The 56630-nt window shown below is 70.8% G+C and carries 51 protein-coding genes and 1 pseudogene (2 of these 52 running past the window's edge); 29 read left to right on the forward strand and 23 right to left on the reverse strand.

Features of this window, described 5'->3' with window-relative positions; all coding sequences use genetic code 11:
- Both ACZ3I4_RS19770 and ACZ3I4_RS19775 read right to left on the reverse strand, forming a co-directional pair.
- On the reverse strand, positions 1-507 hold the 5' portion of the coding sequence (locus ACZ3I4_RS19770; RefSeq protein WP_465383397.1) for a sugar isomerase domain-containing protein. 240 nt of this gene lie to the left of the window's left edge; the window shows 507 of its 747 coding nt (coding positions 1-507); the start codon lies at positions 505-507; its stop codon lies beyond the left edge, outside the window.
- Positions 504-1430 carry a MurR/RpiR family transcriptional regulator gene (locus ACZ3I4_RS19775; protein WP_465383398.1) on the reverse strand — a complete coding sequence of 309 codons (927 nt, stop codon included), beginning with the start codon at positions 1428-1430 and terminating at the stop codon, positions 504-506. Before ACZ3I4_RS19775 ends, ACZ3I4_RS19770 begins: the two co-directional genes overlap by 4 nt.
- Positions 1431-1516: 86 nt before the next feature.
- On the opposite strand from ACZ3I4_RS19775, the gene ACZ3I4_RS19780 reads away from it, so the two are divergent.
- From ACZ3I4_RS19780 to ACZ3I4_RS19815, 8 genes are all read left to right on the forward strand, one after another.
- Complete coding sequence (locus ACZ3I4_RS19780) at positions 1517-2431, forward strand: N-acetylglucosamine kinase (protein WP_465383399.1); 915 nt, start codon at positions 1517-1519, stop codon at positions 2429-2431.
- A gap of 97 nt (positions 2432-2528) precedes the next feature.
- On the forward strand, positions 2529-3449 hold the full coding sequence (locus ACZ3I4_RS19785) for a GNAT family N-acetyltransferase (protein WP_465383400.1): 921 nt from the start codon (positions 2529-2531) through the stop codon (positions 3447-3449).
- 387 nt (positions 3450-3836) lie between these two features.
- Entirely contained in the window at positions 3837-5111 is a 1275-nt protein-coding gene (locus tag ACZ3I4_RS19790) for a glycosyltransferase (RefSeq protein ID WP_465383401.1), read from the forward strand.
- Positions 5108-6637, forward strand: a complete 1530-nt coding sequence (locus ACZ3I4_RS19795; protein WP_465383402.1) for an ArnT family glycosyltransferase — start codon at positions 5108-5110, stop codon at positions 6635-6637. Before ACZ3I4_RS19790 ends, ACZ3I4_RS19795 begins: the two co-directional genes overlap by 4 nt.
- Positions 6634-7791 carry a glycosyltransferase gene (locus tag ACZ3I4_RS19800; protein ID WP_465383403.1) on the forward strand — a complete coding sequence of 386 codons (1158 nt, stop codon included), beginning with the start codon at positions 6634-6636 and terminating at the stop codon, positions 7789-7791. The genes ACZ3I4_RS19795 and ACZ3I4_RS19800 overlap by 4 nt, the downstream gene beginning before the upstream one ends.
- Positions 7788-9872: a galactose oxidase-like domain-containing protein gene (locus ACZ3I4_RS19805; RefSeq protein WP_465383404.1), complete on the forward strand. Its 2085-nt coding sequence runs from the start codon at positions 7788-7790 to the stop codon at positions 9870-9872. The genes ACZ3I4_RS19800 and ACZ3I4_RS19805 overlap by 4 nt, the downstream gene beginning before the upstream one ends.
- Positions 9869-10378 (forward strand): hypothetical protein, encoded by a 510-nt coding sequence (locus tag ACZ3I4_RS19810; protein WP_465383405.1) that lies wholly within the window; start codon positions 9869-9871, stop codon positions 10376-10378. The genes ACZ3I4_RS19805 and ACZ3I4_RS19810 overlap by 4 nt, the downstream gene beginning before the upstream one ends.
- Before the next feature lie 54 nt (positions 10379-10432).
- On the forward strand, positions 10433-10960 hold the full coding sequence (locus ACZ3I4_RS19815) for a GNAT family N-acetyltransferase (protein ID WP_465383406.1): 528 nt from the start codon (positions 10433-10435) through the stop codon (positions 10958-10960).
- Here the strand turns inward: ACZ3I4_RS19815 and ACZ3I4_RS19820 are convergent.
- Positions 10955-11467, reverse strand: coding sequence for a carboxymuconolactone decarboxylase family protein (locus ACZ3I4_RS19820; protein WP_465383407.1), 513 nt, complete (start codon positions 11465-11467; stop codon positions 10955-10957). The two genes, ACZ3I4_RS19815 and ACZ3I4_RS19820, sit on opposite strands and share 6 nt — an antisense overlap.
- A 271-nt stretch (positions 11468-11738) precedes the next feature.
- Between ACZ3I4_RS19820 and ACZ3I4_RS19825 the strand changes: the two genes are divergently transcribed.
- From ACZ3I4_RS19825 to ACZ3I4_RS19835, 3 genes are all read left to right on the forward strand, one after another.
- The gene (locus ACZ3I4_RS19825) at positions 11739-13520 is read left to right on the forward strand and encodes a carbohydrate-binding module family 20 domain-containing protein (RefSeq protein ID WP_465383408.1); all 1782 of its coding nucleotides are present in this window, start codon (positions 11739-11741) and stop codon (positions 13518-13520) included.
- 117 nt (positions 13521-13637) lie between these two features.
- Positions 13638-14534 carry an IPT/TIG domain-containing protein gene (locus tag ACZ3I4_RS19830; protein WP_465383409.1) on the forward strand — a complete coding sequence of 299 codons (897 nt, stop codon included), beginning with the start codon at positions 13638-13640 and terminating at the stop codon, positions 14532-14534.
- Between the two features lie 23 nt (positions 14535-14557).
- Entirely contained in the window at positions 14558-15388 is an 831-nt protein-coding gene (locus ACZ3I4_RS19835) for a hypothetical protein (protein WP_465383410.1), read from the forward strand.
- Here the strand turns inward: ACZ3I4_RS19835 and ACZ3I4_RS19840 are convergent.
- Positions 15385-16344 (reverse strand): AraC-like ligand-binding domain-containing protein, encoded by a 960-nt coding sequence (locus ACZ3I4_RS19840; RefSeq protein ID WP_465383411.1) that lies wholly within the window; start codon positions 16342-16344, stop codon positions 15385-15387. The genes ACZ3I4_RS19835 and ACZ3I4_RS19840 overlap by 4 nt on opposite strands.
- A 154-nt stretch (positions 16345-16498) precedes the next feature.
- Positions 16499-18055: a dolichyl-phosphate-mannose--protein mannosyltransferase gene (locus tag ACZ3I4_RS19845; RefSeq protein WP_465383412.1), complete on the reverse strand. Its 1557-nt coding sequence runs from the start codon at positions 18053-18055 to the stop codon at positions 16499-16501.
- Between the two features lie 277 nt (positions 18056-18332).
- On the opposite strand from ACZ3I4_RS19845, the gene ACZ3I4_RS19850 reads away from it, so the two are divergent.
- Entirely contained in the window at positions 18333-19295 is a 963-nt protein-coding gene (locus ACZ3I4_RS19850) for an AraC family transcriptional regulator (RefSeq protein ID WP_465383413.1), read from the forward strand.
- Between the two features lie 4 nt (positions 19296-19299).
- Here ACZ3I4_RS19850 and ACZ3I4_RS19855 read toward each other — a convergent pair whose 3' ends face one another.
- Positions 19300-20799: a diguanylate cyclase domain-containing protein gene (locus ACZ3I4_RS19855; protein WP_465383414.1), complete on the reverse strand. Its 1500-nt coding sequence runs from the start codon at positions 20797-20799 to the stop codon at positions 19300-19302.
- A gap of 294 nt (positions 20800-21093) precedes the next feature.
- On the opposite strand from ACZ3I4_RS19855, the gene ACZ3I4_RS19860 reads away from it, so the two are divergent.
- Together ACZ3I4_RS19860 and ACZ3I4_RS19865 are read left to right on the forward strand one after the other, a co-directional pair.
- On the forward strand, positions 21094-22689 hold the full coding sequence (locus tag ACZ3I4_RS19860; protein ID WP_465383415.1) for a methyl-accepting chemotaxis protein: 1596 nt from the start codon (positions 21094-21096) through the stop codon (positions 22687-22689).
- Positions 22690-22795: 106 nt separating this feature from the next.
- Complete coding sequence (locus tag ACZ3I4_RS19865) at positions 22796-24013, forward strand: hypothetical protein (RefSeq protein WP_465383416.1); 1218 nt, start codon at positions 22796-22798, stop codon at positions 24011-24013.
- A 48-nt stretch (positions 24014-24061) separates the two neighbouring features.
- On the opposite strand, the gene ACZ3I4_RS19870 is transcribed toward ACZ3I4_RS19865, so the two are convergent.
- Positions 24062-24505 carry an RDD family protein gene (locus ACZ3I4_RS19870; protein WP_465383417.1) on the reverse strand — a complete coding sequence of 148 codons (444 nt, stop codon included), beginning with the start codon at positions 24503-24505 and terminating at the stop codon, positions 24062-24064.
- 87 nt (positions 24506-24592) lie between these two features.
- Here ACZ3I4_RS19870 and ACZ3I4_RS19875 point away from each other — a divergent pair.
- A pseudogene (locus ACZ3I4_RS19875) lies at positions 24593-24805 on the forward strand (sigma factor); the annotation flags it as partial.
- Between the two features lie 184 nt (positions 24806-24989).
- Positions 24990-25274, forward strand: coding sequence for a hypothetical protein (locus ACZ3I4_RS19880; RefSeq protein ID WP_465383466.1), 285 nt, complete (start codon positions 24990-24992; stop codon positions 25272-25274).
- Between the two features lie 9 nt (positions 25275-25283).
- On the opposite strand, the gene ACZ3I4_RS19885 is transcribed toward ACZ3I4_RS19880, so the two are convergent.
- Entirely contained in the window at positions 25284-26381 is a 1098-nt protein-coding gene (locus ACZ3I4_RS19885) for a diguanylate cyclase domain-containing protein (RefSeq protein ID WP_465383418.1), read from the reverse strand.
- Between the two features lie 178 nt (positions 26382-26559).
- On the opposite strand from ACZ3I4_RS19885, the gene ACZ3I4_RS19890 reads away from it, so the two are divergent.
- The gene (locus tag ACZ3I4_RS19890; protein WP_465383419.1) at positions 26560-28452 is read left to right on the forward strand and encodes a Na+/H+ antiporter NhaA; all 1893 of its coding nucleotides are present in this window, start codon (positions 26560-26562) and stop codon (positions 28450-28452) included.
- Positions 28453-28485: 33 nt separating this feature from the next.
- Here the strand turns inward: ACZ3I4_RS19890 and ACZ3I4_RS19895 are convergent, their stop codons facing one another.
- Both ACZ3I4_RS19895 and ACZ3I4_RS19900 read right to left on the reverse strand, forming a co-directional pair.
- Positions 28486-28836, reverse strand: coding sequence for a hypothetical protein (locus ACZ3I4_RS19895; RefSeq protein ID WP_465383420.1), 351 nt, complete (start codon positions 28834-28836; stop codon positions 28486-28488).
- A 175-nt stretch (positions 28837-29011) separates the two neighbouring features.
- Entirely contained in the window at positions 29012-30409 is a 1398-nt protein-coding gene (locus ACZ3I4_RS19900; RefSeq protein ID WP_465383421.1) for an Nramp family divalent metal transporter, read from the reverse strand.
- Positions 30410-30588: 179 nt separating this feature from the next.
- On the opposite strand from ACZ3I4_RS19900, the gene ACZ3I4_RS19905 reads away from it, so the two are divergent.
- Positions 30589-33540 (forward strand): 3-keto-alpha-glucoside-1,2-lyase-like domain-containing protein, encoded by a 2952-nt coding sequence (locus ACZ3I4_RS19905; protein WP_465383422.1) that lies wholly within the window; start codon positions 30589-30591, stop codon positions 33538-33540.
- Here ACZ3I4_RS19905 and ACZ3I4_RS19910 read toward each other — a convergent pair.
- A complete protein-coding gene (locus tag ACZ3I4_RS19910) occupies positions 33537-35792 on the reverse strand; it encodes a putative bifunctional diguanylate cyclase/phosphodiesterase (RefSeq protein ID WP_465383423.1) in 2256 nt (751 codons plus the stop codon). The genes ACZ3I4_RS19905 and ACZ3I4_RS19910 overlap by 4 nt on opposite strands.
- A gap of 186 nt (positions 35793-35978) precedes the next feature.
- On the opposite strand from ACZ3I4_RS19910, the gene ACZ3I4_RS19915 reads away from it, so the two are divergent.
- On the forward strand, positions 35979-36470 hold the full coding sequence (locus ACZ3I4_RS19915) for an anthrone oxygenase family protein (protein ID WP_465383424.1): 492 nt from the start codon (positions 35979-35981) through the stop codon (positions 36468-36470).
- A gap of 32 nt (positions 36471-36502) precedes the next feature.
- Entirely contained in the window at positions 36503-37258 is a 756-nt protein-coding gene (locus ACZ3I4_RS19920; RefSeq protein WP_465383425.1) for an SDR family NAD(P)-dependent oxidoreductase, read from the forward strand.
- A 10-nt stretch (positions 37259-37268) separates the two neighbouring features.
- On the opposite strand, the gene ACZ3I4_RS19925 is transcribed toward ACZ3I4_RS19920, so the two are convergent.
- Genes ACZ3I4_RS19925 through ACZ3I4_RS19935 form a run of 3 tightly spaced genes read right to left on the reverse strand, consistent with a single transcriptional unit; the run spans position 37269 to position 38723 of the window.
- Complete coding sequence (locus tag ACZ3I4_RS19925) at positions 37269-37661, reverse strand: alpha/beta fold hydrolase (protein WP_465383426.1); 393 nt, start codon at positions 37659-37661, stop codon at positions 37269-37271.
- A 12-nt stretch (positions 37662-37673) separates the two neighbouring features.
- The gene (locus ACZ3I4_RS19930; RefSeq protein WP_465383427.1) at positions 37674-38060 is read right to left on the reverse strand and encodes an alpha/beta fold hydrolase; all 387 of its coding nucleotides are present in this window, start codon (positions 38058-38060) and stop codon (positions 37674-37676) included.
- A gap of 27 nt (positions 38061-38087) precedes the next feature.
- The gene (locus tag ACZ3I4_RS19935; RefSeq protein WP_465383428.1) at positions 38088-38723 is read right to left on the reverse strand and encodes a DUF2278 family protein; all 636 of its coding nucleotides are present in this window, start codon (positions 38721-38723) and stop codon (positions 38088-38090) included.
- Between the two features lie 146 nt (positions 38724-38869).
- Between ACZ3I4_RS19935 and ACZ3I4_RS19940 the strand changes: the two genes are divergently transcribed.
- The 7 genes from ACZ3I4_RS19940 (at position 38870) to ACZ3I4_RS19970 (ending at position 45646) form a co-directional block, all read left to right on the forward strand.
- Entirely contained in the window at positions 38870-40960 is a 2091-nt protein-coding gene (locus ACZ3I4_RS19940) for a sensor histidine kinase (RefSeq protein WP_465383429.1), read from the forward strand.
- Positions 40957-41382 (forward strand): roadblock/LC7 domain-containing protein, encoded by a 426-nt coding sequence (locus ACZ3I4_RS19945; protein ID WP_465383430.1) that lies wholly within the window; start codon positions 40957-40959, stop codon positions 41380-41382. Before ACZ3I4_RS19940 ends, ACZ3I4_RS19945 begins: the two co-directional genes overlap by 4 nt.
- Positions 41379-41780 carry a DUF742 domain-containing protein gene (locus tag ACZ3I4_RS19950; protein WP_465383431.1) on the forward strand — a complete coding sequence of 134 codons (402 nt, stop codon included), beginning with the start codon at positions 41379-41381 and terminating at the stop codon, positions 41778-41780. Before ACZ3I4_RS19945 ends, ACZ3I4_RS19950 begins: the two co-directional genes overlap by 4 nt.
- Positions 41764-42360, forward strand: coding sequence for a GTP-binding protein (locus tag ACZ3I4_RS19955; RefSeq protein WP_465383432.1), 597 nt, complete (start codon positions 41764-41766; stop codon positions 42358-42360). The genes ACZ3I4_RS19950 and ACZ3I4_RS19955 overlap by 17 nt, the downstream gene beginning before the upstream one ends.
- Positions 42354-43304: an ABC transporter substrate-binding protein gene (locus ACZ3I4_RS19960; RefSeq protein WP_465383433.1), complete on the forward strand. Its 951-nt coding sequence runs from the start codon at positions 42354-42356 to the stop codon at positions 43302-43304. Before ACZ3I4_RS19955 ends, ACZ3I4_RS19960 begins: the two co-directional genes overlap by 7 nt.
- Positions 43305-43313: 9 nt before the next feature.
- Positions 43314-44705 carry a pyridoxal phosphate-dependent decarboxylase family protein gene (locus tag ACZ3I4_RS19965; protein ID WP_465383434.1) on the forward strand — a complete coding sequence of 464 codons (1392 nt, stop codon included), beginning with the start codon at positions 43314-43316 and terminating at the stop codon, positions 44703-44705.
- Between the two features lie 728 nt (positions 44706-45433).
- Positions 45434-45646, forward strand: coding sequence for a hypothetical protein (locus tag ACZ3I4_RS19970; protein WP_465383435.1), 213 nt, complete (start codon positions 45434-45436; stop codon positions 45644-45646).
- A 347-nt stretch (positions 45647-45993) separates the two neighbouring features.
- Here the strand turns inward: ACZ3I4_RS19970 and ACZ3I4_RS19975 are convergent, their stop codons facing one another.
- The 9 genes from ACZ3I4_RS19975 to ACZ3I4_RS20015 all read right to left on the reverse strand — a co-directional run bounded on the left by ACZ3I4_RS19975 (position 45994) and on the right by ACZ3I4_RS20015 (position 55745).
- On the reverse strand, positions 45994-47322 hold the full coding sequence (locus ACZ3I4_RS19975) for a nitrate/nitrite transporter (protein ID WP_465383436.1): 1329 nt from the start codon (positions 47320-47322) through the stop codon (positions 45994-45996).
- Entirely contained in the window at positions 47319-47621 is a 303-nt protein-coding gene (locus ACZ3I4_RS19980) for a Rieske (2Fe-2S) protein (RefSeq protein WP_465383437.1), read from the reverse strand. The genes ACZ3I4_RS19975 and ACZ3I4_RS19980 overlap by 4 nt, the downstream gene beginning before the upstream one ends.
- Entirely contained in the window at positions 47618-50074 is a 2457-nt protein-coding gene (gene nirB, locus ACZ3I4_RS19985) for a nitrite reductase large subunit NirB (protein WP_465383438.1), read from the reverse strand. Before nirB ends, ACZ3I4_RS19980 begins: the two co-directional genes overlap by 4 nt.
- Before the next feature lies 1 nt (position 50075).
- On the reverse strand, positions 50076-50423 hold the full coding sequence (locus ACZ3I4_RS19990; protein WP_465383439.1) for a molybdopterin oxidoreductase: 348 nt from the start codon (positions 50421-50423) through the stop codon (positions 50076-50078).
- Positions 50424-50425: 2 nt separating this feature from the next.
- The gene (locus ACZ3I4_RS19995) at positions 50426-52495 is read right to left on the reverse strand and encodes a molybdopterin oxidoreductase family protein (protein WP_465383440.1); all 2070 of its coding nucleotides are present in this window, start codon (positions 52493-52495) and stop codon (positions 50426-50428) included.
- A gap of 68 nt (positions 52496-52563) precedes the next feature.
- The gene (locus tag ACZ3I4_RS20000) at positions 52564-53841 is read right to left on the reverse strand and encodes a CbiX/SirB N-terminal domain-containing protein (RefSeq protein WP_465383441.1); all 1278 of its coding nucleotides are present in this window, start codon (positions 53839-53841) and stop codon (positions 52564-52566) included.
- 247 nt (positions 53842-54088) lie between these two features.
- Entirely contained in the window at positions 54089-55195 is a 1107-nt protein-coding gene (locus tag ACZ3I4_RS20005) for a uroporphyrinogen-III synthase (protein WP_465383465.1), read from the reverse strand.
- A 128-nt stretch (positions 55196-55323) separates the two neighbouring features.
- Positions 55324-55509 carry a hypothetical protein gene (locus ACZ3I4_RS20010; protein ID WP_465383442.1) on the reverse strand — a complete coding sequence of 62 codons (186 nt, stop codon included), beginning with the start codon at positions 55507-55509 and terminating at the stop codon, positions 55324-55326.
- Positions 55510-55511: 2 nt separating this feature from the next.
- Positions 55512-55745: a hypothetical protein gene (locus ACZ3I4_RS20015; RefSeq protein ID WP_465383443.1), complete on the reverse strand. Its 234-nt coding sequence runs from the start codon at positions 55743-55745 to the stop codon at positions 55512-55514.
- A 164-nt stretch (positions 55746-55909) separates the two neighbouring features.
- Between ACZ3I4_RS20015 and ACZ3I4_RS20020 the strand changes: the two genes are divergently transcribed.
- On the forward strand, positions 55910-56413 hold the full coding sequence (locus ACZ3I4_RS20020) for a GyrI-like domain-containing protein (RefSeq protein ID WP_465383444.1): 504 nt from the start codon (positions 55910-55912) through the stop codon (positions 56411-56413).
- A 77-nt stretch (positions 56414-56490) separates the two neighbouring features.
- On the forward strand, positions 56491-56630 hold the 5' end (the start) of the coding sequence (locus tag ACZ3I4_RS20025) for an alpha/beta hydrolase-fold protein (protein WP_465383445.1). Its footprint extends 1018 nt past the window's final position; only the first 140 of its 1158 coding nucleotides appear in the window; it begins with the start codon at positions 56491-56493; its stop codon lies beyond the right edge, outside the window.

Here is a 56630-nt window from a genome sequence, read left to right on the forward strand (position 1 = left end):
GAGCACCACGTCGGCGATCTCGCCGAGCTTGCGCCCGCTCGCGTGCCGCGACGGCACGCCGGCCGAGTGCTCGGCCGAGGTGATCGCGACGAGCTTGTGGCCCCGCTCCTTGACCAGCAGCGCCATCTCGACGACGGCGCCGTTGACGCCGGAGTTGGAGGCGATGACGAACACGTCGTCGGGCTTGATCGGGGCCAGATCGTAGAGCCGGCGCGCGATCTCGGGCCGGCGTTCGACGCCGGGGTCGGCCAGGACCGAGAGCGGCTCCCCGCCGTACAGGACGATGTCGCGCAGGGCGATCCGGTTGGTCGGCACCAGTCCCCCCGCGCGACCGGCGATCTCCATGGCCAGGGCCTCGGAGTGCCCGCAGCCGAAGGCCTGGATCACTCCCCCGTTCCGCACGGCCTCGGCCAGGAGGTCGGCCGCGGCCTGTTTGGCCTCGTGCTGGCCGCCGCCGACGCGGTCGACGACCTCTTTCACGACCGCCAGATAGTCAAAACTGGTCACGACTGTCCTTTCGAACGCCCGCGCTTGCGGGTAGGGATCTTTTCGGGCAGTCGGTGGGCGTCGACCGCGCGCACGGTCAGCTCCAGCGCTTCGGCGGTCCGCTCGAAGGTGCGCTGCGCGACCGCGACGTAGATCAGGTCGAGGATCAGCAGCTGCGAGTGCAGGGCGGACAGCGCGGCCAGCCGGAACGTCGTCTCCTGCACGGCGGTGGTGAACACGACGTCGGCCACCTCGGCCAGCGGCGAGCGGCTGAAGCTCGTCACGGCCACGGTGAGCGCGCCGTGGTCGGCCGCCTCGGCCATCGTTTCGATCACTTCCCGCGTACGCCCGGAGTGGCTGAGCCCGATGGCCACGTCACCCGGCAGCGTGAGGGCGGCGTTGGTGAGCGCGGTGTGCGAATCGGTGCGGAACCAGACCGGGACCCGGATGCGCTCGAGCCGGAACGCCATCTCGCGGGCGGCCGTGCCGCTGGAGCCGAGCCCGAAGATCTCGACCCGCTTGGCGCCGGCGATCGCCTCGGCCACCCGTTCCACCGCGGCCACGTCGAGCCCGGCCGCGGTGCCCTGGATGGCCCGGGTGTCGGCCGCGGTCACCACCCCGAGCACGTCGGTGAGCGGATCGCCGGGCGCGATGTCGCCGCTGATGTCGGTCTCCCAGCGGGCCTGTTCGGCCCGGCCGGTCTCGGTGGCGATCGCGACCCGCAGGTTGGCGTAGCCCTTGAAGCCCAGGGTGCGGCTGAACCGGGTGACCGTCGCGGTCGAGGTGCCGGAGCGTTCGGCCAGGTCGACGATGCTGGCGTGGGCCGCCGTCTCGGGATCGGCCAGAATGGTCTCGGCGATGCGCGCCAGGGCCTCCGGCATCTGCGGGCCCTCCATGCGCAGGCGGCCGAGCAGGCCTCCGCTCTCACCGGTCACGTCGGTCATCCTTTTCATCGATTGCTGTTGCCGATGAAAATTACGACCGTCGCTGCCTCTAGTCAATAACTGTTGCCTATGTTTCGATTTCCACCATGGACCTCGTCGTGGGCTTGGACGCGGGCGGCACGGCCTCGAAGGCCATCGTGGCCACACTGGACGGGCGGATCGTCGGGCGGGGAACGGCGGGGGCGGGCAATCCCTTGACGACCGGCGCCGTGGCGGCGGCCGCGGCGATGGGCGGCGCGGTGCGGACGGCCCTCGCCGGCACGCCGCCGGGACGGGTCGTGCGGGGTGTGCTCGGCGTGGCCGGGGCGAGCGCCGTGGCGACCGGCGACGGGCTCACCGCGTACGGGAAGGTCTGGAAAGGTCTGGGTCTGAACTGCCCGATGGTGCTGGTCGGCGATGCGGTGACCGCCTTCGCCGCGGGGAGCCCGGCGCCGGCCGGCGTGGTGCTGATCGCCGGCACCGGAGCGATCGCCGCGCAGGTCGAGGGCGAGGACGTCGTCCGTACGGTGGACGGCAACGGCTGGCTGCTGGGCGACGCGGGCTCGGGCCGCTGGATCGGGCTGGCCGCGCTGCGCACCGCCGTACGGGAATGGTCGTCGCCCTTCGCGGCCACGATCGCGGCCCGGGTGGGCGCCGGCTCGGCCGACGAGCTGATCCGCTGGGCCCAGGCGCTGCCGTTCGCCGAGATCGACGCGCTCGCCCCGGTGGTCTGCGCCCTGGCCCGCGAGGCCGACCCGCACGCCCGGGCGATCACGTCGGCGGCCTCGGCCGAACTCCTCCGCACCCTCGACGAGCTGGCCGTGGAGGGCCCGGTCGTCCTGGCCGGTGGCCTGCTGGCCGCCGACACCCCGGTCCGCGACGGCGTGCGGGCCGTCCTGCGTGGCCGGCGCGTCGAATGCGTGCCCAGCCGGGACCCCGCCGCCGCCGCGGCCTGGCTCGCCGCCCGCCCCCTGTCCCCCTTGCCGCCCGAGGCGCTGCACGCCGCCCTGATGGCTCGGTGAGGGGGTTCACGCAGCGGCTAAATGAGGTGCTCCCGACGGCCGGGCCGGGCATGATCGGCGGCAGTCGACAGGAAAGGAGGGTTCCCATGCTCACGTCATGTTCATCGGCGCCCACATGGAGGCTTCGTTGCTGTACCGCACCATGGCCGAGTCCGATCTCGGTCCTGTCCTGACCTGTCTGTCCGAACCGTCCGTCAACACGACCACCCGCGAGCGGTTTCTCGAGCATCTGGCCGCCCGCAGCTACCGCCACGAATGGACCTGGCTCGCCTTCGACGGCGGCACCCTGGCCGGGCTGGCCGTCTGGTGGGGTTTCCCCGAAGGTGACCGGCCGCTCGCCCTCGACGCCCTGTGGGCGGACCCGTCGGTCACCGATCCCGTGCCGGTGTGGGCCGCGCTCATCCGGCAGGTTCCGCCGCCGGCCGAGTACCACATCTTCACGGTCCCCGAGCACCGCGACGACCCGGGCATCGCGCTCCGGTTGCGAGCCGCGGCCGAGGCGGGGCTGAAGAATCTCAACGAGCGTTACCGGTACGAATGGACCAGCGCGACACCGCTGCCCGGCCGCTCGGATCGGCTGACGTTCGCGCCCGCCACCGACGAGGAGTTCGTGGACGCCTTCGAGCGGATCTCGGAGGGCAGCCTCGACGTGGCCACCCGCGAGGGTGTCGCCCGGCACGGCGCGCGGGCCCAGGCCCTCGAGGATCTGGCCGACTACAAGATGATGCCCGGGCCCCGGGAGCTCTGGCGGCTCGCGTACGACCGGTCGGGCAAGCTCGCCGGGGCGGCGCTGCCGTCGGCCAACGCGGGCGGGCCGGTGGTCGGCTACGTCGGTGTCGTGCCGTCGCAGCGCGGCCACGGATACGCCGCCGATCTGCTGGCCGAGATCACGGGGATCCTCGCCGCCGGGGGCGCGACGACGATCCGGGCCGACACCGACAGCACGAACACCCCGATGGTGGCCACCTTCGAGCGGCTGGGATACCGGAGGTTCGCGCTCCGGCTGGTCGCTTCCTGACCCACCGAATCAGCCATTTGTTCGCCGTGAATGGTGACCTGGGATACAGTTTTTCTCCGGTCGCCAATTGTCCGAGGTTCGGATATCCATTGTGGAACGCAATTGAGGCAATGCGTTAACACGCGCGACTCAATGGTCCGGCGGATCGGCCCGTTGCGCCGGGATCCCGTGATGAGCTACGGGATCCCAGCGCTCCGGGGCTGACCGATCGGCCGGGAAGAGCCGGACATGCCGGATTTGGTGTTGCGTCCCATTTCCGGCCCGAGAACGCTTTCCGGCGGGCTGTAAAACCCACGACAGTCCACTTGATACGAAGCAGCCGAACCCGGTTAGGCTCTTTTCCGCAGGGCGATAGTGAAAGCCCGCCAGAAAACCGGGGAAGAGGCCATGACATTGGCTGCCGTAATCATGATTGTCGTGTCACTGGTGCTCGCGGCCTTCGCCGCGGTCACGCTGTGGTGGACCATGCACGCCTGGCGCACGCCGGAGACACTGGCCGGCACGCGCTTCGCTCCGCCCGACGGGGAACAGCACCTGACCTTCTCGCTGCTGCTGCCGGCCCGCCATGAGAAGGCCGTCCTCGAGCACACGGTCGAGCGGCTCCTGCGGTCCACGCACGAGGCCTTCGAGATCATCATCATCGTCGGGCACGACGATCCCGAGACGGCCGAGGTCGCCAACCGGGTGGCGGCCACGGCGCCGGGACGGATCCTGGTCGTGACCGACCACAACGAGCAGAAGAACAAGCCGCGTGCTCTCAATACGGCCCTCCCCTACGTACGGGGGGATGTGGTCGGGGTCTTCGACGCCGAGGACCAGGTGCATCCGCTGCTGCTCGAGCACGTCGACCACGCCTTCCGGGCCACCGAGGCCGACGTGGTGCAGGGCGGCGTTCAGCTCATCAACTTCCACTCGAGCTGGTACAGCCTGCACAACTGCCTGGAGTACTTCTTCTGGTTCCGCAGCCGGCTGCACCTGCACGCCCGCAAGGGATTCATCCCGCTCGGCGGCAACACCGTGTTCGTCCGCACCGACGTGCTGCGCAAGGCCAACGGCTGGGACGGCACCTGCCTGGCCGAGGACTGCGACCTGGGCGTGCGGCTCTCCAGCCGGGGCGCCAAGGTCGTGGTCGCGTACGACGCCACGATCGTCACCCGCGAGGAGACGCCGCACTCGGTGGGCGCCCTGCTCAAGCAGCGCACCCGGTGGCATCAGGGCTTCCTGCAGGTGCTGCGCAAGGGCGAATGGCGGCGGCTGCCCACCTGGCGGTCGCGGATGCTCGCCCGCTACACGCTGACCAGCCCGTTCCTGCAGGCGTTCTCGGGCGTGGTCATCCCGGTCGGCGTGGCCATCGCGATCGTGGCCCGGCTGCCCGTGCTGGTCGCGCTGTTCACGTTCCTGCCGGTGCTGCCGATGGCGGCCACCCTGATGTTCCAGATCGTCGGGCTGCACGACTTCGGCCGCGAATACGAGCTGAAGATCCGCTGGCACCACTACGCCCGGCTGGTTCTCGGAGCCTTCCCGTACGCCCTGGTCCTGTCGACGGCGGCGCTGCGCGCGGTCTGGCGCGAGTACACCGGCCGGCGCAACTGGGAACTGACCGCCCACGTCGGGGCGCACCTGCCGGCCCCCGCCCCCGCCCGGGAGAAGGTCGCCGCATGACCGTCCTCGAACTCGTCCGGCCCGCGCCCTCTCCCCCTCCCGTTCCGGCCGCGAAACCGCGGGACCGCACCGACCTCTTCGTCGCGGCCGGCCTGACCACCGTGGTGCTGGTCCTGCTCGCGTGGAACATCACCGGCTTCCCGGCCGCCAGCGACGACGAGGGCACCTATCTCGCGCAGGCCTGGGCCGTGCAGCACGGCCGGGGTCTGGCCCACTACACCTACTGGTACGACCATCCGCCGCTGGCCTGGATCCAGCTGGCCGCCGCCTCCTGGCTGCCGGGCCTGGTCGCACCCGGTCTGCTGGCCGTGGCCGCGGGCCGGATCGCCATGCTGCCGGTGCAGGCGGCCGGTCTCCTGCTCGTCTACGTGATCGGGCGGCGCGTCGGCCTTCCGCGCTGGGCGGCCGGGCTCGGCCTTCTCGCGTACGGGCTCTCGCCGCTCTTCCTGACCATGGGCCGGCAGATCTATCTGGACAGCTTCGCGGTCGTGTGGATCCTGGCCGCGCTGGCCCTCGCGCTCTCCCCGACCAGGCACCTGTGGCACTTCGCCGGGGCCGGGGCGGCTGTCGCGATGGGCGTGCTGTCCAAGGAGACCATCCTGGTCATCCTGCCCGCCGTGCTGGTCGCGCTCTGGCAGAACACCGCCCGCAGCACCACCCGCACCTGGGCGTTCGGCGCGTTCGCCAGCGGCCTGATCCTCGTCGGCTGCTTCTACCCGCTGTACGCGCTGCTGCGCGGCGAGCTGTTCCCCGGCGAGGGACACGTCTCGCTGCTGGGCGCGGTGCAGTTCCAGCTCGGCTCGCGGTCCGGCTCGGGCAGCATCTTCGAGGCCGGCTCGGGCGCCAACTCGCTGCTGCACTCCTGGATGTACTACGACAGCATCCTGCTCGTCGCGGGCGCGGTCGCCACCATCGCCGGGCTGGCGCTGCGCCGGTTGCGGCCGGTGGCGGTGGCCGGCACGATCCTGATCCTGGTCGCGCTGCGGCCCGGCGGCTACCTGCCGGCCATGTACGTGGTGCAGGTGCTGCCGTTCTTCGCGCTGGCGATCGCCGGGGTGTCGGCCTTCCTCCTGTCCCGCGTCCGGCGCTGGTGGAAGTGGACGGCCATCGCCCTCGCCGTCGTGCTCGCGGCCACCGTGGTCGCGCCGCGCTGGTATGTCGGCGACCGCCGCGCCCTGACCGCCAACGACAACGCGGCGTACGTGCAGGCGGCCCGATATCTGCGGGCCCAGCCGCCCGCCACCGTGGTCGTCGACGACGTGCTCTGGCTGGACTGCGTCAACGCCGGCTACCCCGAGGACCGGGTGATCTGGTTCTACAAGCTGGACCTCGACACCGAGGTCGCGGCCCGGCTGCCCGGCGGCTGGCGCGACGTCGACTACATCGTCTCCTCCCCGGCCCTGCGCCAGGACCCGGGAACGCTGCCCACCGTCACCGCCCTGCTCAGGAACAGCACCGTGATCGAGTCGTTCGGCCCGGCCGACGGCGCCATCGAGATCCGCAAGGTCACCAAGGAGCCGGCATGACCATCACTCCCGTACGCACCCCGATGCGCGGCACCCTCGGCGAGCTGCCGGTCGGCACGGCGGTGAAGCAGACCGTCGTGGTGCCCACCTACAACGAGCGCGACAACATCGGCACGCTGCTCGAACGGCTGGCGTCGGCGCTGACCCCGGGCGACACCGAGATCGTGTTCGTGGACGACAGCACCGACGACACCCCCGACGTGATCCGGGCCGCCGCCGCGGAATGCGCGATCCCGGTCACCGTGCTGCACCGCGAGCACGCGATCGGCGGGCTCGGCGGCGCGGTGGTCGAGGGTCTGCGCGCCGCCCGCGGCGAGTGGATCGTGGTGATGGACGCCGACCTGCAGCATCCGCCCGAGGTGGTGCCGGCCCTGGTCGCGGCCGGTCGCCGCGACGGCGCCGACCTGGTCGTGGGCAGCCGCTACGCGGGCGGCGGCAGCAGCCGGGCCGGTCTGGACGGCGGCTACCGGCGTCTGGTGTCGGGCGGCTCCACGGTGGTCACCAAGGTGATCTTCCGGAACAACCTGCTGCAGGTCAGCGATCCGATGAGCGGCCTGTTCGCGATCCGGGCCAGCTCGCTGGAGACCGGCGAGCTGCGGCCGCTGGGCTACAAGATCCTGCTCGAGCTGATCGTGCGCAACCGGCCCGGCCGCATCGTCGAGGTCCCGTACGCGTTCCAGCGGCGCCACGCCGGCGAGTCCAAGTCGAGCCTGGCCGAGGGCGTACGTTTCCTCAAGCACCTGGCCATCCTGCGGTTCGGGGCCAAGCGGACCCGGATGCTGGTGTTCGCGATGATCGGCGTCTCCGGGCTGCTGCCCAACCAGGCCGCGCTCTGGCTGCTGCACGCGGTGTCCGGGATGCACTACGTGCCGGCCGCGATCGTGGCCAACCTGATCGCGGTCGGGTGGAACTTCGCGCTGACCGACGCGCTGCTCTATCGCAACCGGCGCCAGCATCGCAGCTTCGCCGGGCGGATCAGCCGCTTCTTCCTGCTCGGCAACGCCGACCTGCTGCTGCGGGTGCCGCTCCTGGCCCTGCTCGTCTCGGGCCTGCACGTCGGGGTCCTGATCGCCAACCTGCTCACGCTGCTGGTCTCGTTCGTCGTCCGGTTCCTGGTCCTCGACGGTCTCGTCTATCGGGTCCGCCGCCCATGAGACCCTGGCTCAGCTCCCGGAACCGCCGCGACATCGGCATAGTCACCGCGCTGTCCCTGGTGCTGGCTCTGGCGCTGCCCACGCCGCCCGCCTCGGCCGGGGCCAACCTGGTCGCGAACGGCGGCCTGGAAGCGGTGGGGGCCGACGGCTTCCCGGTCTGCTGGGAACGGTCCGGCTGGGGCGACTCGCCGTACACCTTCGACGTGACCGGCCAGGCCCGCACCGGCGCCCGGGCCATGCAGATCACCCTCGACCGGTCGGCCCCCGGCGACCGCAAGGCGATGATGCTCGAGGACTCGTCCTGCGCGCCCAACGTCACGCCGGGCCACCAGTACGACCTGAGCGTCTGGTACACCACGACCACGCCCGACACCGTGATGACCGTGTTCCGCCACGACGTCGCGCGGGGCTGGCTCTATTGGACCGACCTGGCCACGCTCGCGGTCACCCCGGCCTATCAGCAGCAGACCGTACGCACCCCGGTCGTGCCGCCGGGCACCGACCAGATCGTCTGGGGCGTCACGATCTACGGGGCGGGCACGCTGCGGACCGACGACTACCGGATGGAGGACGTCACCCAGCCCGCCCCCGGCACGACCGCGTGCACCGCGGGCGCGGCCTGCACCGAGGGCGCCTGGCAGGTGCTGCCGTTCGACACCCCCGTACGGGCCATCCACGCTGTTGTCCTGCACAACGGGGACGTGCTGCTGGTCGCCGGCTCGGGCAACAATCCCGGCGACTTCGCGGCCGGCGCCTTCAAGACCGCCGTCTACAAGCCGTCGACCGGTGCCTTCCTCGTCGTGCCGACCCCGGCCGACCTGTTCTGCGCCGGGCACGTGCAGCTGGCCGACGGACGTGTGCTGGTGATGGGCGGCAACAAGGACTATCCGTCGGCCGACGGGACGGTGGGGTACAAAGGCCTGCGCGACTCGTTCGTCTTCGACCCGGCCACCAGCAGCTACACGCGCGTCAACGACATGAGCGCGGGCTCCTGGTACCCGTCGGCGACGATCCTGGGCAACGGCGACGTGATCTCGCTGGGCGGCCTCAACGAGGACTCCTCGGGCATGGTGGCCACCCAGTACTTCGACGCGAGCCAGGAACGCTGGCTGGGGCTGGGCGAGGCCAACCAGACCTGGAACTTCTGGGGGCTGTACCCCTCGATGATCCTGATGCAGGACGGGCGGCTCTTCTACACGGGCAGCCACGTCTTCGGAAACGGGCTGCCCGGCACCGGAGCGTCGATCTACGACTACGGCGCGAACACGATCACGCCCGTGCCCGGCCTGCGGAACAAGGACCAGCGCGACCAGTCGATGAGCGTGCTGCTGCCCCCGGCGCAGGACCAGCGGGTGCTGACCGTCGGCGGCGGCAACATCGACAGCAACCCGGACGCCCACCGGCTGACCGACCTGATCGACCTCAAGCAGCCCGCCCCTGCCTACACGGCCGGGCCGCTGCTGCCTTCGGGCACGCTCACCGGCGGGGTCGCGCAGACGCCGGCCCAGGGCAAGATGTACGTCTCGGCCGTGCTGCTGCCCGACGGCAAGGTGTTCGAGACCGGCGGCGCGCTGCACAACCGGGCCGACCCCGTCTACGAGGCGTCGATGTTCGACCCGGCAACCAGCAGGTTCACGGCCGGCATGGCGGTCGACCCGGTGGCCCGCGGCTATCACTCGTCGGCCTTCCTGCTGCCCGACGGCCGGGTGATGGCGGTCGGCAACAACCCGGGCGACGGCTCGTTCGACACCCGCGTGTCGATCTACTCCCCGCCCTACCTCTTCCACGGCGCGCGGCCGCAGATCCGCACGCTGGAGGACGACACCTGGGCGTACGGGAGCTCGAACACGATCACGGTCGACGGGCCGGTCCTCAAGGCCGAACTGATCCGGCCGGCCGCGGTGACCCATTCGAGCGACCCCAACCAGCGCTTCGTCGACCTGCCGATGACCGTCACCGGCGGCACCATCGGCCTCAACCTGACCAGCAACCCCAACCTGGCCCCGCCCGGCTGGTACATGCTGTTCGTGGTCGGCGCCAACGGGGTCCCCTCGGTGGCGAAGTGGGTGAAGGTCGGATGACCCCGCGCCGGGCGGCCGTGGCCGCCGTCCTCGTGCTGCTCGCCGCCGCGGTCGTGTCGCTGCTGGTGCACCGCCCGGGGCCGGTCCGGCCGTCCGGGGCCGATCGACTTGCCCGGCCCGCGCCCTCGGTGGCCGCGGCACCCCCGCCCGCGGTGGTCGCCACGGAGAAGGCTGCCCGGTCCTCGCCCTCTCCGTCCCTCTCGTCCGCGGCCCGGCCGGCGCCCGCTTCGGCTCCGGCGCCCTTCGTGCAGACGTTCGCCGCTCAGCCGGGCGCCGAACCGTTGCCCGCCCGGCCGTCACCGACCACCCCCGTCCCGGTGCCTGCCAACGTGGACGGCTGCGACCGCGGCTACGGCACCCGCGTCCAGTGCGTGCCGTGGACCTTCCCGCCCGCGGTCACCGATCGGTGCGCGTGGCTGGCCGAGCGCGGCTTCACCGGATTGACCGTGCACGGCCCGGATCGCCACCGGCTCGACCCCGACCGCAACGGCATCGCCTGCGACTGACGGACCGGCGGATATGACAAGATCTGAGGGCGGATCGGACGTCGGGAGGCCCTCATGGAAACCGAGCGGTTGATCATCCGCCGATTCGCCCCGGGCGACCTGGAAGACTTCCTGGCCTACCAGGGCGACCCGGTGGTGCGCCGCTATCTGCGGGGCGGGGCCATGACTCGCGACGAAGCCGCCGACTATCTGACGATGCAGGCGGCCATGAGCGACAACGTCCTGGACGCCTGGCACGGATACGCCGTCCAGCACCGCGCCGAGGGACGGGTCATCGGGGACGTCGGCGTCTGGCTGTCGTCGCGGCCCGGCGAGCGGGACACCGGCGACGTCGGTTTCCAGTTCCACCCCGGGTTCCACGGCCAGGGCTACGCCCGCGAGGCCGTGCAGGCCTTCCTCCGCCACGTCTTCGAGACGATGGCCCTGCGCCGGATCACGGCCGCCTGCGACCCGGCCAACACGCCGTCCTGGACCCTGATGCAAGCCCTCGGCATGCACCGGGCCGGCGCCTCGGACGAGCAGATCAGCTACGACCTGACCCGGGAGCAGTGGCGGATTTCGGCGAGCCGCCCGTTGTCATGACGGCGGGCGATAGCCGTGCGCGACGATGTGGCCGGCTCCGATCCCGTACGCCCGGGGGTCGGCCGGTGCGGTCGTGCCGAGCGCGTCGACGTAGCGGTTGAACATGCTGAACGCGGCGGCGATCAGAACCGTGTCGTGGATTTCCAGGTCGGTCGCGGCGGCGTCGCGGGCGTCCTCGAGCAGGGCCGGCGTGACCGCGTGACCGCTTTTGACGACCGCCTCGGCCACGGCGAGCAGCGCGCGCAGCTTGTCGGAGACGGGAGCGTCGGCCGGCATGCCCTGGGCGGCCGCGGTCGCCCCGTGTGATCCCGCGCAGTAGGCGCAGTCGTTGAGACCGGACACGTACGCGGCGATGTATTCGCGCTCGCCCCGGCTCAGGGTGCTCTCGCCGCGCAGCAGCACCTCGGCCAGCTCGCTCAGCGGCCGGCCGGTCCCGGGCCGGTATTGCAGCAGTCCCCGGATGCCCGGATTGAGGGTTTCGTCCAGACCCAGATCGATGTACGCCATCGGGACATCGTCGCAGAGATTTATCGCCGCAAGTCTCTGCAAGCCCTTCCAACCCCTGCAAGCGCTTGCTATGGTCCGTTCCAATGTGAACGCGGGATTACGTCCTTGCTACCGGTTCCGCCCCTGGTAGTGGGGTGCCGCGGTCTCCCATGCAGCGATCCCGCGGTCCACGTTCACCGGCATCCCCACGGCACAGACACCGGCGCCGTGACCGGTGACGTCGAGACCGCCACCGACGGCGCCGCCCGTCCCCCGAGTAAGGAGTCCCCCGATGAAAAGGATTGCCCCGCTGATAGTGGCCTTACTGGCCGCTCTCGTCGCGGTCATGGTCGTCGGCCGGCCCGAGAAGGCCGACGCCAAGGCCGACGCAAACCCCGGCCCGCGCGACGTGATCGTCCACCTCTTCGAGTGGCCGTGGGCGTCGGTCGCCTCCGAGTGCACCAACGTGCTCGGCCCCAAAGGCTTCGGCGGGGTGCAGGTGTCGCCGCCGCAGGAGCATGTCGTGCTGCCCGGCGCGGGCTACCCGTGGTGGCAGGACTACCAGCCGGTCAGCTACAAGCTGCAGACCCGGCGCGGTGACCGGGCCGCCTTCGCCGCCATGGTCAGCGCCTGCCACGCGGCCGGCGTGAAGATCTATGTCGACGCGGTTCTCAACCACATGGCCGGCGGGTCGTCCACCGGCGCCGGCTCGGCGGGCTCGACGTACAGCCACTATGCGTACCCGGCCGTGCCCTTCGGCAACGACGACTTCCACCACTGCGGCCGCAACGGCAACGACGACATCGCCAACTGGGGCGACCGCTGGGAAATCCAGAACTGCGAGCTGGTCGACCTTTCCGACCTCAAGACCGAGTCCTCGTACGTACGGGGAAAGCTCGTCGCCTATCTCAACGATCTGATTTCGCTGGGCGTGGACGGTTTCCGGGTCGACGCGGCCAAGCACGTGCCGGTGGCCGATCTGCAGGCGATCTACGGCGGGCTCAACGGCAACCCGTACTTCTTCCAGGAGACGATCGAGGGCGGGGCGGGCGAGCCGTCGCCGTCGGAGTACACCGGCATCGGCGACGTGACCGAGTTCCGCTACGGCGACGTGGTCGGCAACGCCTTCCGCGACGGCAACCTGTCCGGCCTGCAGAACCTGCCCTCGCAGATGCTGCTGTCGAGCGGGGACGCGGTGGCGTTCATCGACAACCACGACACCCAGCGCAACGGGCGGGCCAAGCTGACCTACAAGGACGGCGGCAACTACGCGCTGTCCGAGGCCTTCATGCTGGCCTACCCGTACGGGACCCCGTCGGTGATGTCGTCGTTCACGTTCAGCGACCCGGAGGCGGGTCCGCCGGCCTCGTCGAACGGCACCACGGGCGCGGTCAACTGCTCGTCCGGCTGGGCCTGCGAGCACCGGTGGCGCACGACCGCGAACATGGTCGGCTTCCACAACGCGTCGTACGGCACGGGCCTGACCAACTGGTGGTCCAACGGCGGCAACCAGATCGCGTTCGGGCGCGGCGCCAACGCGTACGCCGTCTTCAACCGCGGCGGCGCTCTGAACCGCACGTTCAGCACGTCGCTTCCGGCCGGCACCTACTGCGACGTCGCCAACGCCGACTTCAGCGGCGGTTCCTGCACCGGCACGACGTACACCGTCAACTCGTCGGGCCAGTTCACCGCCAACGTCCCGGCCAACGGCCTGGTCGCGCTGCACATCAACGCCCGCACCACCGGAGGCGGCACCACCACCCCGCCGCCGACCGGCTGCACCACGGTCGCGGTGACGTTCGCGGCCAACGCGACCACGGCGTGGGGCGAGAACGTCTTCGTCCTGGGCAACCGGGCCGAGCTGTCGAACTGGAACACGAGCGGCGGCGTGGCCCTGTCCTCGGCCGCCTACCCGGTCTGGCTGGGCACGGTCAACCTGCCGGCCAGCACCGCGATCGAATACAAGTACGTCAAGAAGAACGGCTCGGCGGCCACGTGGGAATCCGGCGCCAACCGAACCCTCAACACCGGATCGGCGTGCACCCTGACCGTCAACGACACCTGGCGTTCCTGACCGTCGCACGCGGGTGGCCGCGCCGATACCGGCGCGGTCGCCCTGTCCTCGATCTGTCCCCGGAAGCGGCCGTCCGGGCCTCCCCCGGCCGGTCGCCGCGAGACTAGCGTCCGCTCTATGCGGTGGGCGAGGTTCCGGCGGCTCGGCGCGGGGTTGGTCATAGCCGTCCTCGTGGCCGGGACGGCCGCGTGTGCCGACGACTCGCCCGCACCCGGACAGGCGGCGCCCGGCGATACCCAGGGAAGCGGCGACAGCAGCGGCGGCGGCAGTTCCGGCGCCGGCAATGCCGGGAACGGGAACTCGGGGAACGGGAACTCCGGCGGTGGCGACTCCGGCGGCAAGGAGGACGTGCCGTGGATCATCAAGTGGATCGCCGATCTCGGGCCGGGCGGCCCCGGCGGCGGTGAGGACTACGGCTGGGAGTCCTACCAGCAGATCCGGTCGCGTAACTGTGCGGAAAGCCTGCGTCTGGCCGGCTCGGTGGAGGAAGGCTTCCGCCGCGACCTGTACGACGGCGCGAGCCAGGCATGCCTGGCCGCCCTGCAGGGCGAAGAATATCGATGGCCGGACGTCGAAGACCTTCTGGCCGAGGTGGAATCGCGGATCACCGGCCCGGAGCAGCTGTACTGCTACGACCGGTCGGTCCTGGCTTTCCTCAAGGGCCTGGTCCAGATGCACCGGGACGACCCGAAGCGCACCTTCGCCACGCAGGGTGGAGGCAACGGTCCCACCAAGTGCCTGCGTTTCTTCCGGCTCCGGCCGAAATCCGGGCCGACCAGCGGCGGCTACGAGGTGACGATAGTGGGGGAAAACCTGGACACGCTCGAGCCGGGCCGAACAATCCGGATCAGCGACAGCGGCGGTTCCTCCTACGAGGCGCCCATCAAGTCGATCAACGGGTCGGGCACGCGTCTGGTCATCGTGATGCCGCAACTGAAGGTGGGCACCGCGGAGTTGAGTGTCTACGGCAATCGCGGGGAGACATCCCTGTCATTCGAGGCCATCGAGGAGTGAGTGACCGCGACCGGGAACCGGCGGTGCCGAGCGACACAGGCGAGCGGGTCCTGCATTACATCTCGACCTTTGGCGCGCCCTCGGCCGTCGCGGCCGCGCTGCTCTTCTACTTCGGATGGACCAGGGCGCACGCGCAGGCCGAGGCGCTGGGCTACGACGTCACCCTCGCCGGGCTGTCCAGCACCGATTACGTGCTCCGGAGCGTACCGGCGCTCTTTCTGCCTCTGTTGTTGCTGGTCGTCGCGGCCCTCGTGGCGCTGCGCCTGCACACCGTGCTCGCCGGGTGGATCACCCGCAACCCACGCCGCCGTGCCACCACCCGGCTCGTGCGGGCCCTGCGATGGGCGCCGTTGTGGCTGCCGGCGGCCGGGGTGCTCTCGTTTCTGATCGCGAACGTCGGCGATTACCTGGCCGTGCCGTTCACGCTGACGCTGGGTCTGCTCGCCTACCTTTACAGCGTGCGCCTGGACGCGGCCACCGGCCACGAGCGTGACCGCGGCCCGATCTGGCAGCCCCTACTGCTGGTTCTGCTCGTCATGCTGCTGTTCTGGGACGTCGAACGCACCGCGCGCAGCTTCGGCACGGCGTACGCCGATCTGATCGTCAGCGAACCGGAGCGCTATTTCCCGGTCACGCTCTACAGCAAGGACGACCTGGAGCTGGAGATCGAGCAGCCGGGTGTGACCGAGCGCCGCATCGGCACGTCGGATTCGGCGTACCGGTTCCGCTACGACGGCCTTCGGCTGCTCAACTTTTCCAGCAAGAAGTACTTCCTGCTCGCTCCCGACCCGGCCTCGGGTGACACTCCGGTGCTCGTCGTCCCCGACCTCGATTCGATCCGGGTGGAGTTCTAGTTCCCGGCGCCGTGGCGGTATTCGTTCGGGGACAGGCCGGTGTGCCGCCGGAAGACGCGGCTGAAGTCCGAGGGCCGGTCGAAACCCCAGCGTGTGGCGATGGAGGCGACCGTGTGCTGGGTGAAGCGCGGATCGATCAGATCGCGGCGGGCGCGCTCGATCCGGCGGTCCGCGATGTGCGCGCTGACCGTCGTGTGGTGGTGCTCCTGGAAGATCCGGTGCAGGTAGCGCAGCGAGATGCGGTGGGCGGCGGCAATCGTCGCCGGGGTCAGGCCGGGCCGGTGCAGGTTCGCCTCCACGTACGCCACCGCCCGCAGGTAGAGCAGGTGCGACGGCGACCGCAGCGGAGGATCGTCGCGTTCGAGGTGGTGGGCCAGCATCGCGGTGGTCAGGTCGACGGCGGTGTGCCCGAGACGTTTCGCGTCGCGTCCGGTGTAGTCGTCGCGATCCTCCTGCACGGTCACCAGGAACTGGGCCAGCAGCCGGCCGATGCCGTTCGCGCCGGGCAGGGGTGTCGTACAGAGCCGGGCGACCTGGGCCGGGGCCAGGGGAAGCAGGCGCTTCGGGAACTGCAGGATGATCGACTCGGAGATGCCGTCGCCGGTGACCGCCTCGAACGGGCGGGAACTGTCGTAGAGCACAAAGTCGCCGCCGCTCAGGACCGCCCGGCCGCCGGCCTGGTCGATGCACTGCCGCCCGGCCCGGATGAGGGCGACCTGATAGAACTCGGGGTCCGAGATCCGGATCGTCCGTGGTGACCGCCGGGAGAACAGCGACGTGTAGGACATCGCGGTGACCTGCGCCTCGCCCAGCGCGGCGAGGCCGAGGCGGGCCGTGAACGCGGCCGGGCACGGGCTGCCGATCTCGGTCGGGATCAGGGACGCCGAGGTCGCGCTCTCCCACGCCTCCAGCCGATCCGGAACGGCGATGGCGGCGCTGTCGAAGACCGTGCGCATGGCCCCAGCGTGTCACACGGGATCGAGTGCGCCGATTGCATGCGGCAGTGCACCCGGTGCTGCGGACGCGGCGACGTCACGGCCCGAGAATGGCCACTGTGGAGCGCTCCGGGCAACGAGGGGCGGGCGGCCGGGCCGGGGCACTCCGCCGGCCTCAGATCCAGCGGCTGCCGAGCCACATGCGGGCCGACCAGTCCTCGTACGGGATGAGCTGGTTGGTGAAGATCGGGAAGAAGTAGGCGAAGCACAGCGCCACCAGGATGACGTAGGCGCCGGCCACCACCGTGCCGATCAGCTGGCGGTCGGTGCGGGACGGGCCGGTGGTCATGCCCTCGGGCGGTGTCATGATCGCGCCGAGGACGTAGACGACGGCCAGGATCAGGAAGGGCAGCGCGGGCAGGACGTAGAAGGAGAACATCGTGCGGCTGTCCTTGACCGCGTAATAGAACCACGGGGCCAGGCCGGCGAAGACGGGGATGAAGATGGCCCACGCCCGCCAGTCGCGCCGGGCCAGGCCGAACCAGACCAGGCCGACCAGCGCGGGCAGGAACGACCACCACAGCAGCGGCGTGCCCAGCAGCAGGATCTCGCGGGCACAGCTCGGCGCCCCGCAGTCGCCGGACGTGTTCCAGTCGAAGGCCACCGGCCGGCCCAGCAGCAGCCACTGCCACGGCCAGGACTGGTAGGTGTGCGGCTTGGTCAGAGAGCTGTGGAACCCGTACGCCTCCTGGTGGTAATGCATCAGGTTGAACAACGCGCCCAGGATCGGCGGCTCGCTCAGGCCATTCACCTCGCGGTAGTGACGGAACCAGCCGGTGTCGGTGACGAACCAGCCGGTCCACGTGGCCAGGTAGAACACCGCGGTCAGGGCCACGCTGGTGACACCCCAGCGGAGGTCGCCGCTCAGCCCGGCGGTGACCGGCCGGGCGATGCCGGCGGAACGGCGGGCCTGCCAGCGCCAGACCAGCACCAGCCCGCCGAAGAACGGCAGGAAGAACAGGGCGCTCCATTTCACGCCGAGCGCCAGCCCGAACAGCGCCCCGGAGACGAGCAGCCACCACGGCACGATCTTGGGCGCCCGGAACGCCAGGGCCGGGTCGTAGCCGCCGTCGAGCGCGCGCAGCAGACGACGGCGGTAGTGGTCACGGTCGAGGACCATCGCGGCGAACGCGGCCAGGATGAACAGCCCGAGGAAGATGTCGAGCAGCGAGGTGCGGGACAGCACGAGCTGGAAGCCGTCGAACGCCATCAGCAGACCGGCCGCGCCGGCCAGGAGCACCGAACGGAACAGCCGGTACGCGACCCGGACCAGAATGAGGATCATCAGCGTGCCGGCGACCGCGGCCGGGACCCGCCAGCCCAGCTCGTTGTTGCCGAACACGGCCTCCCCCGCGGCGATCAGCCATTTGCCCAGCGGCGGATGAACGACGTACGCGGGCCCGTTGCTCCGTTCGTCCCATTCCACGCCGTGCTGCAGCATGTCCCAGGCGTCGGTCGGGTAATACACCTCGTCGAAGATGTAGCCCTTGCGGTCGCTCAGCCCCGGGAACCGCAGCAGCGCCGCCACCACCACGACAAAGGCGGTGACCAGCCACGAGTACGGGTTGAGCCAGTTGTCGAGCGTGGCCAGCCGGCGCCGTACGACGTCCGGAATGCCGCCTTTCGGGCCCTGCTCCGGAGGCGCTTCGGTCTGCACGGTCGCCGTTGTCACCCCGCGATCGTAGTGGTGCCGTCCCCTTTACATCAGGGTGCGGCCGCGCTCGTCCTGCCGTGCGGTCGTCACGGCGAGCCGGACTCCGAGGCCGATCAGCACGACGCCGGTCACCCGGTCGATCGCGCGCCGCACGCCTCAGGAATCACGCCAAGCATGGTGTCACGCCCCTCCGGATCCCCGGACCGCACAGATCGCCCTCCGCGAGGCCGGAATCGCTCGGGTGGCCGGTGGCCGATTGCTCCCGGGCCGCGAATCTGTGCGTCAAGCTGTAGTTATGCGTTTCCTGACCGAAAGCACGGGCGACCTCGACGAGGCGAGGTCGATCCTCGCCCGGCACTTCTACGCCAACTCGGTCGACACCCTGTCCGGCACGCGCGGCTGGCGAGCACGGTTCGGCATCGCTCCGGCCGGCCCGGTCACGCTGGGCGATCTGAGCTTCGGCACCGACATCCGCATGCGGTTCGGTGAGCTGGGCGCCTATCACGTCGATGTGCCCGTGACCGGGTCGGTGGACTGGCGCCAGGGCCACGGTCTCTCGCACACCGCCACCACCAGCAGCGCGGCGGTGTTTCAGCCGGTCGGCGAGACGACCCTGGAACGGTGGAGCGGCGACTGCCGTCTGCTGGCGGTCAAGATCGAGCAGCAGGCGCTGGAGGACCATCTGGCCGACCTGCTGGACGCGCCGGTCCGCGGCCCGATCCGGCTCGAGCCGGCCCTGGACCTGTCCGGCGCGGCCGGTGCGAGCTGGCTGAACCTGGTTCGGCTGGTCGCCGCCGAGTCGGCCCGCGGTGACGGCCTGCTGCATCATCCGGTGCTGGGCGCCCGGCTCCGCGAAAACCTGATCACCGGGCTGCTGCTGGCCTCGGATCACCCGTACCGGGAGGCGTTGCACCGGCCCCGGCCGGTTCTGGCGGCGCCCCGTGCGGTCCGCAAAGTGGTCGAGCTCATGCACGCCGAGCCGGCGCGGCCCTACACGGTGACCGAACTGGCCCGCGTCGCCGGGGTCAGCCCCCGGTCGCTCCAGCTGAGCTTCCGCCGCTACATCGGCATGCCGCCGACCTCGTACCTCCGGGAACTGCGCCTGGGGCTGGTGCACGAGCAGCTGATCCGGGCGGACCCGGCGCACGCCACCGTGGCCGAGATCGCGTACCAGGCCGGCTTCGTCCACCCGAGCCGGTTCGCCGCCGCCTATCGCGATCGGTACGGCGTTCTTCCCAGCGACACGTTGCGACGCTGACGCCTTACGGGACAGCGGGTGAACGAACGTCGGTGGAGCCGGCCGCGGCCGGCTGGTAGCGGCGTACCACGCCTTTGCCGGCGGCCTTGGCCGCGTACAGCGCGAGGTCGGCTTCGTGCAGGAGACGGTCGAGGTCGTGGCCGGGTCCGACGGCAATGGTGACGCCCACGCTGCCGTACGCCCGCAGCTGACGGCCGCCGACGTTGATCGGCTCGGCCAGCCGCTCGAGGATGCGGTTGCCGACGGCCACGGCGTCGCCGGGCTCGCGGATGCCGGGAACGACCACGGCGAACTCGTCGCCGCCGAGCCGGGCCGAGGTGTCGCCCTCACGCTGTGCGGCGGTGAGCCGTTCGGCCACACCGACGAGCAGGGCGTCGCCGGCCGCGTGGCCCAGCGTGTCGTTGACCTGCTTGAAGCCGTCCAGGTCGAGCAGCAGCACCGCGGTGCCGCTGCCCGGCTTGGCCCGGTCGAGCGCTTCGCGCGCCCGGTCGTAGAAGGCGCCGCGGTTGGGCAGCCCGGTCAAGGTGTCGTGGTGGGCCAGCCGGTCCAGGCGGCGCCGCTGCTCGTGCAGGTCGGCCAGCAGACCTCGGACCACGAGGAGGTTGAGGAACTGCCGGAACATGGCCAGCGCGACCGTGCCCAGCAGCGACCAGACAAGAACGGGGCTGAGGGTGCCGCTGCGCGCGTACGCGACGCCCACCGAGGTCAGGGCGACGGCGACCGGGAAATAGGGCAGCGTGCTCCAGGAGCCGGCGGCCGACTCACCGGCGACGCTGTCGTCCGGCAGGACCGCGGTCCGGCTGCCCAGCGCGATGGTGAGGCCGGCGATCAGATAGACCGCGCCCAGGCCTCCCGCGTACCAGGGAAGGTTGTCGGTGTGGTTCCGCACGCTGATCAGCGCGGCGAGCGCGAACGTGCCCATGCCGGCGGCCATGACCCGCATGGATCGGTACTGGTGGGCGCCTGGGCGTGACATCAGCATGAGGGCGAGGGCGGCTGCGACGATCTCGGGCAGCACGGTGACCAGGAATCTCGCGCGCTGGTCGGGCGGGAGCTGGACGAGCGTGGGGGCAAGCACGAATTGCCACGCGGTGGCGAAGATGGCGCCGGCGACCGTCATGACGTCGATGGCGTACGTGCCCCGGGCCAGCCGGTGTCCGAACGGGGGCACAGCCACCAGAATCGCCGGCACCGTCACCGCGGCGGCCAGGATGCTGAGGGCGTCGGCCGCACTGTTGAGCACCGTGGCCGAGGGGACGACGGCGCCCGCGGTGTAGAGCACGTATCCCGCGCCGAGCAGGGCGGCCGCCACGGAGGCGAGCACCAACCCGACCCGCTGCCGGCCACTCCGGCTCCGGGCCTGCCGGCGGAACCCGGCGCAGGCCCAGAATCCGGCGATCGCAATAGGAGTGCTCGAGACGACCAGGCCGACGCTCACCGGCCAGTGCGGCAGGGCAAACTGCAGCACGAGCCCGGCCACCCCGATGAGGGCGTACTGCGGCACCGTCCCTACTCTCACGCCATGGTCATCGGCAGGCGACCCGGCGGATGAAGGCCGGCCGCGGCCCGGCACTGTCCATATGGGGGTCGTGAAGCACTCGTGGCCGGCTTGGCGCGCCGGCGCCCAAGCGCGCGGGTATCCGGATGCCGAAAGTCTGATCCCTCCTGCGAAAGAACTTGTTTCCACCGGCCCGAGACCTTCGTGCTGAGCCTCAAAGCCGTCCCGGCCGAGCCGATGGCTGGACCGTGAGGCCCGATCGGGTCGCGGTCACAAGCGTAGGAAAAGCCGGAGGCAATAGTGAGGAACTGGTCAGTTCGGTGGAAGATCAGCAGCCTGGTGCTGCTGAGCGTGCTGCTGGCCGGTGCGCTGGGCGGAACGGCGCTGCTCAGCATGAACAAGCTCACCGCGAGCGCCACCACACAGGACGACTACCGTCAGATCAACGTCTTGCTGGAGAAGCTGAACAGCAGCGCGGCGAACGTCGACAGCTTCGTCAACGCGAACCTCGCCTTTCCGACCCAGACCAAGACTTTCGTCGACGGCGTCGCCCCGTACATGGCGACCGGCGACGGCATCGTGACCGAGCTGCAGGCGAGGTCGCCCGGGCAGGTGGACGCGGCCACCGTCGACGCGCTGGCCGGCTCGTGGTCCTCGTTCACCGGATCGGCCAAGTCGATCCAGCAGCAGTTGGCCAAGCCCGTCGCGCCCGCCTCGATCTACAAGTTCGGCAATGACCTTTACACCGCGTACACGGACTTCTCCAAGGGTCTCGCCCAGGCCGCCGAAACAGTGGACGCCAAGGCCGCGTCGGCCGAGAAGTATCGCGCGGGCCTGACTAACCGGGTCGAGTGGATCTTCGGAGGCACCCTCGTCGGCGGTGTCCTGCTGATCGCGATCTTCGGTTTCATGGTCGGCCGCAACATCATCCGCCCACTGACCGGCGCGGTCGCGGCTCTGCGACGGGTCGCCCAGCGTGATTACACGGTCGACGTCGAGGTGCGCAGCCGCGACGAGATCGGGCAGATGTCGGAGGCGCTCAACAACGCCGTCGGCGACATCCGATCGGCCATCCGCACCATTGCCGACGGAGCCCAGTCGCTGAGCTCCGCGTCCGAGCGGCTCACGGCGATCAGCTCGGACGTCGGCTCGTCCTCCGAGCAGACCTCCGGCCAGGCCGGCACGGTCAGCGACTCGAGCATCCTGGTCACCGAGCGGGTCCGGGAGGCCGCCCAGGGCGCCGAGCAGATGACCGCCGCGATCCGCGAGATCTCGGGGAACGCGTCAACGGTCGCGCAGATCGCCGAAAGCGCGGTCTCGACCGCCCAGGCGACCACGGCGGCCATGTCCAAGCTGTCCACCTCCACCGACGAGATCGGCAACGTGATCAAGCTGATCACCTCGATCGCCGAGCAGACCAACCTGCTGGCGCTCAACGCGACGATCGAGGCGGCCCGGGCGGGCGAGTCCGGCAAGGGCTTCGCGGTGGTGGCCAGCGAGGTCAAGGATCTGGCGCAGAGCACGGCCCGCGCCACCGAGGACATCGGCCACCGCATCCAGACCATCCAGACGGACACCGGCGGCGCCATCGAGGCCATCGGCAAGATCGCCAGCGTGATCGACGAGATCAACCAGTACCAGGCGTCCATCGCCGGCGCGGTCGAGGAGCAGACCGCCACGACCAACGAACTGAGCCGGCTGTTCGACGACGCCGCCCACGGCGCCGACGCGATCCACCAGTCGATCGGGCGAGTGGCCGAGACCGCGGCCCAGACCGCGGGCGGCGCGACCTCGACCCGCGAGGCGGCGATCGAACTGCGTCAGCTCGCCGCGGACCTCAACGACGTGGTGGCACGCTTCCGCATCGACGTCACCGCGCCGGCCGCCCGCCGGTAGGGGCGCGTCACGCTCGCCCCGGCCGGGTCTTGCCTTGATCACGTTCCTGGCTATCGTGAGCCGTCGATCAAGTGCTCTCACGGGGAACGTCATGAAGAGTAAGTCTGTGTTCAGGTTGGGCGTCCCGGCCGCGGCTGTGCTGCTGGCGCCCGTTCTTGTGACCGGTCCGGCCGTTGCCGCCGCGCCCGTCGCGCCGACCGTTGTCCAGGTCGGTGCGACGGGCGTGGTCGGGCAGACGGTGAAGTTCAGGTTTTCCGAGCCGGACGGCAGCAAGCCGGTCGCCTACCGCTGGCTGATCAACGGGGGCGAGCTGACCGGAACGGTCACCGCGACCGACGGCAAGGCGACCGCGAAGATCCTCGCCACTCGCTTCACCAACACCATTGGGGTGTACGCAATCGGGGCGGACGGCAGCCTCAGCGACACCACGTCCACTTTCTACAATGCCGATCTGCCCGGCCCGTACGCGGACCAGGATCTCGACGGCGACGGCCGGCCCGACCTGGCGGCTGTCATCGGCGGGGCACTGCTCGAGGCGGACGGCAAGGGCACCGGCGGCAAGGTGCGGGTGCCGGCCTCCGACCTCGCGCCGGGCGGCCGGGTCCCGGGCGGCACGTTCGACGGCATGCAGGTCATCACCGGCAAGTTCGGCGGCGGGCCGTTCGAGGACTACCTGACCTACGACCCGCTGAGCGGCAACGCCTTCGCCTATCGCGGGCTCGGACAGGCCGACCGGGACAACCCGGGACTGCTGGTCAAGGACGGGGTTTCGCTGCCGGGCCACTTCGCCGACGCGGACGGCAACAACCCGGTCCAGCTCGTCAACGCGTACGACAGCCGGGGTGCGCAGCTGACCATGCCCGACCTGATCGGCGTCCTGGGCAGCGAGGCGAGCGGATACCGGCTGGGGTACTACTCGTCGTTCGACTCCATCATCGGGTTCTACGACACGCCGGTCGGCACGGGCGCGCGTACGCCCGACGGCGGCACCGACTGGCAGAACTGGAAACTGGCCTCCAAACTGCTGCCCAGCGGCACGGCGGTCAGCCTGTGGAAGCCGTCGACCGGTGCTCTCTACCTCTGGCAGAACATCCGGTTCGGCGCGGAGAGCGGACAGCTGTCGTTCGCGCAGTACCACCTGTCGGCGAACTTCCGGCCCGGCGCCACCGGCACGGATCTGCGGCTGACCGATTTCGACGCCGACGGCGTACTGGATCTGTGGGCCGTCGCGCCGGGCGGCGAGGTGACCGCCCACCACGTCAGCAACCTCTCGCCGACCGGCACCGCGACGATCAGGGCCAAGGCCCCGCAGCCGCTGGTCTGAGCAGAGTCCCGTACGGGCGTGGCCGCGCGCCACGCCCGTACGGGAAAGTCAGTGGGCTCGGACGACCAGCGTCCGGGCGGCCATGTCGCCGAGGCGCCGGCGGCGGGTGGAGTTGACCACGACGATCAGACCGACCACGTACCCGAGCAGCCCGTCGATCACCCGCAGCAACGTGCGGACCAGGGCCGACAGCAATCCCGGCCGGCCGCCGTGGTCGGCGTCGACGACCCGGATGCCGGTGATCCACTTGCCGGCGGTGCGGCCGGTCAGGCCCTCCAGCAGCACGTAGTAGGCGATCACGATGACCGAGAGCCAGACGGTGCCCTGGTTGGTCAGCGTTGTCAGGTCGAACCCCGAATCGGCCCCCTCGACACCGAAGACCGACGTCAGCACACCGTTGATCAAGCCAAAGATCAGTCCGTCGATCAGGGTGGCCACGATCCGGCGCCCCGTGACATGGACGTCGGGCGCCCCGGCTGCTGCATAGGTCATGCGCAGATCATGCCGGACGGCCGCCAGCTCCCGGCGGCAGCCGACAGCCCGGGTAAGTGAAACCCGGCGCTCTGGCGTAATAGCAGTGTGGAACATCAACCGGCGGAGTTCGCCGCCTTCTACGAGAGCGCCCGGGACGACTGCCTGCGGGCGGTGGCGGCCTCCATCGGTGACCGGCAGGCCGCCGAGGACGTCGTCGCCGAGGCCTTCGCCCGGGCCTGGGCGTCATGGTCCACGGTCGCGCGGCATCCGGCGCCCCGGGCCTGGGTGGTCCGCACCGCTCTGAACGCCCACACCTCGTGGTGGCGCCGATGGCACCGGGAGACAGCGGCGCCCGCCGCCACCGGGCACGACAGCGCCGGCCACGACGACCTGGACCAACTGCTGCCCGACCCCCGCGTGACGGCGGCGCTGGAGCCTCCTGCTCACCATCCGGCAACTGACCGACGCCGACGAGCTGACCAGGCAACTGGAGAAGGCGGGGGTGCCGGCGAAGGTCGAGTTCAAGAAACTGCGCCCCGGGCAGACGGCCGGCTGCCGGGAGAACGGTCAGCCCTCGTCGGCGCAGCTCCTGCGTGTCCTGCCGATGCCGACCGCCCCACCGGAGCCGGACGAGCAGGTCTTCACCATCCGGCGCGACCTCATGCCCGCCGGGACCAGCCTGCACTTCGTCATCATGGAGGAAGCGGGTGAGAACGGGGCCCAGGGCCGGTCCGTTCACAGCGCGCTGGTCAGAGGTGAGCCGCTCCCCTGCGAACTGCCGGACTGACGCGCGGCCTCAGGCGACCCACGGGCGTTTGGCGCGGTGTCTCTGCTTGGTGCGGTACATGTCGGCGTCCGCGGCCGCGGCCAGCTGGGCGAAATCGCTGCCGCTCTTGCCGTACGCGTGCCCGATGCTCGCTCCGACCTTGCGCGGGCCGCCGCGGGTCTCGACGGGCTCGGTCAGGGCGCGGTAGATCTGCTCGGCCGTGTCGCGCAAAACCGTCCCCACGTCGCCGCCGGAGACCACGACGATGAACTCGTCGCCGCCGGCCCGGGCGAGAAGATCTTGCGGCCGTACGAGGCGGGTCATCCGATCGGCCACCGTACGCAGCACCTCGTCGCCGGCGTCGTGGCCGCCCGCGTCGTTGACGGCCTTGAAGTCGTCGAGGTCGATCACCATCACGCCGACCTCGGCGGCGGGCCGGCCGGCCAGTTCCTCGGTGAAGGAGCGCAGCAGCGCCCGGTTGGCCAGGCCGGTCAGCGGGTCGTGGGTGGCCGCGTGGGCGAGGCGGGCCCGGCTCTCGGCCAGCTCGTGGTGCAGCCGGGCGTGGTGCACGGCCATCGAGGCGTGCTGGGCGAACAGCTCGAGCATCTCGCGCTGCACCGGGCCGGGGAGGCGGCCGTCCAGGGGCAGGTCGACGCTGAGCACCCCGGCCAGCTCGCCGGTCGGGGACGTGAGCGGGGCGAGCAGCATGTCGTCCGGGTGCCAGCCCTCGGGCGACGACGGCACCGGCAGCGTGTCCGAGGTCCAGGTGATCATCGTGTCGGGCATGGTGTGGCCGTGGCCGACGAAATAGAGCGAGCCCCAGCGCTCGGCCTTGCCGAACAGCTCGTCCCAGATGGCCTGGGTGGTGCGGGTGCCGAGCAGCGACCGCCGGATCTCCTCGGTGCCGTCGGCCGACACGACCATGAAGTCGCCGTCCGGCTGGACCACGTTGATCACCGCCACCTCGAAGCGGGACGCCCTGGTCACGCCGTGCACGACCGCATCCATCGTCGCCGTCAGGTCGAGGCTGGCGTGCACCGCCTTGCTGACCTCGTGCAGCGTCCGGAGGCCGTCGAGCTGCGCGAGGGCGTCGGACAACCGCGACGACAGATCCTCGATGCTGGTCAACCCGCCTCCCGAGCGGCCGCGGCATCCATGCCACGCGCCTGAACATCGGATCTTATCCAGTTCGCGAGGGCCGCGCGTACCGCCGTTTTCGCGCGTGTCGGCGTACGGGGAAACCGGTCTTGATAGGCGCTGGTCACAGACAGTGGCATGGTGGCGCGCGGCATGCTTGGGTTTGCTCGTGAATGACGCGACCCAGCTGACCGACTCCACCTCGACGACCAGGTGGACGCATAAGGTCACGACGCCGCTGCGTGACTTCCTGAACACCGAGGCCGGCAGCGCGGGAGTCCTGGTCGCGGCCATCATCGGCGCGCTCGTCTGGGCGAACGTGGCCGACGGCAGCTACGAGTCGTTCTGGGAGACGCCGGTCAGCCTGCGGTTCGGCGGTTCGGCCATCGAGCTCGATCTGCGCGAATGGGTCAACAGCGGCCTGATGACGCTGTTCTTCCTGGTCGTCGGTCTGGAGGCGCGGCGCGAGTTCGACCTCGGCGACCTGCGTGACCGGCGGCGGTTCCTGCTGCCCGCGCTGGCCGGCATCGTCGGCATGGTGCTGCCGATCAGCATCTTCCTGGCCTTCAACCACGGTGGCCCGGGCGCGGCGGGCTGGGGCGCGGCGATGTCGACCGACACGGCGCTGGCGCTGGGGCTGCTCGCGCTGGTCGGCCGGAACGTGCCGGTGCAGGCGCGGCTGTTCCTGGTCACCGTGTCGGTGGTGGACGACGTGGTCGCGCTGATCGTCATCGCGGTGGCCTACTCGGAAGAGTTCCACCTGATGCCGCTGCTGGTGGCGATCGCGGTGTTCGCGTTCACGCTGGTCATGGTGCGGGCCGGCGTGCGCAGCGGCTTCATCTATCTGCCGTTCTGCCTGGTCGTCTGGGGAGCCACCCTGGCCAGCGGCGTCGACCCGGTGGTGTCCGGCCTGGCCATCGGTCTGGCCGCGGCCGCGTACACGCCCGCCCGGGGCGAGCTCGAGCAGGCCAGCGACCTGTTCCGCTCGTTCCGGGAACAGCCCACGCCCGAACTGGCCCGGTTCGCCCGGATCGGCCTGCTGCGTTCGCTCTCCCCCAACGACCGCCTCACACGCACCTGGTCGGGCGTGTCGAGCTATCTGATCGTGCCGCTGTTCGGCCTGGCCAACGCGGGCATCGTCATCCACAGCGACTTCCTCGGCGAAGCGATCATGTCCCCGGTCACCGTCGGCATCTTCCTCGCGTACGTGGTGGGCAAGCCGGTCGGCATCACCGGGGTGTCCGCCCTGGTCACGTGGATCAGCCGCGGCCGGGTCCGGCCCGGGGCGGGCTGGGCGTCGGTGCTCGGCACGGGCACGATCGCCGGCATGGGTTTCACGGTCTCGTTCCTGATCGCGAACCTGGCGCTGGAGGACCCGCAACTGTCCGAGGCCAAGCTGGGCCTGCTGCTCGGCATCATCGCCTCGTCGCTGATCACCTGGGCCGTGTTCTTCGTGACCAGCCGTCTCTCCAAGCCCCGCCGGGCGGTGGCCCTGCTCGGCGACGTCGAGGAACTGACCGACCTGATCCCCGACGTCGACCCCGACCGCGACCACGTACGCGGCCCGGCCGAGGCGTCGGTGACCCTGGTCGAGTACGGCGACTTCCAGTGCCCGTATTGCGGCCGCGCCGAGCCGACCGTCCGCGAGCTGCTGACCGACGACGACCTGCGGTACGTGTGGCGGCACCTGCCGCTGACCGACGTGCACCCGCAGGCCCAGACGGCCGCTCAGGCCGCCGAGGCGGCCGGTCTGCAGGGCCACTTCTGGGAGATGCACGACCTGCTGATCAGCCGCCAGGAGCACCTGCGCATCGCCGACCTGATCGCGTACGCGGGCGAGCTCGGCCTCGACCAGGACCGCTTCCACGAAGACATGATGCAGACCCCGTGCAAGGAGCGCATCACCGCCGACCTGGAGTCGGCCGACCTGAGCGGCGTCTCCGGCACCCCCACGTTCTTCATCAACGGCCGCCGCCACTACGGCGCCTACGACGTGGCCACCCTCAAGGAGGCCATCCGGGTGGCCCGCGTACGGGCGAAGATCGCCGCCAGACGCCGCTAGCGCGGGCCACCCGGATTCGTCAGTCCGGCCGTGTCAGCCGAACCACTGCCGGTCGTAACTGAACTGGATGGCCGAGTCGTTGTTGCTGCAGGCGGCGATGCTCCACTGGCCGCTGCCGACCGACCACCACGGTCCGCGCTTCCAGTAGTCGCTGGTGGGCCAGGTCGCGTCGCACTTGACCGCGGCGCGGTACGAGCCGCTGCCGGCGGTGCAGATCGCCCGCCCGGTGGTGTACCAGCCTCCCCGTTCGGCCGTGCAGTTGGTCGGCTCGGCCGAGGCCGGTCCGGCGCCGACCAGACCGACGGCCCCCACCGTCGTCACCGCGACGGCCGCCAGGCCGGTCAGCGCGGCGCGGGCACGTCGTCCGGGTGCGAAGTTAGCCATGGCAATCCCCCTTGGTTGACCGCTGGCGCGGTTCCTTGCCCACGACTATCCGAGGTGGACGGAGGGCGGTGAAAGGATCCCGGACAATCCCGGACGCGGCCGGCGGCCATGGTGAAACGCGTGCCGTCGCGGAGGCTCGCCGGGGACGCCCGGACGCCGGTTCCGAGGAGGAAAGCTAGAAGACGCGGTCGATGAACGTGGCTATGGAGAGCACCCCGAAGAGGGCGAACGACCAGATCAGAGCGGCCAGCCGTACGCCCCGGACCCGGATCGGCGCCGGGAGGATTCGGCGGTTGATGAGGATCAGCAGGCCTGAGTAGAGGAACATCATGAAACCGCCGACCACGGCCGAGATGATCAGCAGGACGATGGGCTGGCTGAAGCCGGCCACCAGCACCACGATGCCGATCGCGACCAGGCCCCAGACCAGGCCGGCGTAGACCTTGCTCTCGTCGGCGTCGCGGGCGTACGAGGTCTTGATGACGTCGGCGGCCAGGCGGCTGGTGTAGTCGACGATGCCGAGGGCGGCCGCGAACAGGGAGAAGGCGCCGATGATCCAGAACAGGTACTGGAACCAGCTGCCGACCCGGTCGGCCAGGACCTGGCCCTCGATCTCGAGGAAGCCGATGCCGTTCTCGAGGCCGTCGCGGCCGTACACGGTGGAGTAGGCCAGCAGCGAGGTGAACAGGATCGTCACGAAGGTGATCAGCACGAACGTGGTCAGCTGCTCGATGTTGGCGAACTTCCACCAGCCCCGCCAGCGGCGCAGATTGGCCTCGTCCGGCTCGAACACGTAACCCGTGCTGGGGGCCGCCCCGGACTGGCCGGTGACCGGGCTGACCAGCCGGGGGACGTACGTGCCCATGCCGTAGCCCTTGTCGCGGATCCAGTTGGACTGCACCAGATTCTGGCCGCCACCGGCGCCGGCGAAGGCGAGCGCGCCGAGCAGCAGCGCGAAGCCCAGCTCGTCGATCGGCACCCGGGGCCGGGTCACCACCTGGGGCACGTCGCCCCACGCGGAGGCGCCGATCGCGAAGATGGCCGCCACCACGAAGAATGTGAGCACGGCGGCGACCTTGACCATCTGCGCGCGTTCCAGGGCCACATAGACGACCGGGGCCAGGGTGAGGATCAGCCCGATGACGATCAGCATGCACACCGCGATGACGGTGCTGTTGCCGCCGAAGATGTACGTCGTCAGGGTGGCCGAGCTGGTCGCCCATCCGGGCCACAGGTTGGCGAAATAGGTGAGCAGCGCGAACACCAGGCCCCAGTGCCGCCAGTAACGGCTGAACCCGGTCAGCGCGGTCTCGCCGGTGGCCAGCGTGTAGCGCTCGATCTCCATGTTGAGGAAGTACTGGGTGATCAGGCCGACCAGCGCGGCCCACACGAAGACCAGGCCGACCTGGGAGGCGATGTACGGGAACAGCACGAACTCGCCGGAGGCCAGGCCGACCCCGGCGGCGATGATGCCGGGGCCGATGAGCTTGCCGTAGCGGCGGGGCTCGTCGGGCATGTCGCGGATCTCGGGCGCGGGCAGATAGCGGGTCGGGAAGGCATCGGTGGTCGCCACGGCCGCTCCTCATCGGGATCTCCACCCTGGACAGACGAGGTCCGGAGTGTCAAGACTCCCCGTACTTTCGGCGCGGACGGGAAAACTTTCGTCCAGTTCGTCGAAAGCCATGGACATTACAACGAAAGCAAACGATGGTATTCACCACCCTGAATTCTCGCGGTAACCCTGGAGTGCCGATGAAACGTTTGTTCGTGGCCGCCCTGCTCGTGGGGACGTTCACCGCCGCGCCGGCCTATGCCGCCGCCGACCCGCCGCAGGAGCCGGGGGTGACCCTGAGAACCTTCGACATCGGGCTGCCCATGAGCCGGGTCTGCGAGCTCAAGCCAAGCCAGACGCCCAATGTGGACAAGCTGATGACCACGATCGACTGGTCCGCCACCGACCAGTTCGGACTGGACGACAACTTCATCACGCACGCGCTGGCCAACCTGACCGCGCCCGAGACCGGCACGTACGCCTTCCGGCTGGTCAGCGACGACGGCTCGAAGCTCTACGTCGACGACAAGCTGGTCGTCGACCACGACGGGCTGCACGACGTCGAGCCGCCCGGCGAGGGCACGATCGAGCTGACCGCCGGGGTGCACAAGCTGCGAGCCGAGCACTTCGACCGTACGGGCGGACAGCGTTTGACCTTGTCGTGGCAACCGCCGGGAGCCGGGGACTTCGCCGTCGTGCCGGCCGGCGCGCTGACCACCGACGCCGGGGTCGTGCGGGTCACCGCGCCCGGGCAGAAGGAGTGCGCCGAGGGCAGCGACGCCCCCGGGGACGGACTGCCGCTGTCCGCCGTGAACCCGGGCTACAACCTCACCAACCTGCGCCCGCCGGGCTTCGAGCCTCAGGTCACCGGCATCGCGTTCCGGCCCGACGGCAAGATGCTGATCTCCACGTGGGGCGGCTCGGACAAGGTCCTGGGCGAGGTCTACCTGGTCTCGAACGTCACCGGCACGACCGGGCCGGACAAGGTCACGTACAAGAAGGTCGCCTCCGGTCTCAAGGAGCCGATGGGCATCGCGGTCGTCGACGGCCTGGTCTACGTGTCGCAGAAGCACGAGCTGACCGAGCTCAAGGACACCGACAAGGACGACGTTCTCGACACCAGGCGCACGGTGGCCACGTGGCCGTTCGGCGGCAACTTCCACGAGTTCGCGTTCGGCCTGCTCTACAAGGGCGGCAACTTCTACGTCAACCTGTCCGTCTCGATCAACCTGGGCGGCGCGACGACCGACCCGCAGCCGGTCGGCGGGCGCGGCACACACATCGTGGTCAACCGCAAGAGCGGCAAGGTCACCACGGTCGCGGGCGGGCTGCGGACGCCCAACGGCATCGGCTGGGGTGAGGGCGGCGACATCTACGTCACCGACAACCAGGGTGGGTGGCTCCCCTCGTCCAAGCTGATCAAGATCGAGGAGGATGCGTTCTACAACCACTTCACCAACCCGGACGGCAAGTTCGACGCGAACCCCGTCACGCGGCCGGTGCTGTGGATTCCGCAGAACCAGATCGGCAACTCCCCCAGCACGCCGGTGCTGCTCAAGTCCGGGCCGTACAAGGGCCAGTTCGTGATCGGTGACGTCACGTACGGCGGTCTGCAGCGGGCCGCGCTGGAGACGGTGCACGGCGTCGAGCAGGGCGCGATCTTCCGGCACACGCAGGGCCTCGAAGCCGGCGTCAACCGGGTGGCGCTCGGGCCGGACGGCGCGATCTACGTCGGCGGCCTCGGCGCCGACGGCAACTGGGGGCAGGAGGGCAAGCTGCGGTTCGGCCTGCAGAAGCTCACCCCGAACGGCAAGAACGTCTTCGACATGAAGACCATGAAGGCCACCCCGACCGGGTTCAAGATCGAGTACACGAAGCCGCTCGCTTCCTCGACCATTGAGGGGCTCAAGGCGAAGTACGCCGTCGAGCAGTGGCGCTACGTGCCGACCGCGCAGTACGGCGGCCCGGAGGTCGACAAGGAGACGCTGGCGGTCACGGACGCGAAGGTCTCGGGCGACAAGAAGACGGCGACCCTGACCGTCCCGGGGCTGCGCAAGGACCGGGTTGTGCACCTACGCTCCCCGCGCCCCTTCGCGGCCGCCGACGGTGAGACGCTGTGGAGCACCGAGGCCTGGTACACGATGAACGAGAAGCCCGGCCCGCAGACCCAGCAGGTCTTCTACGAGGTCGAGGAGGGCAACCGCGAGGGCGGCTCGACGCTGGCGACCGACCACCGCGGGTTCACGGGCATCGGGTTCGTGGCCGGGTTCGGCGCGCTCAACGCCTCGACCACCAATCACGTCACGGTCGACAAGGCCGGCGACTACCGGGTGGGGCTGCGCTACTCCAACGGCCCCAACCCGTTCAGCGGCACCAAGACGGTCAGCGTCTACGTCAACAACAAGAAGATCCGGCAGGTGTCGCTGCCGTCCACGGTCACGTGGGACGAGTGGGCCTCGGTCTACGAGACGCTCAAGCTCAAGAAGGGCGTGAACACCATCCAATGGCGGGTCGACGCGTCCGACAGCGGGCACGTCAACCTCGACCAGATCAGCGTCCGCAAGCCGGGTCAGCGGATCGTGCTGTTCGACGGTCAGGGCCTCGACAACTGGCAGCACACCGACGGCCGGCGCCCGCAGTGGCCCGCGGTGGCGCCGAACGCGACCGAGGTCTGCTGCGGCGACCTGCGCACGATGGAGGCGTTCGGCGACTACAAGCTGCACGTCGAGTTCCGGGTGCCGCTGCTGCCGCCGGACGTGACCGGGCAGAACCGCGGCAACAGCGGTGTCTACCAGCAGGAGCGTTACGAAATCCAGATCCTTGACTCGTACGGCGACACGACGCCCGCCAACAACGAGGCGGGCGCGATCTACACGGTCAAGGCGCCGGACGTGAACGCGGCCACCGCCCCCGAGACGTGGCAGAAGTACGACATCACGTTCCGGGCGGCCCGCTACGACGAGGCCGGGGCCAAGACCGAGAACGCCCGCGTCACGCTCGTCTGGAACGGCCAGAAGGTCCACGACAACGTGGAGATCCCCAACGGCACCGGCGGCAACATCCCGGAGGGCCCGGCCACCGGCGCCATCCGCCTGCAGGACCACGGCAACAAGGTGCAGTACCGCAACATCTGGATCGAACCGGCCGCTTAGGCGGCCGTGGGCACCGCTTCCCAGTGCGGCGACGCGGCGATCATCTCGGTGGTCGCCGCGGCGCCGGCCGGACGGGTGTAGTAGTAGCCCTGGGCCGCGTCACAGCCCAGGTCGCGCAGCTTGGCCAGGGTCGCCTCGTCCTCGACGCCCTCGGCGATCGCCCGCAGCTTGAGCGAGTGGGCGAGGGCGATCATGGCCCGGACGACGCCCTCGCGGGTCTCGTCGGCGGCGATCCCCGACACGAAGCTCCGGTCGATCTTCAGCGCGTCCCAGTGCCGGTCGGCCAGGCGCGACACCGACGAATAGCCGGTGCCGAAGTCGTCGACGGCCACCGCCACCCCGTGCCGGCGCAGCTCGGCCAGCGTCCCGGTCATCACCGCGTCGTCGACCAGGGCCGTCTCGGTCACCTCGAGGATCAGCGACGAGGCCGGGGCGTCGTGCTCGTCCAGCGCGGCCAGCACCATGGGCACGAGCCGGGGGTCGCTGAGCTGGCGCGGGGACACGTTGACGGCCACCGGCGGGCGCCAGCCGAATTCGGTCAGCCACGCGTCCTGCTGGGTCAGCACCTCGCGCAGGACCTGCTCGAACAGCTGCCCGATCATGCCGTGGGTCTCGGCGTGCGGCACGAACTCGTCCGGCGGCAGCAGCCCGCGTTCCGGGTGCTGCCAGCGCACCAGGGCCTCCAGGGCGTACAGGCGGCCGGTCTCGAGGTCGATCTCGGGGTGATAGACGCAGAACAGCTCGCCGTTGACCAGGGCGTGCCGCAGCTCGGTGTCGAGCTTGAGGCGGGCGCCGGCCTCGGCGGCGTACCGGTCGTCGAACCGTTCGGCCCGGCCCCGGCCCCCACTCTTGGCCCGGTACATGGCCGTGTCGGCGTCGCGCAGCAGCGTGGCCGGGTCGGCGCGGAAGTCGCCGGTTGTCCGCACGCCGACCGAGACCGACGGGTAGAGCTCGACGCCGTCGATGACGATCGGCTCGGTGAACGTGGTGACCAGCCGCTCGGCCACACTGTCGGTGTCGGCGTCGGTGGCCTCGGGCATCAGGATGACGAACTCGTCGCCGCCGAGCCGGGCCACGATGTCGCGGCCGTCGCGCACCGAAGCCGCGATCCGCTCGGCGATCGTGACCAGCATCCGGTCGCCCGCCGCGTGGCCCAGGCTGTCGTTGACGTCCTTGAACCGGTCGAGGTCGCAGAACAGCAGCGCCACCTTGCTGCTGCCGTCGGCGGGCAGCTCGGCCAGCGCGAACGTGAGCCGGCGCAGCAGCTCGGTGCGGTTGGGCAGCCCGGTCAGCGCGTCCTGGGTGGCTCGCAGGCCCATGTCGTGCAGCGGGCGGCGGATGCGGATGGCGGCCAGCCCGGCCGAGACCAGGACGGCCACGCCGACGAGCTGGTCCGGGCCGTCGGCGGTCAGGGCGGCGTACGCGTCCAGGGCCAGCACGCCCGCCATCACCAGCAGATAGCGGCGCACGCTGAGGATGTTGGTGGAGACGTGCAGCGGGACGTTGAGCTGGGGCATCTGCGGGTGCAGGGCGGCCGCGCCGAGCAGCAGCGGCATGAGCATCCAGCCCAGGTCCATCCAGCCGCCGGAGTCGTACGTGCCGTTCAGGCTGGCCGTGGCGTAATAGGAGTCCGCGACGAACCAGGCCACCATGCCGGCCACCAGCAGCCGGGCCGGGGCGCGGCGCATCTCCATGCTCAGGCCCGCCCGCAGCGCGCCGAACAGCACGATCAGCGTGCCGACCGGGGTGCCCACCGCGACCAGGACAGCCAGCATCTCGCCGCCGCCGTTCAGGGTCGGGCTGATGATGTGGATCCAGTACTGGAGCGCGAGCGGGACGGTGAGCACGCCCGCCTCGAGGACGCTGTCGCGGCCCGCGTGGTGGCTCAGGCGAACCACGGCCGCGACGGCCAGCAGGTGCGCGGCGATGTAGAGCACGTCGGCGACCGAGGGGAACGGCGGGCTCGCGTGCACCAGGTCGTACCCGGCGAAGATGATGTCGCCCGCCGCCGACAGCGACAGCGCCGCGGCCAGCATGGTCCAGGCGGCCCGGTTGCGGGGCCGGCCCCGGTGCAGGCCGATCCACGCGGCCACGGCCCCGCTGGTGTTGATGGCCGGGAACATCCAGTTGGTGACCTGGTTCGGCGGGATCACGATGTACGCGACCGCCGCCGCCGTGCCGGCGAGCAGGAACCACAGCCACGCCCGGCCGGATCGGGTCGCGGCGCCGGGGCTTCCTGGCAGTGCGGGCATGGGGGCTCCACTCGTCATCACTTCGTCCCGCCCCGGCGGGGCACCGATGGTGCGGAACGCCAGTGGTGATCGGCACCGCCGTCGCCAACTTGACGGGGCGTCAGCGAAGTCACAGTGAGCCCTTCGCGTATGGGCCGTGGATCCTCAGCGATGTCCGGGCGCGCCGCGCGCCGGTTGACTGAGGGCATGTTCGCACTGAGAGTGACCGCGCTGATGGCGGCGACGATGACCATGGGACTGATGGCCGGCGTGTTCGGCCTGTACCAGCACACGGTGATGGTGGGTCTGGCCCGCACCGACGACCGCACGTTCATCGGGGCGTTCCAGGCCGTGGACCGGGCGATCCTCAACCCCTGGTTCCTGATCTCCTTCGCCGGGGCGCTGGTGTTCACCGCGGTGGCGGCGGTCCTCAGCCCCGGGCGGCGGATCCTGCCGTGGGTGCTGGCCGCGCTGGTGCTCTACCTGGTGGCCGTGGTCGTCACGATGGCGGTCAACGTGCCGCTCAACGATGCCCTCAAGGCGGCCGGCGACCCCGCGACGATGGCCTCCCCGGCCGCGGTGCGCGAGGCTTTCGACGAGGCCCGGTGGACCACCTGGAACCTCGTCCGCACCATCGCCACCACCGCCGCCTTCGGCTGTCTGTGCTGGACCCTGGTCGTGCGAGGCGAACTGGGATAGGGCCCGCCGGCGCGACGGCCTAGGCTTTTCTCATGAGCGACTTGGGGGCGGACGGCAACGGCGACTTCCGGGCGGACGGCGTCCGCGTGCTCGTCACCGGCGGCACCAGCGGCCTCGGCGCCGCCATGGCCGCGGCCCTCGTCGAGGCGGGGGCGCGCGTGGCGCTCACCGGCCGCGACGCCGGGCGGGCGGACGAAGCCGCGGCGACGATCGGTGCGGTGGGCATCGGCATGGACGTCCGGGACGAGGCTGCGGTCGAGCGCGGGGTGGCCCGGGCGTACGACGAGCTGGGCGGGATGGACGTCCTGGTCAACAACGCCGGCATCGGGATGCGTACGGTCAATCCGCGCTTCATGTCCGAGCCGCAGCCGTTCTGGGAGGTCTCCCCGGACGGCTTCCGTGATCTCGTCGCGACCAACCTGACCGGCTACTTCCTCGTCGCGCGTGCGGTGGTTCCGCGGATGCTGGAGGCGGGCGGCGGGCGGATCGTCAACGTGTCGATGAACCACGAAACGATGGTCCGGAAAGGCTTCGTCCCGTACGGTCCGGCGCGCGCCGGAGCCGAGGCGCTGAGCCGCGTCATGGCCGCCGACCTGGCCGGCACCAGCGTCACGGTCAACCTTCTGCTGCCCGGCGGCGCCACGGCGACCGGCATGGTGCCGGTCGCGGTGGACGGGCTGCTCGACCCCGCGATCATGGGACCACCGATCCGCTGGCTCTGCTCACCCGCGGCGGCCGGCGTCCACGACCAGCGCATCGTCGCGAAGGACTTCACGGCCACTCGGTGAGCAAAGGCCGTCAAACAGGGCCGTCCGGCCGCATTCTCCGCAGCCAGTCGGCGATCAGGGCCCGGCACAGGTCGCCCTGCTCGGAGACGAGATTGTGCCCGGCCGCGTCGAGCACGGCGAACGACGCCCGCGGGTAGTGACCGATCCGGCGCCAGGCGTCGGAGTAACCGACGACGTCGTCCTGCCGACCGGTGATGTGCAGGGCCGGTTGCGGGAAGGGTTCCGGATGGGCATCCTCCGGTTCCCGGTCGAGTGAATAGTTCTGGGCGATGCGATCGAGGGCACTCTGGTCGGCGCCGTCGAGGCCGGGCCGGACGTACTGCAGGAAGGCCCGGGCGTTGTCGGCCGACTCGACCACGGCGTCCTCCCGGTAGTGCTCGAGCGCGGCGCCGAGAAGCGGCACGATCTGCGGTTCCTACCTGAGCACAGTCCGGGGCGGCACGACCCGCTCGGCGTGCGGGGCGACGAAGACGCCGGCCACGGTGGCCAGCCCGAGAACCTGCGGCCGCAGCTCGTGCGCGACGTAGCGGGCGATCATCCCGCCGAACGAGTTGCCCAGAACGGCGAACGGCTCCCCGCCGATCCGCACCCGGATCTCGCCGAGCACCGCGTCCGCGAGCTCCTGCGAGCTGGTGACCGCCCCGGCCGGTGAGCCGGTCGCCCCCGGCAGGTCGAGATAGATGCGCCGCCACCGGCCCGAGCGCTCGAAAGCCGGATCCAGCGGGAGCAGACTGCGATGATCCAGACCGAAACCGTGGAGCAGAACCACCGGCGTGCCGGAACCTGTTTCGTGGGCGAACACGAGGCCAGACTAGGACGTACGGGGCCGCTACCGCTCGGGATGGCCGTCGTTGTCGGTGTGGTCGGACTGGGTGGAGAACTTCGAGAGGAAGAGGTCGAGACGGCCGTCCGGGCGGAGAGAGAAGGTGCCGCCGTCCTGCCAGATGCCGTTCTCAGGCCACCACTGCGAGCCGTACGGGTCGCCCTGGTTCTGGTGGACGTTGTGGATCCCGAGGCCGTGCTCGAAGGGCTCCCCGAAGACCAGGATGCGCCGGCCCGGCTCGAGCATCGGCTCGTACGCGGTCGCGGCCTCGAGGTTGGACCCCGTCGTCCACGGCCGGGCCGGCGCCACGAGCCGGCGCAGGAAGGACAGGCAGCCGGGAAGGTCGGCCAGCGCGGGATGGCGCTGGTAGTCGAGAGCGCCCGACCCGTTCACCCGGCCCAGCTCGTGATAGCCGGGCGGCCGGGCGGTCACCGGGCCCAGAGCGGACGGCGAGACCGTGAAGGACTTCCACTGCACGCCGGTGTCGCTGTTCTTGCTGTCCACGTCGACGGCGCACCGGTAGCGGCCGTCCGGGGCGTCCACCTCGAGGTTGACGTGGAACCAGCGGCCCTGGTCGTCGGGGCGGTCGCGGAAGTGGCGGTGCAGCGTGCCGGCCAGCACGCCGTAGCGGGCGAACGGCATGCCTGCAGTCAACCAGGCCGCCGCGGGAGACGGACTCCTCTTTCGGGTTGTCTTCGTGACTGGGCGTGGACTAGCACTCATCCCCGTCGATAGCGTTCCGACGCCGTTTGAACACGTTGCGTCGAGATCGACTGAGGTGAGTGCGCGTGTCCACGATTCGCCGCCGCGTGGCGCGGACGCTGGCGCTGCCGGTGGTCGCCGCCCTCGTGCTGCTGGCCGTGGTCGTGGCGGGCGAGGCCCGCGGCTACCGGCGGGCGGCCGGCTCGGCCGGGGCGGTGACCCGGGCCCTCGCCGTCCAGGATCTGGTGCAGGAACTGCAGACCGAACGCGGCCTGGCCGCCGGGCTGCTCGGGGGCAACGACAGCTTCCGGAGCGAGCTCGGACCGGCTCGGTCGCGGGTCGACGAACGCCGGACCGGTGTGCGGCCGTCGGCGCTGGACGCGCTGGGCGGGGTGCGTACCGCCACCGACAACGGCACGATCACCCGGTCCGACGCGTTCGGCTTCTACACCGGGCGGATCGCCGAGCTGAGCCGCCTCGACACCGGCCTGGCCGGCGCCGACGACCCGGAACTGCGCCGGGGCGCGCGGGTGCTGGAGGCGCTCGGCGACGCCAAGGAGGCCCTGGCCCAGGAGCGCGCCTTCCTCAACGGCGTCTTCTCGGCCGGCGGCTTCCGCGCCGGGGAGTTCCTGCAGTTCGTGACCATGCGCTCGGCCAAGGACACCGCCCTGGCCGCCTTCGCCCGCTACGCCACCGCCGATCAGCGCGCCTCGGCCGACTACGTGTTCGGCACCGGCGCCGGCGAGGTCGCCCGCTACTTCGAGGGGCTGGCGCTGGACTCCGGCGACGGCCGGGAGCTGCAGGTCAACCCGCAGACGTGGTGGTCGGCGCTGACCACCGTGCTGGACGACCTGCTGCGCCTGGAACAGCACGTCGGCTCGGTCATTCAGGCCCGCGCCGGTGAGCTGCGCGACCAGGGCGCGCGGCGGATGGGCGGGCTGGCCGCGATCGTGCTGCTCGGTCTGGCCGGCGCGGTCTACCTGGCCGTGGTCGCCTCCCGGTCGATCGCCCGGCCGCTGCGGGAGCTGGCCGAGCGGGCCGATCGCCTCGCGGTCGAAGACCTTCCCGACGCCGTACGCCGGGTGGCCGCCGGATCCTCCGAGGCCGGCCCGCCGGAGGTCAGCCCGCCGACCGGCGCCACCGCCGAGGTCTACTCCCTGGCCGGCGCGCTCGACCGGGTCCAGGCGACCGCCTACGCCCTGGCCACCGGGCAGGCGCAACTGCGGCGCGGCACCACCGAGTCGCTGGCCGACCTGGGCCGCCGCCACCAGAACCTGCTGCGCCGCCAGCTGGCCCTGATCACCCGGCTGGAACGCGAGGAGGCCGACCCCGGCGGGCTGGCCAACCTGTTCGAGCTCGACCACCTGGCCACCCGCATGCGCCGCAACGCCGAGAGCCTGCTCGTGCTGGTCGGCGCGAACAGCCCCCGCTCGTGGACCGAGCCGGTGCCCGTCGAGGACGTGATCCGGGCCGCCGTGGCCGAGGTCGAGGACTACCGCCGGGTCACCCTGCGCCGCGTCGACGAGACCCGGCTGATCGGGGCGTCGGCCACCGCGGTCGCCCATCTGCTGGCCGAGCTGGTCGAGAACGGCCTCTCCTTCTCCTCGCCCGAGGCCGACGTCGAGATCCAGGGCCGCCTGGTCGGCGAGCAGTACCTGATCGCCGTGGTCGACCAGGGCATCGGCATGACCAGCGCCGACCTGGCCGAGGCCAACCGGCGGCTGCGCGGCGAGGCCGACTTCCTCGCCGCCCCGGCCCGCTATCTGGGTCACTACGTCGTCGGCCGGCTCGCCCGCGAACTGGGCGCCGACGTGGTGCTGACACCGTCGCCGGTCACCGGGGTCACCGCCCGCGTCGCGCTGCCGGCCACGCTGATGGCGGTTCCCGAGATCCTCCTGCCGGCCCCGGTGACCGTGGAATACCAGCCCGCACCGGCGCCCGCCCTGCCTCAGCAACGGCATGCTTCGCCGCCCGAGACCGACTCCGCCCGTACGGCCAACGGGTTGCCCCGGCGCCCGCCGCGCACCCCGCGCGTGGCCCGGCTGCACCCCGTGCCCTCCCCGCCGCCCGCCGACGAGCTGGACGGGGAGCCCGAGGACGTGCGGTCCCGGCTGACCGCGTTCCGCGGCGGGGTCGCCCGGGGCGCCGGGACCCTCCCCCACCAGGAGCACCGATGAACGCGCAGGCCACGGCCGATCGGCATCAGTTCAACTGGCTGCTCGGCAACTTCGTCCAGCACACCGACGGCGTACGAGATGCCGTCGCGGTCTCGTCGGACGGGCTGCTGGTGGCCGCCTCCGAGGGGCTGGACCGGGGCGACGCCGACCACCTCGCCGCCATCGTGTCCAGCCTGGCCAGCGTCGCCCGCAGCGCGTCCCGCCGGTACGACTTCGACGGCCTGAAACTGATCATGATCGAGATGCGGCGCGGGTTCCTGCTCGTCTCGGTGATGCACGGCGGCAGCTGCCTGGGGGTGGTGGCCGGCTCGGAGAGCGACATCGGGCTGGTCGGCTACGAGATCTCGCGGCTGGCCGAGCGGTTCGGGACGATGCTGACCCCGGCGCTGATCGCGGACTCGCGCCGGCACCTGCGGCCATGATCCCCGATCCGCGCATGATCCCGCGGGCCGCGACGCCCCCGCCGGCGCCCCCGCGCCCGGAACCGGAACCGCCGGAGGACGTCTTCCTGCGGCCCTTCATGGTCACCGGCGGGCGGACCCGGCCGCAGACCGACGGCCTGCGGGTCGAGACGCTGCTGCACGCCACCGCGGCCGCGCTCACCGCGCCGCTGCGGTTCGAGGCCCGCCGGATCGTCGCGCTCTGCCGGACCCCGCAGGCCGTGGCCGACCTGGCCATCGCGCTGCGGCAGCCGCTGGGCGTGGTGCGGGTGCTCGCGGCCGACCTGGTCGCGGCCGGGCATCTGCGCATCGAGGACCAGCTGGGCGAGCTTCCGCTCGCGTTGATCGAAAGGATCAGGGACCGTGTCAGCGCGCTCTAGCGGGGCGTTACCCCCGGTCGCCGTCAAGATCGTCATCAGTGGCGGGTTCGGCGTCGGCAAGACCACGTTCGTCGGCGCCATCAGCGAGATCGAGCCGCTGGTGACCGAGGCCGAGCTGACCGAGCGTTCGGTGGGGGTCGACGACACCTCGGCCGTACGGGGAAAGACCACGACGACTGTGGCCCTCGACTTCGGCCGGATCACCCTGGACGAGGCGTTGCTGCTGTATCTGTTCGGCACGCCCGGGCAGGACCGGTTCGCGTTCCTCTGGGACGACCTCGTGGACGGGGCGCTGGGCGCGGTCGTGCTGCTCGACACCCGGCGGCTCGAGGACTGCTTCGCCGCCGTCGACTACTTCGAGGACCACGACATCCCGTTCCTCATCGGCGTGAACGCGTTCGACCAGGCGCGCCGGTTCGACCTGGCCGAGGTGCGCGACGCCCTCGGCATCGACCCGCGGGTGCCGGTCGTCGAATGCGACGCGCGGCGGCGGGAATCGGTGAAGGGAGTGCTGATGGCTCTGACCGAGGAAGTGCTCGCCCAGCGGCTGGCCCGGACCTCGGCGACGGCGCCATGGTGAGGGCCCTGGTCGCGCTCGTGCTGGTGGCGGCGCTGGGCGGCTGCTCGGCCCCGGAGACCGCGATCGTTGCCCCGCCCGGCGCGCCCCGGGCCTCGGCCTGCGGCACCGTCCGGATCGCGGTGAACCCGTGGGTCGGCTACTCGGCCAACGTCGCGGTCGTCGCCCATCTGCTGCGGCAGGAGCTGGGCTGCACGGTGGAGACGCCGGAGCTGACCGAGGAGGCTTCCTGGCAGGGCCTGGCCCGCGGCGACCTCGACGTCATCCTGGAGAACTGGGGCCACGACGACCTCAAGAAACGCTACATCGACGACCAGCGGGTGGCCGTCGAGCTGGGGCTGACCGGCAACAAGGGGGTGATCGGCTGGTACGTGCCGCCGTGGCTGGCCGCCGAGCACCCCGACATCACCGACTGGCGCAACCTCAACCGGTACGCCCCCATGTTCCGCACCGGCGCCTCCGGGCCGCACGGGCAGTTCCTGGCCGGTGACCCGTCCTTCGTCACCAACGACGCCGCGCTGATCCGCAACCTGAAGCTCGACTACAAGGTGGTCTACGCGGGCAGCGAGAACGCGCTCATCGAGGCGTTCCGCCGGGCCGAGCGCACCCGGACCCCGCTGATCGGCTACTTCTACGCGCCGCAGTGGCTGCTGTCCGAGATCGAGCTCGTGCACGTGCCGCTGCCCCGCTACACGCCCGGCTGCGACAGCGACCCGCGGAAGGTCGCCTGCGACTACCAGCCGTACGACCTCGACAAGATCGCCCGCGCGTCGTTCGCCCGGTCCGGCAGCCCCGCGGCCGAGCTGGTCAAGCGGTTCTCCTGGACCGACGAGGACCAGAACGCCGTCGCCCGCGACCTCACCGTGGCCAAGATGAGCCCCGACCAGGCCGCGCGCCGGTGGCTCGACGCCAACCGGGCGACCTGGCAGGAGTGGATGCCGAAGTAGCCTGCACCCATGTCGGATCTTCTGGGTCAGGTGCACGCGGCCGCGGGGCCCTATCTCGAGTCGCTCGCGACCCGGCCGGTGCAGGACCGGGAGGCTCTGGAGCACCTGGCCTCGCTGGGCGGGCCGCTGCCGGCGGCCGGCGCGGATCCGGCTCAGGTGATCGAGCGGCTGCTGGCGGTGGGGACGGCCGCCGGCACCGCGTCGTCCGGGCCACGGTTCTTCCACTTCGTGACCGGGGGCGTGACCCCCGCCGCGCTGGCAGCCGACTGGACGGCGGCGCTGCTCGACCAGAACGCGTTCTCGAAGATCTCGTCCCCGTTCGCCCACGAGGTCGAGACGATCGCCCTCGGATGGCTGCGGGAACTGTTCGGGCTGCCCGAATCGTGGGGCGGCGCGCTCGTGGCCAGCGCGACGTTCGCCAACTTCACATCGCTGGGCTGCGCGACCCAGTGGTGGGGCTTCCAGCACGGGGTCGACACGGCCGAGGACGGGCTGGCCGAGCTGCCCCGCATGCCGGTGCTGTCGTCGGGCTTCGTGCACGCCAGCGCCCGCAAGGCGTTGCAGATGCTCGGGCACGGGCGCAACTCGGTGACGGTCTGCGCCCGCGACGACGTGGGCCGCGTCGACCTGAGCCTGATGCGGCGGCACCTCGAGTCGCTCAAGGGCGCGCACGCTGTGATCATCGCCAACGCGGGCGAGGTGAACGCGGGCCACTTCGACCCGATCGCCGAGATGGCCCGCCTGGCCGGGGAGTTCGGCTGCTGGCTGCACGTGGACGGGGCATTCGGGCTGTTCGCGGCCCTCTCGCCGCGCACGTCCGGGCTGGTGGCGGGCATCGAACGGGCCGACTCGATCGCCGCCGACGGGCACAAGTGGCTCAATGTCCCGTACGAGAGCGGGTTCGCCCTGATCAAGGATCCGGCCCGGCTGGGGGCGGCGTTCGGGATGCCGGGCGCGGCCTATCTGCCCGGCGCCGGGGACCCGGCCGCCGGCTTCGCGCTGTCCGGCCCCGAGTCGTCGCGGCGGGCCCGGTCGCTGCCGATCTGGGCGACCCTGGCCGCGTACGGCAAGGACGGTCATCGCGCCATGGTCGAGAAGCACCTCGATCTGGCCCAGCGCCTCGCCGGCCTGGTCGACGCCGCGCCCGACCTGGAACGCCTGGCCGACGTGCCGCTGTGCATCGTCTGCTTCCGCGCGGCCCCGCCCGGCGTGACCGACCTCGACGACTTCAACCGCCGCCTGGGCGCCGCCCTGCTGGCCGACGGCCGGGTCTACGCCGGCACCACCCTCTACGGCGGCCGCGTCGCGCTGCGCCCGGCCATCGTCAACTGGCGCACCACCGAGGCCGACATCGACTTCTTCGTCGACGTGGTCCGCGAGCTGACCCAGAACCTCCGCTGACGGCAACCAGGCTGCTGTCACCGGCGACCGGTGGGACGTAGGAGCACGGCGTAGAGATCACGGGAACCCGGCTCGTGGACGCTTCCGTCGGCGTCGCGTCCGAGCGGAACCGACTCACCGGCAGAGGGGCCTGAACTCCTGCACATCGACCAGCGGTGAACAGTCGTCCCCTCGTGCTTCGTCCTGTCCGACGACAACGACGGCTTCGCCGGGAAGGTCTTAGGGATGGTGCGCAATTCCGCGACCGTGATCGTGCTGACCTGCCGATCGAACGCCTTGCAAGTGCTTCTCGCTGACTACGCCGTGTGTCGATCTTTTATGTATTGACCTCTGCCGAGAACGCGACTATGCCGAGGATTCTGCGCGTGCGCTGGTCGGACCGTCGGAGGAAGGGGCGCTCGTTGGCATAGTTCCCGCTCATGCCGACGGCCAACGGGGATGCGGAGAAGGCCACGGTTCCCCGTTGAGCCGGTCGATTGCCGATGTCTACCATTCCCGCATGGATCCAGCCGATCGAGAGTTGAACGCCGAGGAGTTGGCGATCGCCGTGTGGGCGGCGACGGAACCAGGCTCAGGGCGGTTCCACCCAACTGAGAAACGATCGGACTTGGCAGCGCTTTCGGATCGCTTCAATGAACTGCGGTGCCGTGGGCAGGGACACCTCGAAATCGGATTGCCGGACCGGGAGTACCCGCTCTTGACCGTTGGGTTCCGAAGGGAACCATGCGGTGATCCATCTCTTTCCCAATGCTGATCAGGTGTTTCTCCTGGGAGGAGACGGCACCGCTCCCTCGACTGCTGAGGTTGAGGTCCCGGTCATTGATGACGCGGTGGTGTTCACCGGCGACTTCGTCCTGGATGTCGATCAGGCGTGGGATTGTGTTCGCAGCTTCGTTCGGACGGCGTCGCCCAGTCGTTTGGGCCAGTGGTGGGAGCTGTAGCCGCCTGCGGAGGACGTGCCGGTGTTCCTAGGCCGTCAGGGCGAGGACTTTTTCATGGAACTTGACCGGCGCGGCGCCGAGTTGCTTTTCCAAGTTCTGACCGGGCGTGAGGAGAAAGCAGCGATATGCCGGCCGGAGGGTCGGCGACGACCGCCCCAATCCGCCCCCCGACGGCGGTCAGAGTCAGTGCAGACGAGTTCGCGTCGTGCCCGGCCACCGGTAACGTCCCGGGCTCGCGCTACGGCCGGGGCGATCTCGCAGGTCGCGAGGCGAGCCGGGTGCGGGCCGGGGTGCGGTTGGGGGCGGGCACGACGCGTACGTCCGGGGTGGTGGTTTTCGAAGGTGCTTCAGACCCGCTGGTGGGCCGGGCGCAGATAGACGGCCCAGGTGACCAGGACGCAGAGGGCGTAGAAGGCGATGAAGGCCACGTAAGCGGCGTCGGCCTCCTTGGTGGACAGGAAGGACTGGCGGAAGGCCAGGTTAACCAGCACGCCGCCGAAGGCGCCGATCGCGCCCGCGAAACCGATGACCGCGCCGGAGAGGCGGCGGGCCTCGTGGTCGTCGCCGGGGTGCTTGCGCTTGAAGATGGCCGGGATCATTTTGTACGTCGAGCCGTTGCCGATGCCGCTGAACACGAACAAGGCGATGAACCCGACGATGTAGAGCGGCAGCGACCGCAGCTGGGCCGCGATCAGCACGGTCGTCGCGCCGGCGGCCATCGCGATGAAGTTCACGAACGTCACCCGGGCGCCGCCGAGCCGGTCGGCCAGGGCGCCGCCGACCGGGCGGATCAGCGAGCCCAGCAGCGGGCCCAGGAACGTCAGGTAGGCGGCCTTGACCGGGGTGCTGAACACGTCGGCGAACTGCACCTGCAGCACCTGGCCGAACGCGAAGCCGAAGCCGATGAACGAGCCGAACGTGCCGATGTAGAGCAGGGACATGACCCAGGTGTGCGGTTCGCGGACGGCGTCGCGCATGCCCCGCTTCTCGTTGCGGGCCTGCGACAGGTTGTCCATGTAGAGGGCCGAGCCCAGGGCGGCCAGCACGATCAGCGGGATGTAGATGCCGGCCACGATCCCGGGTCGGCCGGCGCCGAAGACGGCCAGCACGAACAGGCCGACGAGTTGCACCGCGGCCACGCCGAGGTTGCCGCCGCCCGCGTTGATGCCGAGCGCCCAGCCCTTGAGCCGGTCCGGGTAGTACGCGTTGATGTTGGTCATCGACGACGCGAAGTTGCCGCCACCCACGCCGGCGACCGCCGCGATGATCAGCAGGGTCGAGTAGTCGACGCCCGGGCGGATCAGGAACGCGGCCAGGATCGAGGGGACGAGCAGGAGCGCGGCGCTGAAGACGGTCCAGTTGCGGCCGCCGAAGCGGGCCACGGCGAAGCTGTACGGGATCCGCAGGGCGGCCCCGACCAGCGTGGGCACGGCGGTGAGCAGGAACTTGCCGGCCGGGTCGATGCCGTATTCGGGGCCGAGGAACAGCACCAGCACCGACCACAGCGACCACACCGAGAAGCCGATGTGCTCCGACGTGATCGAGAACAGGAGGTTGCGGCGGGCGATCGGCGCGCCGGTCGTGTCCCAGAACTCGCGGTCCTCGGGCCGCCAGTCGTCGATCCAGTGGCCCTTGATCGTGGCGGCCGGGCGGACCGCGGGCAGGGTGGCAGTCATGAGGGTTCCCCCAGCAGAATCCGGTCGTTGTCGACGTGCACGTCATAAACAGCGAGGTCGGGCTGGCCGCTCAGCGAGCAGCCGGTGGTCAGGTCCCAGGCGTTCAGGTGCAGCGGGCACAGCACCTGTTTGAGGTCGATCTGCCCGTCCGCGAGGGGGCCGCCCTTGTGCGGGCAGACGGCCTGGGTGGCGCGCAGCGAGCCGTCGCGCAGCCGGAAGACGGCGATCATCTGACCGTCCACGGCGAAGGTGCGGCCCTCGCCGGGCGGGATCTCGTCGACGAATCCGATGGCCCTCATGCGCGCACCGGAACCTGCGGGAGGACCGTCAGCGGCAGGGACGTGCGGAACTGGCCCGGGGTGGCCGGCTGCTCGCGGTCCTTCCACGGGTCGCGATAGGCCGCCACCGAGGCGTCCATCGCCGCGTCCAGGGCGGCCGCGATCCCGTCGGAGTCGCCGACGACGATCTCCCGCACCCGCTCGATGCCGATGCGGGGCACGAACGCGTACGTCCGCTCCAGCCAGTTCGCGTTCTCCCGGTAGTACTGCAGGAATCGGCCGGTCAGCACGATCACCTCGTCGGCGCTGTCCACGGTGGCGAGCAGGTCGCCCTTGCGGATGTGCGCCCCGGCCGCGCCGCCGACATAGATCTCCCACTTGCCGCCGTCGATGGCGACGACCCCGAGATCCTTCACGTACGCCTCGGCGCAGTTGCGCGGGCAGCCGGTGACCGCGAGCTTCATCTTGCCCGGCCCCTCGATGCCCTGATAACGCTCCTCGAGCGCGATCCCCAGGGCCGTCGAATCGCCCACCCCGAACCGGCAGAAGTCCGAGCCGACGCAGGTCTTGACCGTCCGGAAGCTCTTCCCGTACGCGTAGCCCGACGGCATGTCCAGGTCGGCCCACACCTGCGGCAGCTTCTCCTTGGGGATGCCGAGCAGGTCGATGCGCTGGCCGCCGGTCAGCTTGACCATCGGCACGTCGTGCTTCTCGGCCACCTCGGCGATCCGGCGCAGCTGGGCCGGGGTGGTGACGCCGCCCTTCATCTGCGGCACCACCGAGAACGTGCCGTCGCGCTGGATGTTGGCGTGCACGCGGTCGTTGATGAACCGGGCGTCGCGCTCGTCGACGTACTCGCCGCCCCACATCATCTTGAGCAGCGACGCGAGGCCCATCTTGCTCTTGGCGTCCTCCTCGCCGCCGAGCTTGCCGAAGACCGCGGAGACGGATTTCAGCTCGTGCAGGCGGATGGCGTTCATCAGTTCGGCCTTGGGCATCGGGATGCCGGGCACGTAGTACGACGCGGCCGGGTCCTCCTCGGCCTCGCCGCCCGCGGCCCATTCGACGATCCGCTGCACCACGCTCTTGCAGGTGCCGCAGCCCTTGCCGGCGCGGGTCTTGTCCATCACCCCCGACACGGTCCGGCAGCCGGACTGCACGGTCGCGCAGATCGTGCCCTTGCTGACGCCGTTGCAGTTGCAGACCTGCTCGTCGTCCGGCATGTCCTCGACCTTGACCTCGCCGGCCGGGCCACCCAGGTCGAACATCAGCTCGGCCCGTTCCTCGGGCAGCGCGAGCCCGCGGTCGAAGGCCTGCATGAGGAACGCGACCTTGCGGACGTCACCCACCATGGTGGCGCCGACGAGCCGCCCGTCGCGGATGATGACGTTCTTGTAGATGCCCCGCCTGGGCTCGGTGAACGTCAGCGACTCGTCGTCGTCGCGCTCCGGCTCCCGCAACCCCATCGAGGCCACGTCGACCCCGGCCACCTTGAGCTTGGTGGCCACCTGGGAGCCGTGGTACTCGGCGTGCGGGTTCACCCCGGTCAGGTGATCGGCCAGCACCTTGGCCTGATCCCAGAGCGGAGCGACCAGCCCGTACGTCTCCCCGCGGTGCTGGGCGCACTCCCCCACCGCGTAGATGTCCGGCTCGTCCTGCGCGCGCATCTGGTCGTCCACGACGACGCCGCGCTCGACGACCAGACCGCTGGCCGCGGCCATCTCGGCGTTGGCCCGGATGCCCGCCGCCACCACGACCACGTCGCAGGCGATGACCCGGCCGTCGGCCAGCTTGACCCCGGTGACCGCGTGCTTGCCCAGGATCTCGGTGGTCTGGGCGTTGACGACGACCTCGATGCCGAGCTTGGCCTCGATGGTCGCCCGCAGAGTGTCCCCGGCGACCGGGTTGAGCTGCGCATTCATCAGGTGCCCGGCCGCGTGGATCAGGGTGACGTGCGGCAGGTGGTTCTGCAGGCCGCGGGCCGCCTCCAGGCCCAGCAGGCCGCCGCCGATGACCACGGCGCGTTCGTGCTCCTTGGCGTACCGGATCATCGCCCGGGTGTCGTCGAGGGTGCGGAACGCGAACACGCCCTGGTGGTAGCCGCGGCCGGGCCGGTGGATGCCGGGGATCGGCGGCACGAAGGCGCGGCTGCCGGTGGCGATGATGAGCTTGTCGTACGGGGTGGCCGTGCCGTCCTCGGCGTAGACCATGCGGGCGAACCGGTCGATGCGCTCGATCCGGGTGCCGGTGTGCAGCGTGATGCCGTTGTCGGCGTACCAGGAAAGGTCGTTGAGAAAGATCCCGGATTCGTCCTCCACGCCCGCGAGGACGTTCGACAGCATGATCCGGTTGTAGTTGCCGTACGGCTCGTCGCCGAACATGGTGATGTCGAAGTCGCCGCCGCGGGCCAGGATCTCCTCGACCGTACGGGCGCCGGCCATGCCGTTGCCGATGACCACAAGACGTTGCCGCATGTCAGATCTCCACGAGGCCGAAGTCGACGATGACGGTGCCGGAGACCCCGGCCGGGGCGGCCAGCCACAGCTCGACGGCGGTGCCCGGGGCAAGGTCCTCGACGACCCGCAACGGCACGTGCACGTCGCCCCTGGCGCCGATCGGGAAGTACCGCATCGGGCTGCCGTCGCGCATCAGCACGACGCTGATCAGCTCGGCGGCCGCGTTGCCGCCCCGGAAATAGACCGCCTGCGTGGTGTAGCCGTCAGGGACGACATAGGACAGGGCCGGGTCGATCGGGGCGGGGCGGTCCAGCCCCTTGCCCTCGTACGGGAAAACGCCTTGCAGGAATCGTGGGGTGGAGTGCACCGCTAATCGGTTCCTTCCGTGTGAAGTGTGATCGCGACCGCGCAGGCCTTGAACGCGGGCATGCGCGAATGCGGGTCGAGGGCGGGATTGGTGAGCGCATTGGCGCCGGGCCAGTGGAACGGGGCGAAGACGGTGTCCGGCCGGATGCCGTCGGAGAGCCGGGCCCGCAGCACCGCGGCGCCGCGGCGGCTGCGCAGCTCGACCAGGTCGCCGTCGGCGATGCCGTGCCGGCGGGCCAGGTCGGGGTGGATCTCGGCGCGGGGCTCCGGCAGCGCCACGGTGAGCGCCTTCACCCGGCGGGTCTGGTTGCCGCTCTGGTACTGCTGCATGTTGCGGCCGGTGGTGAGGACGTACGGGTAGGACCGGTCGGGCATCTCGGCCGGATCCCGGTGATCGACCCGGATGAACCGCGCCCGGCCCGAAGCCGTGGGAAACCCGTCGGCGAACAGGCGCGGCGTGCCCGGATGGTCCTCGCTGGGGCAGGGCCAGAAGACGCCGTCCTCGTTCTCGATGCGCTCGTAGGTGATCCCGGCGTAGTCGGCGATCCCTCCGGCGCTGGCCCGGCGCAGCTCCTCGAAAACCGTGCGCGGATCGCTGGACTCCTCGCGGCCGAGGCGCCGGGACAGCTCGGCCAGCATCTCCAGGTCGGTCCGGACGTCGGGCGGCGGCGGCAGCGCGCGCTTGCGGCGGATCACCCGGCCCTCGAGGTTGGTCATCGTGCCCTCCTCCTCGGCCCACTGGGCGGTCGGGAGCACAACGTCGGCGAGGTCGGCCGTCTCGGAACGGAAGATGTCGGAGACGACCAGGAAGTCGAGGTCGCCCAGCTTGCTCATCACCCGGTTGCTGTTCGGGGCGCTGACGGCGATGTTGCTGGCCAGGACCATCAGGACACGCACCTTGGTGCCGAGATGATCGAGCATTTCGTACGCGGACTCGCCCGGCCCGGGCAGCTCGTCCGGGTCGATGCCCCACACCCCGGCGACATGCTTGCGGGCCGCCGGATCGTCCAGTTTGCGATAGCCGGGCAGCTGGTCGGCCTTCTGCCCGTGCTCGCGGCCGCCCTGACCGTTGCCCTGGCCGGTGATGGTCCCGTACCCGGAGAAGGGCCGGCCGACCAGTCCAAGAGCCAGGGCCAGATTGAGGTACGCCTGGGCCGTGTCGGTGCCGTTGCTGTGCTGCTCGGCCCCGCGCGCGGTCAGGATCATCGCCGGTCGCTCGGTGGCGAGCAGCCGCACGGTCTGCCTCAGCAGGCTCTCCGACACGCCGGTCATCCGCTCGACCCGCTCGGGCCAGTACGAGTTGGTGGCCGTCCGGACCGCCTCGAACCCGCTCGTGCGGTCGCGGATGTAGTCCTCGTCGAGGTAGCCCTCGCGTACGGCGATGTGCAGCAACCCGTTGGCCAGGGCCAGATCGGTGCCCGGCAGCGGTTGCAGATGCAGGTGGGCGCCCGCCGCCGTGTTGGTGCGCCGCGGGTCGACCACGATGTGCCGGGCGCCGTTCTCCCGCCCGGCGTCCAGGTACTGCATGCTCGGCGGCATCGCGTCGGCCGGGTTGGCCCCGGCCAGCAGCACCGTCTTCGCCCGGGCCACGTCCTCGAGGGGGAACGGCAACCCCCGGTCGATCCCCAGCGCCCGGTTGGCCGCGGTGGCCGCGCTCGACATGCAGAACCGGCCGTTGTAGTCGATCGAGGCGCTCTTCAGCGAGACCCGGACGAACTTCCCGAGCGCGTACGCCTTCTCGTTCGTCAGCCCACCCCCGCCGAACGCGCCGACACTGTCCCGGCCGTACGCCCTCTGGGCCGTGGTGATCGCCGCAACGATCTGGTCGAGGGCCTCGTCCCAGCTCGCCTCGCGGAACGGGCTGGTGCGGTCGCCGGGTTCCTTGCGGACGAGCGGGGTGAGCAGCCGGTCCCGGTGGTCGAGCAGGTCGGCGGCGGTGAAACCCTTGGCGCAGAGCCCGCCCTTGTTGACCGGGAAGTCGCGCGGTTCGAGCTTGACCCGGGGAACCTCCGGGGTCAGCGTCATGCCGCACTGCAGAGCGCAGTAGGGGCAATGCGTATCGGTCGCCGTCACACCCCGAATACTCGGGGCCGTTTGTTTACCGGCGGCACCTTTACCGTTGCGCCGGCGTACGGAAAACCCTACAAACGCCCGGCCGCCGTTGTGAGAGCTTCGTCGAAGCGCCGCAGAACCAGGCCGGTGACCGCCGGGTCGAGGCACAGCGGGGGCGTCACGTGGTCGGCGCCGGCCTTGCTCAGCGTGCGATAGAAGAGGCCGTCGGCCAGCAGGTAGGCCGCGACCGCGATGCGGCGGGCGCCCCTTGCCCGCAGCTCGGCCACGACGTCGGCCACCCGGGGGCCGGGCCCGGAGACATAGCCCGCGTGCACCCCGAGATGCCGCCCGGCCACCGACAGCCTGGGGTCGCCCGCGCCCGTCGACGGCCCGGCGTTGCCCGCACAAAGCCCGGCGTCGCCCGCCCTCGGCCCGGTGTCGCCCGCCCGCAGCCCGGTGTCGCCCGGTCGCAGCCCGGTGTCGCCCGGTCGCAGCCCGGCGTCGCCCGCCCTCAGCCCGGCGTCGCCCGCATTCGTCCGGTCAGCGCCCGGTCGCAGCTCAGCTTGGCCCGCGTCTGCCGCCGGCCCGGCACCGGCCCAGCCGTCCCTGACCGCCACCCGCACGCCTCCGGTGTCGCCGTGCCGGCCGCTGCTCCCCTGCTGATCCACCGAGCCCCGGCCACCGACCAGCGCGTCCCCGCCGCCCGGCACCGCGCCCGCAGCCCCGCCGACCCGCCGCGCGCCGGTGTCCCCGCCGGCCCGCCGCCCGCCCGCCTCCCGAGCGCCCTCTTCATACCAGAAACCGGGACCCGAGTTGGCTCTGTCCACAGAGACACTGTCTACGCCCGCGCCTGTGGACAACTCCGCTTCGCGCAGCTCGAAAGGCGTAGCGTTCCCACGACGATCTGCCCCGGGTGGGAGGGGGAGGCGGTGGCGTACAGGTGATCTTGGAGAGGACAGGGCGTAGGTGAGATCGGCGGCCAGGGTTTCGACGTCGGCTCGCCAGGCGGGGTCGGAGGAGCCGGCGGCGGCCAGCACGACGGCGTCGGCGGGCGGCAGGTGGCGGAGCAGGCTGTCGCGCAGCACGTCGTCGGGGCCGAGGGGGCGGCTGACCGGGATCGAGCGGCCGGCCACGGCGTCGGCGATGTCCACGCGTACGTGGTGGCCCGCGGACAACAGCAGCGGGACGACCACGGCGCCGGGGAACAGCGGGACCACGGTGGCGATCTTCGGTTCCTGGACGTCGACGTAGGTCAGGCGCACGTCCAGGCCGGGGCGGTGCGCGGCCACGCGGGCGACCAGGTCGCGGATCTGGGCCTGGCCGGCCGGGCTGCGGGTGCCGTGCGCGACGGCGATCAGCGTGGGCATGATTCGGCTTCCCATCAGGATCGGTTCGATCGGCCGCCACGTCGCGACGCTGACAACGGTGGGGCGCGGAAGAAACGGGCGCCGGGACAAAGTGGGCGCAGGGACAGAGCGTGCGTGGGGACAAAGCGGCCACAAAAACAGAGCGGGCACAAACAGGGCGGGCACACAAACAGGGCGGGCACGGGAGACGGAGCGGGCACGGGACACAGAGCCGGTGCGGGGTCAGAGGTGGGGCCCGGGCGGGCGGTCAGGCGGCCGGCTCGTCCAGACGCAACCGGTAACCGCGCTTGATCACCGTCTCGATGTGGCGGCCGGAACCCAGAGCCGTCCGCAGACGGGCCACGGCCACGTCGACCGCGTGCCCGTCGTTCCCCCGGGGCAGCGAGGCGATCAGCTGCTCCTTCGAGACGACCATGCCGGGCCGGGCCGCCAGCGACGTCAGGATCGCCATGGCCGCCGGGGCCAGGCTGTGGGCCTCGCCGTCGATCAGGACGGCGTGGCCGCGCATCTCCAGGGTGGAACCGGCCACGCGCAGCCTGGTCGCGCGGCGTGGCAGCTCGTCGGTGACGGTTTTGATCAGGGCGCCGAGCCGGTAGCGCGCCGGCATGACGACCGGGATCCCGCGGTCGGTGAGCGGCGAGGCGGTCACCGGGCCGACGCAGGCGGACAGGGTCGCGCCCGAGACGAGGCGGTCGAGGGCGGCCGGCGTCGACTCCCCGGCCACGCTCAGGAAGGCCTTGGCGGCGGGCGCGCTCGTGAACGTCACGGCGTCGATCTGGCCGGCGGCTATCTGCTCGGCCAGGCGGCGTACGGGGGAAAGGTCTTGCGGAAGCACCCAGCGGTAGACGGGCACCTCGACCACGGCCGCCCCGGCGCCCCGCAGTGCGGCCACGAACGAGGCCTGCGGCTCGCCGTGCTCCTGCACCACGATGCGCAGGCCGGCCACGCCGGTGGCCAGCAGCCGTTCGAGGATCTCGTCGGACGACTCGGTCTTGGCCGCCCAATCCTCGACCAGCCCGGCCGCCCGGATCGCGCCGCAGGGCTTGGGGCCGCGGGCCACGATGCGGGCCCGGCCCAGCACCTCGCGCAGCTGGTCGCCCAGCCCCCAGCCCTCGGCCGCCTCGAGCCAGCCGCGGAAGCCGAAACCCGTGGTCGCCACGACCAGGTCGGGCTCCAGGCCGATGCAGGCGGCGGTGGCGGCGTGCAGGGCGTCGTCGTCGGCCAGCGGGACGATCGAGATGGCCGACGCGGTGACGACCCGGGCGCCGCGGCGGGTGAGCAGCGCCGCCATCTCGTCGCGCCGCCGTTCGGCGGTCACGGCGACGGTGAAGCCCGTCAGCACGCCTTCGATCATCGGCACCCCCATAGCTTCGATTCCGTCAGGGTTCCCAGGCCGGGTTACCGCGACGTCGTCGTCGTGTTTCGGGGCCGATAAGGCGGGGTCACAATTAGTGCAGACGATCTTGTGAGAGGCGTCCGGGGTCAGCTGTCGGACTCGTCCTGGATCCGGCGCACGGCCGCGAGCAGGTGAAACACCTCGATGCGGCCGTCCAGGAAGCCCATCCGATAGTCGGCTCCGGTGGTCGGGTGCTGCGCCCGTACGGGGTCACGCCGGCCGTCGATGCCGTCGGCGCGCCCGGTGTCGTACGCGAGAATCTCGTCGTCCATCGTCAGCGCTTGCCGTCCATGGCCTTGCGGATGGCGGCGATCAGGTCGGTCTCGAACACCTCGAGCTGACCGTCGGCCAGCCCGACCCGGTAATCGGGGTCGTTGCGGCCACGCTCGTCGTCCCGGCGACCGGCGACACCGTCGGACCGGCCCTCGTCGTACGCCTGCAGAGCGAAGTTAGCGCTGTCCATGCCGTCCTCCTCGAACGCTGCCGCCGCGCGTTCGAGCGCAGACACCGCGAACCAATCTCACACGCCGGCACCCGGTTTCCCACCGGCCGATTCGCCCGGCCGAAAATCCTAAAGTTCGAGGTCAAGAGCGCGTTCAGACAAAAATGCATTCAGATGCTTACGTACGGTGTCCGAAGGCGAACGATCCGTAATTGGTTAGGCTCCCGGGCGTGGAAATCCTGGACGGACCGCTCGTGACGACCCAGCCCGAGCGCCACACGGCCGGCATCCGGATCGTCACCCCGTTCCGCGGCATGTTCGCCGTACGCGACAAGTTGATGGCCGAGCTCTACGACCGGCTCGACGAGCGCGGCCTCGCGTACGGGCGCACGTTCCTGCGCCTGCACGTGGTCGCGATGGAGAGCGACATGGAGATCGAGGTGGCCGTCCTGACCGACAAGCCGGTCGAGGGCGACGGCCGGGTCGAGCCGGGCACGCTGCCCGCCGGTGACTACGCGACCCTGCGCTTCCTCGGAACCAGCCGCCGGGCCAGCGGCACGCTGATCAACTGGATCCGCGACGGGGACCGGGCGATGGATGTGACCGAGGACCCGGCCGGTGACCGCTTCGGCGGCCGCTACGAGATGTACGTGACGGATCCGCGGTCGGAACGGATGAAGACGCGCTGGCAGATCGAGCTGGGCATTCGCCTGGCATCGAAACGGGTCGCTTGACAGTAAGGGAAGATGGCTGAAAGCCTGCGTGGCGGGGTGATGACGCGACGTTCACGAAGGGGTTGGTCCCGATCGACATGCGGAGCCCCCGGCTCACCGGCCTGATCGAAGCCGCCGACCGACCCGACGCCGACCGGTTGTGGGCCGAGCTCACCGTCGCCGGCACCCCGCTCATCGAGCCCTGGGACAACGGGCACTCCCTGGTCACCTTTCTGTG

This window comes from Actinoplanes sp. NPDC021490 (genome assembly GCF_055562135.1).

Bases quoted from the DNA above. Each gene is read 5' to 3' on its own strand.
- ACZ3I4_RS19775 (WP_465383398.1), bottom strand. From the start codon at position 1,430: ATGACCGACGTGACCGGTGAGAGCGGAGGCCTGCTCGGCCGCCTGCGC.
- ACZ3I4_RS19780 (WP_465383399.1), top strand. From the start codon at position 1,517: ATGGACCTCGTCGTGGGCTTGGACGCGGGCGGCACGGCCTCGAAGGCC.
- ACZ3I4_RS19785 (WP_465383400.1), top strand. From the start codon at position 2,529: ATGTTCATCGGCGCCCACATGGAGGCTTCGTTGCTGTACCGCACCATG.
- ACZ3I4_RS19790 (WP_465383401.1), top strand. From the start codon at position 3,837: ATGACATTGGCTGCCGTAATCATGATTGTCGTGTCACTGGTGCTCGCG.
- ACZ3I4_RS19795 (WP_465383402.1), top strand. From the start codon at position 5,108: ATGACCGTCCTCGAACTCGTCCGGCCCGCGCCCTCTCCCCCTCCCGTT.
- ACZ3I4_RS19800 (WP_465383403.1), top strand. From the start codon at position 6,634: ATGACCATCACTCCCGTACGCACCCCGATGCGCGGCACCCTCGGCGAG.
- ACZ3I4_RS19805 (WP_465383404.1), top strand. From the start codon at position 7,788: ATGAGACCCTGGCTCAGCTCCCGGAACCGCCGCGACATCGGCATAGTC.
- ACZ3I4_RS19810 (WP_465383405.1), top strand. From the start codon at position 9,869: ATGACCCCGCGCCGGGCGGCCGTGGCCGCCGTCCTCGTGCTGCTCGCC.
- ACZ3I4_RS19815 (WP_465383406.1), top strand. From the start codon at position 10,433: ATGGAAACCGAGCGGTTGATCATCCGCCGATTCGCCCCGGGCGACCTG.
- ACZ3I4_RS19820 (WP_465383407.1), bottom strand. From the start codon at position 11,467: ATGGCGTACATCGATCTGGGTCTGGACGAAACCCTCAATCCGGGCATC.
- ACZ3I4_RS19825 (WP_465383408.1), top strand. From the start codon at position 11,739: ATGAAAAGGATTGCCCCGCTGATAGTGGCCTTACTGGCCGCTCTCGTC.
- ACZ3I4_RS19830 (WP_465383409.1), top strand. From the start codon at position 13,638: ATGCGGTGGGCGAGGTTCCGGCGGCTCGGCGCGGGGTTGGTCATAGCC.
- ACZ3I4_RS19840 (WP_465383411.1), bottom strand. From the start codon at position 16,344: ATGCGCACGGTCTTCGACAGCGCCGCCATCGCCGTTCCGGATCGGCTG.
- ACZ3I4_RS19850 (WP_465383413.1), top strand. From the start codon at position 18,333: ATGCGTTTCCTGACCGAAAGCACGGGCGACCTCGACGAGGCGAGGTCG.
- ACZ3I4_RS19870 (WP_465383417.1), bottom strand. From the start codon at position 24,505: ATGACCTATGCAGCAGCCGGGGCGCCCGACGTCCATGTCACGGGGCGC.
- ACZ3I4_RS19895 (WP_465383420.1), bottom strand. From the start codon at position 28,836: ATGGCTAACTTCGCACCCGGACGACGTGCCCGCGCCGCGCTGACCGGC.
- ACZ3I4_RS19905 (WP_465383422.1), top strand. From the start codon at position 30,589: ATGAAACGTTTGTTCGTGGCCGCCCTGCTCGTGGGGACGTTCACCGCC.
- ACZ3I4_RS19910 (WP_465383423.1), bottom strand. From the start codon at position 35,792: ATGCCCGCACTGCCAGGAAGCCCCGGCGCCGCGACCCGATCCGGCCGG.
- ACZ3I4_RS19915 (WP_465383424.1), top strand. From the start codon at position 35,979: ATGTTCGCACTGAGAGTGACCGCGCTGATGGCGGCGACGATGACCATG.
- ACZ3I4_RS19920 (WP_465383425.1), top strand. From the start codon at position 36,503: ATGAGCGACTTGGGGGCGGACGGCAACGGCGACTTCCGGGCGGACGGC.
- ACZ3I4_RS19935 (WP_465383428.1), bottom strand. From the start codon at position 38,723: ATGCCGTTCGCCCGCTACGGCGTGCTGGCCGGCACGCTGCACCGCCAC.
- ACZ3I4_RS19945 (WP_465383430.1), top strand. From the start codon at position 40,957: ATGAACGCGCAGGCCACGGCCGATCGGCATCAGTTCAACTGGCTGCTC.
- ACZ3I4_RS19950 (WP_465383431.1), top strand. From the start codon at position 41,379: ATGATCCCCGATCCGCGCATGATCCCGCGGGCCGCGACGCCCCCGCCG.
- ACZ3I4_RS19960 (WP_465383433.1), top strand. From the start codon at position 42,354: ATGGTGAGGGCCCTGGTCGCGCTCGTGCTGGTGGCGGCGCTGGGCGGC.
- ACZ3I4_RS19965 (WP_465383434.1), top strand. From the start codon at position 43,314: ATGTCGGATCTTCTGGGTCAGGTGCACGCGGCCGCGGGGCCCTATCTC.
- ACZ3I4_RS19975 (WP_465383436.1), bottom strand. From the start codon at position 47,322: ATGACTGCCACCCTGCCCGCGGTCCGCCCGGCCGCCACGATCAAGGGC.
- ACZ3I4_RS19980 (WP_465383437.1), bottom strand. From the start codon at position 47,621: ATGAGGGCCATCGGATTCGTCGACGAGATCCCGCCCGGCGAGGGCCGC.
- nirB (WP_465383438.1), bottom strand. From the start codon at position 50,074: ATGCGGCAACGTCTTGTGGTCATCGGCAACGGCATGGCCGGCGCCCGT.
- ACZ3I4_RS20000 (WP_465383441.1), bottom strand. From the start codon at position 53,841: ATGCCCACGCTGATCGCCGTCGCGCACGGCACCCGCAGCCCGGCCGGC.
- ACZ3I4_RS20005 (WP_465383465.1), bottom strand. From the start codon at position 55,195: ATGATCGAAGGCGTGCTGACGGGCTTCACCGTCGCCGTGACCGCCGAA.
- ACZ3I4_RS20010 (WP_465383442.1), bottom strand. From the start codon at position 55,509: ATGGACGACGAGATTCTCGCGTACGACACCGGGCGCGCCGACGGCATC.